This window comes from bacterium (assembly GCA_030649025.1).
Classification (GTDB): domain Bacteria; phylum Patescibacteriota; class Minisyncoccia; order JAUYLV01; family JAUYLV01; genus JAUSGO01.
In genome coordinates, this window is the sequence record JAUSGO010000003.1 from 1 (window position 1) to 55,972 (window position 55,972).

Here is a 55,972-nt window from a genome sequence, read left to right on the forward strand (position 1 = left end):
TAAAATATGTGCCCGGGGGGAGATTTGAACTCCCATGCCCTTGCGGGCGCTAGCTCCTGAAGCTAGTGCGTCTGCCAGTTTCGCCACCCGGGCATACAATATTTATTCACCTAAGTTTCTGAGATAAATAGACCATGGAGGGTGGGGACCCATGAAATGGGCAGACTCCATGCTCCGCAACTTACACTCCCACCTTCATGCCGACGAGGGCCTAACGAACAAACAGTGAGCTGATTCAATTTTCGGAACTCAAGGGAGGGATCCCTTTAATGACATTGGGAGGGTTGAAGAGTGTGCCTCCCTTGGTGGAGAAAATTGGATTGGCTCGGTGTTTGTGAGGCCGCTATCTCATCGATTTCTTAAACTCTTCCACCATCTTCACGGGCGTCGGGTCAATGCCGCGGAGGATGGCATGATAATACGCCATCCAGTCGCCAAGCAAGAGCGTAGAGAATATCTTCTCAAGCACCGTCTTACCTTCAATGGGAACGAAGGTGCTTTTGATGCCTTTTTTGGCAAGTAATGCGGCCGTTAACTTCATGCGTTTTTGTACGCGCGGGTGGTCTGCTTTGTCGCGGAATATGAGGGCATGATATTTCTGTGATGGGTCTTTTTCTGCAAATCCCGTCATTTCGTTGTGGTTGAGCTCCGGGAAGTGGTTCCAGAATGCCGGGGTTTTTGCGTGTTCGTTGAATTTAATTTTTATGATATACGCAAGCTCTTTCCAGGCATCGGAAGCGTAGAGCAGGGGAGTCGTTCCCTGAAGTTTTTTTGCAAGCTTTTTTCCTTCAGCTTCCCATTTCTTTGCATGGAGCGCTGTACCAAGGTCGGATACTGCGTGCGGTTTGAAATGAAGCACTTCCAGGCGCAAAAGCAGGGTGGTAAGCGCCCCGAATTGATAGCCGAACGAAGAGCGTGGCTGGATGCCAACCTTGGGCAGTAAAATGAAAGGAGTTTTGTCTTTCAAGGCAAATTTCTGCAAAGTGCCTCCGGTGCTTATTGCTACCACGGGAAGGCCCTTTTTCTTCGCGTCTTCATAGGCGGATAGCGTCTCTTCGGTATTGCCCGAATAGGAAATTGGCACCACAAGCGGCTCCCAAACTCCTTCGGAATACTCTCTGCGTTCGAGTTTTGGCAGGCCGTAACCACGGTGAATAATAACCGCAAACTCGGAAGCTCCCAGATACTCATGCCGCATCCAGAGCTTTAAAAGTTCTCCGACGGATGCCGAGCCTCCCATGCCGCAAATAACGATAGGGCTTCGCAATTGCCTGGGTGCGAGCGTGATGCGCTCAACTGCATACATCCCCGCGCGAAACTGTTTCGGAAAGTCCAAAATGACCTGCCTAAGATTCGATTTGTCCACTTTAATGACTAGTTTCATAGATTCGATACCATTAAGTTGCTTCTGAAAGTTTTGGGAGGTCGTAAAATGCTCTTTGGTATTATCGTATCACTTGGATCGGTGATAGGCGTTTTTACCGGCAGACAGATGGAAGCCTTGCTTCATGAATACAAATTATTTTGGGTGATATTCCCATTGTATGCCGCACTAGCTTTTGCAGCGATCGCATTGGGCATGCCCATAGACCCTATGCGCTACAGATGGATGTCGTTTATATGCTTTCTTTTCGGAAGCTCATTAATCAGTTGTGTGGCGCGGAAGCTTTTCAGAAAACTTCTGTACAATCCAACGTCATAGCCGCGGCCACGTCCGCGGTTTTTCTTTTTAAATCATTTTAATAGTCGGCGGCTGGGGACCCATGAAATGGGCAGACGACGGAACTCCATCAGAAATCCTCCCTCTTTTAGCGCGTTGATGCACTTTAGTTTCAGCACGTGGTGTCGAGAAACGTGTCTCGCAGCGCCGCGAGCAGGGTTTCTGCCACAGGCAGAATCGCGGCGCGAGAGCCAAGCAGTATTTTATCGCTGGATAAAATAACTGCGACGTTTCGAGGCATCATGTGCCGAAACTTTCTTCAGCGCCATTCGCGCTTCGTCTTCACATACCAATCTTCCGCATTTCCGAACCGTTCGGCCGGATTTGCGATAATGCCGGTGTTGATGTTTTTTATATGCGGCAAGACCACGTAGAGATAGTCCGGAGATACGAGGAATAATGCAGGAATATCGTCTGAAACCATTTTTTGGAAATCGGCAAGTTTCTTTTTTCGCCCCGCCTCATCACTGGTCTGGCGGACTTCCTCAAGGATCCTATCTACTTTGGGATTCTGGTAGAGTGAAAGATTAAGTCCCGGATCGCGCCTTTGTGAAGAATGCCAGAATGAATAAGGGTCCGGATCAAGTCCGAGCACATAACCGAACAGTACCGCATCGTATTGCCGGGGACGCACGCGCTCACCCTGAATATCCGCCACGCCCGCAATTTCCACATCAACCCGGGCACCGGCTGCTTCCCACTGGGTTTTTAACAACTCGGCGGATTTCTCAAGTTCGGGCAGATTTGCGGTAAGCAAGGAGAACTCGAGCGTCGTGGTTACAACGACATCCCGAAGGACTTTTTTGTTTTTTACCACCTGTTCCTCCTTCTTTGTTTCTTTCAATTCGCGTACGCCTTCGGCATTCAACTTCCAGCCGGCCTTTTCTAAAATAGTTGTGGCTTTGTTCTTGTCATATTCTCGTTTTGTCACATCCGGGGTATAGCCGAGCACCGAAGGGGGCATTGGGCCGTGCACAATATCGGCATATCCGCTATAAGCGCCCTCTTTGATCTGTTGGCGATCGGTAGCAAATTCCAGGGCTTCTCGTACTGTTTTTTGAGCAAGAACTTTTGATTGATTCTGGTTGAAAAAAACGGAAAAGATTCGAGGAATATGCAGGGCATGTATAGCAAACTTTTGGGGCCCGAAAGAGGCAAGATCATCCGATGAAACAAATCCCATGCCTTCCGCGTCTCCCTTAGCAATAGCTCCAATCGCCTCATCGCGGCTCTCAAAAAATCTCATGATCAGGCGGTCTAGATACGGCGGCCTTCGATAATATGATTTGTTGCTCTCCAGAGTGATTGAAACTACAATTCCGTCTTTTTCACGCACAAACTCTTTAAAGCGGAAAGGGCCAGATCCTACGGGTTTAAGATTGAGATCGCTCAAGGAGAACGCTTGGGAAGATACATCCTGCCAAAGATGCTTTGGCAGGATGCCGACGGCAGTATGGGAAAGGAACGATATGTAGGGACTGGGGAGAATGAAAGCTATCGTGTAATCATCTTTTTTTTCCACCTTTACGCCTTGCCACGCGAAGCGCAAAGGGCTTTGATATTCGGGATTCTGAATAAGATGGACCGTGAAGGCGACATCGTCCGCGGTAAGCGGAATTCCGTCGTGCCACTTTACGTTGTCTCGAAGTGAAAACACGAACGTTCGCGAATCCGTAGAAACCGTATAAGAATCGGCAAGATCGGGAACGATGATGCCGGTGTCGTTATAGCGCGTAAGACCCGAATAAATGAGTCTTACCAAATCCCGATCTGCGTCATTTGCGGGCGCGAGAGCGGGGTTTATGAAACGCGGACCCCCTACTATCGCTTCGGTGTACGAACCGCCGGATGCAGGAACTCGAATGGTGTGGGTTGCGGCGTATAGCACGCCCGTACCGATACCGGAAACGAGAAACAGTATCGAGGCAAGATAAAAAAGAGCGCGTTCAAGCGGAGTAAACGATCGATAGCTTTCCTGGAGCATCTGACGTGTAAAGAAGCGAATCATCTGACAAAGGTGTTGAAGAGGCCCAAGCCCATAAAGAGCGCGGCAAGAACGACAGTTGCCCACAAAAGGCCCTTTTCGATACCGCGTTTCGTTCGGTACACGTTTGAATCACCGCCGAATGCCGCAGAGAGTCCTGAACCGCGCTGTTGCAGAAGGATAGATCCCATGAGCAAAAACGCAATGACGATTTGCGCTATGTTGATGATGAGAGAGTAGTTCATCCCGTTAGAGGCAGGCCCCGTTAGAAATAGGACGCGGACTGGCTGGTCTTTGTCCTTGCGGGACTGCCATTAATTTTGGTAATAACTTTGGCCATCATACCTACCTTACCATGCGTCCGCTATTTCTAACGGGGCAGGTCGCGGTCATTTGGAACCGTGATGCCAGTAAATTAGCAAGAATTTATTAAAAAAAGTTTACTTTATTGGAATCTTCGCGAGCCCCCGTGGCCTCTAACGGGATTCATGTGTTGTCGTTTTATCCTTCTTTCTTCTTAAGGAGGGCGGTTGCGAGGCTCCCGACGACCGAGATAAGTAGCGTTCCCCAGAAAAGCGCTCCCAGGGAGATGACGAGCGAGATGAAGAAATAGTCCACGATCTTGAGCACCACCATATTTATCACGACGATGAAAAGCCCGAACGTGATAATGATGAGCGGCAGGCTCAAGAGTTTCAAGATAGGACGGACAATGGAATTTGCCAGGGCTAAAAGAATTCCTGCAAAAAGCAACGTTTTAAAACTCCCCGTAAAGACGAATCCAGGGATGATAAGGCTTGCAAGCAAGATGCCCAAGGCATTCGCTATAATACGCGCCAAAAAACGCATTAAAACCAGCTTACCAGATTTAATGCAGATAGGCAAGCCGGAAAACACAAACACGCACAAATCTTATAAACATCACGATCAGTGTCTTCCTGTCAATGCTTCATGGAGCGTTTCTTCATCCACATACTCAATATCAACGCCTCGCGAGAGCCCGCGCGCAAGACGGGTGATTTTTATCCCGAGCGGCATAAGTTCCCGCTCCAGGTGCCTGGCCATTGTATCACCGTCATACGTGGGGCTTGTGGCGATGATAATCTCTTCAGGTATCTCTTTTCTGACGCGCAAGATAAGTTTTTTTACGCGGGCGGCATACGCTTCCGGCTCTTTTTTTGCCGAAAGGTTTCCCGCAAGCACATGGTAGAGTCCGTTGTAGGCTTTGGCGCGTTCAACGGCGCCAAGGTCAACCACCTCTTCCACCACCGCGATTCTCTTTTTATCTCGTTTTGGGTCGGAACAAATCGAGCATTCACTTCCATCGGTGTTCTTTTTTGCTTCAATGTTCCCACACCGGGAGCAGGTGAGCAGCATATCGGAGATCTCCAAGATGTGTTTAGCCAGCATCCCTCTGAATTCCGCAGGTTCTTTGAGGAGATAGAATACAAAACGCGCCGCTTGTCGCGGCCCGACTCCGGGAAATCTGGAAAAAAGCTCTATGAGGTTTTGGATAGGGGAGGGGTACAGAAAAATTTCTAATGTTTAATTTCTAACGCAAACACTAAGGCAGATCTTCTTTGACATTCGGTGAGGGGTTTATTACGATGTAGACGGTTCTTTGGGAGGCAAAGCATATGTCCATTCATCGCGCAAACAGCAAAAGTGATGGTTACTGCCATCAATGCAGGAAAGATGTTCTTCCGGCCGCATTACAGCAGTGCGACAAATGTAAGAACTGGTTTTGCCAAAACTGCATTCAGAGCATCGAGGACTCTGATGAAATTGTTGCCAAGATTGTGGACCGATGCGACAAGTGCCGCGGAGCAACAATCACTTTGTAGAATATTTCCGAGAAGCCCCAACAACGGGCTTTTTTTTATTTTTCATTTATCACTCAAATCCGCCAAAATGTTTCTCCAGATTCTTGAAGCTCGTCTCTTTCTCGTCAAAATAAAGTTCAATCTCGCCCGTAGGGCCATTGCGGTGCTTCGCGATCATGATTTTTGCGATATTTTTCTTGTCGGAATCCTTTTTCACGCGATCCTCCCGGTGAATGAACATCACCACGTCCGCATCCTGCTCAATGGAGCCCGATTCTCGAAGGTCAGAAAGACGAGGGACTTGATCGGGACGGGACTCGACGGCTCGGGAGAGCTGGGAAATGGCAAGCACCGGCACCTCAAGTTCCCGCGCGAGCGATTTGAGCGAACGAGATATCTCTGTCACTTGTTGCACCATGCTCTCGGCATTCGGGTTATAAATGAGTTGCAGGTAGTCCACAATAATGAGTCCCAGGCCATGTTCTGCCTGAAGGCGTCTGGCCATGGTGCGTATCTGGATGATGGTGGGAGAAGCGGCGTCATCAATAAAAAGTTTTGATTCGGAAAGAATGCCCAGGGCATGTTGTATGCGCTCGAAATCATTGCCGTCGCCTTCACTGGAGAGACCGCCGGTGCGCAATCTCCAAGAGTCCACATGGGCTTCGGCGGCGATCAGGCGGTCAACAAGCGAGTCGGTTGACATTTCAAGGCTGAAAAGTCCGATTGGAATTTTTTCTTTTATGGCAACGTGGCGCGCGATGTCGAGGGCGAGAGATGTTTTTCCCAGGCTTGGACGGGCCGCCAGAATAACGAGATCTCCTCGTTGCAGTCCTCCCAGTTTTTTGTCCAGATCGGTAAAGCCGGTGCCCACGCCACGAAGCACGCCCTCCTTCTGCAGTTTTTCTATGCGCTCAAAGGCCTCGCCAAGAGCGGTTTTTAACGGTATGAACTCCTGCTTCAACGAACGCTTCGCTACAGAAAGGATCTGTTGTTCCGCTTTCTCCAGCAAGTTTTCAACGTCTTCCGTTTCTGAAAAACCAAGTTCTAAAATATGCTGGGAGGCCGAAATAAGGTCTCGAAGCATCTTTTTTTTCTGCACAATCCGGGCATACATCACCGCGTGACTTGAAGAGGGGACGGTATTGACCAGTTCCGCTAGATACGTGACGCCGCCAATCTCGGCAAGCTCTTTTTTTTCTTCAAGGCGATTGGTGAGAGATAGCACGTCCACCGGATCGCGCCGCATGTAGAGGTCCAACATCGAGGCATATATTTTCTGATGTGCACCGCGATAAAAATCTTCTGGCACGATGATGTCTCCCACGCGGTCAAGCGTCTCGCGGTCAATGAGAACGGAGCCAAGCAGCGACTGTTCGGCTTCAATGTTCTGCGGCGGAAGTTTTGTTGGTGGAACGTTCTGTGCCATATCAAGCAAAGTATACTCAAGAGCGCGTCACAGGTAAACAAACCACCTGTTGAGTACAGGTGGAGAAAACTCGATACTTCCAACGTCACCCCGAGTCGCATGACGCGATTATTTTGATTTGATTCTCGGGCCTTGCGGAGTATCGTCCACGACATAACCGGCCGTTTCTATTTCTTTCCTCAAGCGGTCCGCTTCGTCCCATTTTTTTTCTTTTCGAGCTTTTTCGCGCTCTGTAACAAGTTTTTGCACTTCGGCCGAGATCGGCTCCCGTTCTTGTCCAAGGAGTCCAAATCCGAATATTTCATCCACAGTTCTAAGAAATGCTGTAATAGGACCAACGGCTTTCTGGGAGACTTCTTCTTTCTCAAGTAGCGGATTTGCAACGCGGATAAAGGAGGAAAGAGCGGCGAGTGCTGCAGGAGTGTTGAAGTCATCCTCCATTTTTTCCAAAAACGCTCTTTCGGTCTCTTCCAGTTTTTTCAGCAAACCACCTTCTGTTTTTTTGCCAGTTTCTACAGCCTTATTTTCTATTAGTTTTTTCGCAAATTCCCTGAAACGCTTTAATTGTTCTTCCGCCTGTTTGGCAACTGCTTCCGTGTAGTCTATAGGAGAGCGATAATGCGCGCTTGCGATTATCATGCGGAGCGTTTCAGGAGCGTGCGCCTTCAAAAAATCTCTAATCGTAAGGAAGTTGCCAAGCGATTTGGACATTTTTGTGTTTTGCACGAGGAGAAATCCGGCATGCATCCAATATTTCACCATGGGAGACTTCCCGGAGGCGCTCTCCATTTGCGCAATCTCGCATTCATGATGGGGGAATATAAGGTCTCTTGCGCCGCCGTGGATGTCATACTGCGCGCCGAAGAACGTATCGGTTATCGCAGTATCTTCAATGTGCCAACCCGGCCTCCCCGCTCCCCAGGGGCTAGGCCATTTCGGCTCTCCTTCTTTTGCGGCTTTCCAAAGCGCAAAATCATACGGATGCTGTTTTGCCGAATCCGGCTCGATGCGTACGCCTTTGTGGAGTTTTTCAAGTTTTTGGCCGGATAGATTGCCATAGGAGGGAAATTTGGAGATGTCGTAATACACATTCCCGCCCGCAACGTAAGCATATTCCCGGCGTATGAGAGTGTTAATTTGGGCGATGATGGCTTCGATGTGTTCGGTGGCCCTCGCATAGGTCGTAACACTGAATATGCCAAGCGTTTTCATATCTTCAAAATAGGTTGTCTCGACTTCCCGGGCGAGCTTTTGCGGGTCTTTTTTGTTCTCGGCGGCTCGCGCGATTATCTTATCGTCTAAGTCGGTGATGTTCTGTACGTAATTTACCTGATAGCCCTGGTGCCGCAGATACCGCGCGACAATATCAAAAGCGATATAGGTCCGCGCATGTCCAACGTGCGCCAGATCGTACACGGTGGGGCCGCATACAAAAAGATTCACCCTCTTTCCATTGAGGGGTTTAAATAATTCTTTTTTTCCGCTCAAAGTATTGTAGATGCGAAGCATAAAATACTCGGTACTTACCCCAGCACCAAATTTTGCAGACCCTATCGCCTTCCACCCCTTCTAAAGTTTTGTCGTCGCCGAGCGTCTTTGTATAAGAGAACTCTCGAGGAGGGCGAAATGCTCCGGTGGAGCATTTCGCGGGCAACTACTATGCTTCTAGAAAGTGATGGGTGCCCAGGGTGAGCGGGCATGGTGTCCCGATAAGATCGGGACGAGCAAAGCCGAGAGCGGAGCGGCGTTTTGTCGGCTGGGGCAAAACGACCGCGTCTTTCTGAAACGACCGTACGAATACGGACAGCAAAACTCTAGATCCACTTCCTCTTCTTGAGATACGCCAGAAGTATCCCGCAAGCTCCGCCGATAAAAAGGAACATGATCCAAAATTGGAAAGGACTGTTGCGAAACGGCGCGTTCGGGGTGCTTAAAATTTGCGGAATGATAGCAAAGGGAAGCGCTGCAACGGTGAATATGGTAAGCACTTTCATGATGGTATTGAGCTTATAAGAAAGGAGAGAGTTGTTCGTGTCGTGCAGGGAATCGATAGTGTCCTTATAATTTTCGAGCAATCCCCAGATGCGATTGTAGTCGCCAACCAGATCAATGAAGTAGGGCTTGAGCGTTTTTCCAAAAAATGTTTGTGATTTTTCGATAAGCGATTCAAGCACCAAGAGTTGTGGTCTGATGGTGCGGCGGAAATCAAGAATATCGCGGCGGACAATGGAAATTTCTTCAACGGCTTCATGCACCTCTCCTCCGAAAATTTTATCCTCCGTAGCAATAATGTTCTGCTCCATGTGTTTCAATTGCGGCAGGAGCGATTGCATGAGTCCGTCGATGATATAGTAGAGGAGATGCCCGATGTTGCCGCCAAAATATTTTTTGCATGAGTCTTCTTCAAGTTGGCACTGGCGGAAAAGCGAATCGAACGGCTCGAGAAAATCTTCGTAAATAACGGTAACCAACATATCTTTGGCTACGATGATATCTATTTCCTTGTGCACATTTCTGCGCTCCGCTCGAATATAGACGGGGATATGTATGACAAAATATAGGTAGCTTCCAAAGTCGTCCACTTTCGGGTGGTAGGTTGGGGTAAGCAGTTCCTCCAGCACCAGTTCGTGAAACTTAAAGTTATCGCGCAAATAGTCGATGTCCTTTTCTGTGGGGAAGGAGATATTCACCCAGGTTAAGTTGTTATATTTGATTATCTGCATAGCATAAGCTTTCGTTTTCGGCGATCTGCTTCGTTGCGGCCCCCGATTCTCCCTCGTCGTACCACATGAGTACGCCTCGGTTCTCGGCCGCCCCTGAGCAGTCAGTCATATATTGGAACGCATGGCAACTGCCCGCGAAATGCTCCGCTGGAGCATTTCACCCTTGCATATCATCCAAAAACGAAACCATTATTTAAATTCACTTACTTTCTACTTCCTGAAGTATACCATATAATAGGTTTCTCGAGCGAATTTTACTTTTCAACAATAAGGTGGTATCAAGGTGGTATTGTGTCGGAACTTTGGATACGACATGACGAAAGGAGGAGTGTATGGAGAATCCGGTTCCATCCAACCAGTCCCTTGAAAAAAAAGTATGCGCTTTTTTACGCCAGACTAAGCGCATAAAACCAAGTTTGCTGGTGCATGAACTTTGCAGGGGTTATCGCGGTGAAAAAAGAAAAGCGCGAGAAGATGCAATCAGAAAAGCTATCAGAACCCTGATCGACGTCGGAAAAGTAGAAGTAGACCTGGATTGGCATATCAAAGTTAAAAAATAACACTCTCCGCGCTATAGCAGGTTTTCGAAGCGAACTTGACAAATATGCCGTTAAGAGAGTGTGGATGTTCTGGCCAACACTCCGCCGGTGATTCCCCGGCGGCTTTTTTATATTTAGAGCGAGCCGGTATGAGCTTTTGAGCGGTTTAGCGTAGCATTTGCTACGACCATGAACGTTGAGCCGAAAAATTGCGTTGTTTGAGCGAAGCGAGTTCGCAATTTTTCGTTGCGAGGCGCTCTTTGGTCGTCAAATGCGAAGTGTTAAGCAAAAAAGCTCACACCGGCGAGCGGCTTAGCACTCTTGACAGGGGAGTGCTAATGGGTATACTGGAGATGTATTTATGTTGCAGACCCAGGAAAAACCCCGCAGATACGATATTTTACGCATGCTCGTAGACGAGTATGTGGATCTGGCTGAGCCTATCGGTTCAGAGGTGCTTTGCGCAAAGCATCAGCTTTCATGGAGTTCGGCAACCGTTAGAGGTGATCTTTCGGAGCTTGAAGAGGAGGGATACCTTGCAAAACCTCATGTGTCCGGCGGCAGAATTCCCACCGATAACGCGTACCGCAAAATACGCGATGAACTTCTTGAAGATGTTGAAGGCTTTCAGGAGCGCTGGAATCCGTTCAAAGAAGCGCACATATCCTCGAGCACCCTGGGCAGCTCTCCCAACCGCGTAAGCCTTGCTACGCGCATGCTTGCAGAACTTACGAATCATTTGGTGCTGGGAGGAGTTTTGGAAAAAGACGAACTGAGAGAAGTCGGACTTCCTTCACTCATCCGCGAGCCGGAATTTGCCGACCAGGAGGCCGTGGCGGGAGTGGCCGCTTTCATGGAACACGTTGCGGAAGAAACTGAAGACGTTATGGAAAAACTTTTGCGGAATACGTTCGGAGTATTTATCGGCGAAGAAAATACGTTCCGCGAGATCCGTTCGTGCAGTCTGCTTGTTTCAGGATTCCGCACCAAAGAAGGCGACCAGGGGTTTTTGGCGATTCTTGGCCCTACGCGCATGCCGTACGAGCGCAACATCGCTTTTTTAGAAAATGTCGCGAATGCGCTTGGTAAAAGAATTTAATATATGGCCGACGAACAAAAAACAGAACCTGTTTCCGATGACCTTGCCGCAAAACTCGCCGAGTGCGAAAAAAAACGCGACGAGTATCTTGCCGGTTGGCAGAGGGAGCGCGCGGATTTCCAAAATTACAAAAAGGAAGAGACGAAGCGCGCGGGGGAATTGCGAGGCATGCTTACAGAAAATATTGTGCACGAACTTTTGCCGGTTCTCGACAGTTTTGATATCGCGCTTTATTTTGTTCCCGACGACTTAAGGGGCCACAAATGGATACACGGCACCGAACGGATGCACATACAATTTTTGGATACTTTGAAGCGCCAGGGAGTGGAAACCATCAATACCGAAGGTGCTATGTTCAACCCCGCGTTCCACGAGTCGGTTGAAGAGGTCGCATCCGACAAACCCGAAGGGACTATCGTTGAAGAAGTACAGAGGGGATATATATTGAATGGCAGGACTATTCGGCCTGCGCGAGTGAAGGTGGCGAAGAAGGGTGCTGGCGTTTAGTGGGTGATTATCTGCTCATCCGATTTTTCTCCTGGGCAGCTTTCCATAAATTGGAAACAAGGGAACTGCCCGCGAAAAGCAAAGCCATTTGCTTTTCGCCCAACAAGGGAGGAGCACGATTCAACCCTCCCAAAGTTAAAGATTCGATCCCTCCCTAATTTACTAATTTGTGAATTAAACATATATGTCAAAAATACTTGGAATTGATTTAGGAACAACGAACTCCGCCATGGCAATCGTGGAGGGCGGAAAGCCGCGCATTATTGAGAACAAAGAGGGGAACCGCACAACCCCGTCCATCGTCGCCGTGTCGAAATCCAACGAACGCCCGGTGGGGCTTTTGGCTAAGCGCCAGGCGGTCACCAATCCAAAAAATACCGTTTACTCCATCAAACGTCTCATCGGGAGGCGCGCTGCAGACGCGGAAGTGGAGCGTGACAAAAAATGGCTTCCGTATGAGATGAGGGGAGCGTCAAACGGCGGTATTGAGGTAAAATTCGGCGAGGAATGGAAAACCCCGCAGGAGATTTCCGCAATGATACTGCAAAAGCTGAAATCAGACGCGGAAGACCGGCTTGGAGAGAAAATAACCGAAGCGGTCATCACCGTGCCTGCATATTTCGATGATGCGCAGAGGCAAGCCACAAAAGACGCCGGAGCCATCGCGGGTTTCAACGTGCGCCGCATTATTAATGAACCAACGGCCGCCGCTTTGGCGTACGGCCTGGATAAAAAGAAAGAAGAGAAAATAGTGGTATACGACTTCGGCGGCGGGACTTTTGACGTATCGGTGCTTGAAATTGGCGATGATACCATTGAAGTAAAATCCACCGGGGGCGATACGCACCTTGGGGGAGACGATTTGGACCAGCGCATCATTGCGTACTTGGTTGATGAATTCAAAAAGGAGCAGGGGATAGATCTCGCGCGTGACCAGCTTGCCGTACAGCGCCTGAAGGAAAGCGCTGAGCGCGCAAAGCACGAGCTTTCCACGTCCATAGAGACGGAAGTGAATATCCCGTTCATTACGTCGGACGCTTCGGGGCCCAAGCACTTCATTCACAAAATGACGCGCTCCAAGCTTGAGTCGCTAGTACAGGATTTTATTGACCGCTCCATTGAGCTTACGGGTGAGACCGTAAAAGAAGCCGGGTTTGAGATGTCGCAGATAAACGAAGTTATTCTTGTCGGCGGACAAACAAGGATGCCTGCGATTCAAGAGGCAGTGAAAAAGCTTTTCGGCAAAGAACCGCACAAAGACGTGAACCCCGACGAAGTGGTCGCTATCGGCGCGGCTATTCAGGGAGGCATTTTGCAGGGCGACGTGAAGGATGTACTGCTTTTGGATGTAACCCCTTTGTCGCTTGGCATTGAAACACTTGGCGGTGTGATGACGAGACTCGTGGAGAAAAACACCACGGTTCCCACCGCAAAGACGCAGGTATTTTCTACCGCGGCCGACAGCCAACCCTCGGTAGAAATCCATGTACTGCAAGGAGAACGCCCTATGGCAGGAGACAACAAGACGCTGGCGCGGTTCATTCTGGACGGCATTATTCCCGCTCCGCGCGGCATTCCGCAGGTTGAGGTAGCATTCGATATTGATGCAAATGGGATTCTTAATGTGAAAGCGAAAGACAAGGCGACCAACAAAGAACAATCGGTGCGGATCGAAGCTTCAAGCGGCCTTTCCAAAGAGGAAATAGAGAAAATGCGCAAGGATGCCGAACTGCATGCGGCCGAGGACGAAAAAAAGAAAGACCTTATAGAAAAAAGAAATCTTGCCGAGCAGATAACCTACACGGCAGAGAAAGCGTTGAAGGACGCGGGCGACAAAGTTACGGCAGATGAGAAAAAGCCCGTTGAGGAAAAAATAGAGGCGTTGAAGAAAGCAAAAGAAGGCGACAGCGTGGATGCAATAAAGAAAGCTACGGAAGAGCTTTCCACGGCTATACAGGCAATAGGGTCAAAACTGTATCAACAAGGAGACACTCCGAAGAACGATGACCATAACCATGACAATGACAAAAAGAAAGAGGATGACAATGAAAAAGGACCGGAGGGCAAGAATCCCGAAGATACAAAGTTCGAGGACGTGAAATAAAGTTCTGTAAATAAAAAACCCCCGTACCATTTTGGTTCGGGGTGTTTTTGGTGCGGGTTTACTCCGTCTGCGGTAACCCGATGATGGACCTCACGAACGATTGGCCTTGTAGGAGTTCCCGCAACTTCCATCCCTCGACCAGATGCACTATGCGCGGCGGGGAATGGAAGGTTACATCGACGTAGCCAAGGTAGTGATAAAAATTTCCTTCAAAATAGTAGTAATCGCGTTTACCGCTTGCGGATTGAAACGGCATCTGCAACATTACTTGGCGCTGACCCGGCTTCGCATCGCTGACAGCTACATCTGCGGCCGTGAAACGATCCGTGTTGAAATCAATGAACGCCGCGATAAGTGCTGCCTGTTCTTGGACGATGCCGTATATCTGGCTATCTAGCGCAAGAAACTGCTGTAAAACCTCTGTACTCATGAATGCCCTCCTTCGCTTACTTCAGATTGGCTCCACGCTGACCAGGACCGATTCGGTGCAGCTATCCTGTCCGAGCGGGATGGTCACTGAAGCGCCTGTTCCAAGAACGTTGTAGGTCTTGGCTAGTTCCTTGAGACCCGCCTTCTCATCGTCGGAGGATAGGCATTTGCCCACGCTCTTGTTCGCGCGGAGCATGACAACTTGGTTCGGGATGACTGTTTCGACGACATAGGGCTTTGACGCATTGATTTTCGCGTCCACAACAAAGAACACGGCCAGCACAACAACCACAAAGGCCATGATGAAAATATCCGATAGAGTCATTTTCAAGGTACGTTCCTCCTTTTATTGTTTCAAACTCACATTGACCATTACCGCTCCAGCACAGCTTCCACGGCCAACACTTACAGATACAGAACAGCAATCGCGCCGATGATTAGAATGACAGCCACTGTGGTGAGCACCTCAAAAAATATGTATCCGGACTGTTTGAATTTCAAGGTACGTTCCTCCTTTTTATGATGTATTTCCTGAGAAATTTTCCTAAGTTTCTAATGTTACCATTAAAGCAAGTATCTGTCAACCCCCACACTAATAGTAGGCACTTAGTGAATACACACGCATATCAAAAGTTTTGTTTTTGAGAAAATTTTTCTTTTGCCACAGATACTATTTGCGGCGCTCTGCGCCGTCAGCCCACTATTAGTGTGGGGGTCAATAGCTCGCGTGTTTGATGTAAAAAGTGTATACTTGAATTATCTGCATGAGCCCCACCATCAAAAAACTTATTCTCGGATTTTTTCTTGTTTCGCTCGGCGTGCTTTTTTGGCTGTTCATTAAAAACCTGTTTTTCCAGGATTCCGCAAATATCGCTGAACGCTTTTGGTCGTTCAATAATATCGGCCTATTCGTGTCTCTGGTCACGCTCTATGCGACGGTCTTAGGACTTGTTGCTTTTTTAATTAATGAGCGGGCTTGGGCGCATGGGATGCTGTTTGCAGGAATTTTGCCGTATTTTCTTACTGCCTCGGGGCGTCCCCTTGAGCTGGTTGGCGCTTTTGCAATCCTCTGGGCCTCGCTTTTCGTTTCGCGCGAATGGATAATGAAGGAGAATGCGAATCGCATCTCGCTGGGTATAGAAAAATCGGTTCCGAAGAACATGTCGTTCGTGCTTACCGCGCTTGCTCTTGCGGTTTCCACGGTATTTTACGTTTCTCCCGCCGTAGAGCAGCTTAAGGACATCCGTATTCCGAGAGCTTTCTTTCAAAGGATTGTTTCTCCCTTCGAGACCATGTTCGAGCGGCAGGTTGAATTTAGGGCTCAAAGCTTTACGGGGACGCTTGAGGATGCAGTACCGGTCGGAGTTGTGGAGCAAGTTAAACCGGAAGAAGCGGAGATATTGCAACGACTATCGAGACCCTTCACGGAACCGCCAAGCGCAAACAGCGTATATTCGGAGTTTACCGATGCGCTCTTCAATGCTCTTAATGGGCAGATTGCGCGGATAGATTCGCTGTCTCCGAATGTTCAACACGTGGTTTCGGTTTCCTTTTCCTTGGCGCTATTTGCGATAATTCGCCTGTTGCTGATACCGGCAAGCTGGATTATCATTATTCTTCTGGTCGTCATATTCAATGTGCTGGTGTATACGGGGTTCGTGAAGATCGGGACGGTGCAGGTGGAGAAGGAGACCATTGAATTATGATTCGTTCAGTTTTGCAATTTTTCTTCAACAAGGGAGGTGCACGTTTCAACCCTCCCAAAGCTAAAGATTCGATCCCTCCCTTGATTTACGAAAAATTGCAAAACCTCAAGATCATAACTGAATAATAGAGGGCGGGGTTATTAAGTAGGAGTTCCGGCGGTTTTGTCTCCTTCGGATATCGTCCGCTACAAGCGGCCGAAAACCGCCGATTCACTTTTTGAATAGAAATTTTGTATGGCCGGAAAAGATTATTACAACATTCTCGGAGTTTCCAAAGACGCGTCCGATGACGATATAAAAAAGGCGTATCGGCGTCTCGCGCACCAGCATCATCCCGATAAAACCGGAGGAAATGAGAAAAAATTTAAAGAGATCAATGAGGCGTATCAGGTGCTTTCGGACGGCCAGAAACGCGCTCAATACGACCAATTCGGCACAGCCTTCCAGGGAGGAGGAGCTCAAGGCGGGTTTGATTTTTCAGACTTTATGAATGGCGCAGGAGGAGGTGGCGTGGACCTGGGCAGTATTTTTGGCGATATGTTCGGCGGGGGTTTTTCATCACGCACGCGCCGAGACCGCCGGCAAGGAGAGCGCGGGCATGATATCGCCATTGACGTGGAAATTACCCTTTCGGATGCGTTTACCGGAGCGGAGCGAACATTCGAATTGAAACGCATGTCTCGCTGTGCGCACTGTACCGGCACGGGAGCCGAACCCGGAACGCCTATCAAGACATGCGCGACTTGTAGCGGATCGGGATATGTACGGGAAACACGGCAGATATTTTTTGGAAGTTTTGCGACCGAATCGGTCTGTCCCCATTGTAAAGGAGAGGGGAAAGTCCCCGAAAAGGCATGCAAAGATTGCCACGGGCAGGGAAGGATACCGCTTATAAAGCCGGTAACGTTGCATGTTCCTGCCGGTATACGCGATGGCGAGGTCATCAAATTGGAAAGCGAGGGGGAGTCGGGGCTTTACGGCAGGCACAGCGGGGATCTCTACGCAACGATTCATGTAAGGGCACATGAACATTTCAGGCGTCAGGAAGATGATATCCACTACACACTGCGTATTCCGCTTGTGGAAGCGGTGCTGGGAGAAGACACAAAGATAGTTCCGACCATTGATGGAAAAACGAAAATACGGATACCGTCAGGCATAGATTCCGGAACCGTGCTGAAACTACGCGAGAAGGGGATGCCAAGGCTCCGCGCACGCGGGAGAGGCGACATGCTCATTAAGGTTGAAGTTGAAACGCCCAAACGCCTTTCACGGCGCGCAAAGGAACTCCTGGAGGAGTTGCGAAAAGAATTGAAATAAAAATCCGCAGAGGTTCTTTAAAAAGGAGGAGTATGTTCTCTTATGAATTCAAGGAACGTCATCCAACGCTCTGTTATGTTTTGGCCGGTGCTCTTATTACATTTTTTGCGGGCTGGCTGTATCTTTACGGGGTCGCATGGTTTTTTCGGGCGGTTCTCAAATTAAAGGACGCATACCTTCAACAAGACCGTGATTACATCATCCTGTTCTTCCCCGATAAGCAAAAAAGTCCCAAACCGGGAGATTGACCGCGAAAGAGCCAGGAAGTATGCTGTATTTATGTGCAAACGTTTGATGCCAATTTTTGTTCTTCTGTTGCTTGCCAGCACCGCGGCGTATTCGGTGGTGAACGCGGCGCGATCCACGCTTCCCGAGCGCGCTGAACGTACGTCGTGTAGCGCACGCATCGCTTCATTTTGTAGCGTATACGGGACTAACGTCTGTAATGCCATAGTCCCGCAGAGCTGCGGTGCGATGCAATCGTCGGAGTCTCGCGGAGAGCAACGGCATGAACATAGTGTGTTCTATATTCTTTCATGGATTCTCCTTGGAGTTGTTTTTGTGGAATTTTTCAGACGACATAAGAATGAACAAGCGTTGTTAAAAAAGGACTTTGTGCATTACCTCCTTTTTCAGAACGAAGCCTCGTCTCCGCTCTTGGTCGGCGGACTTTCATCGCTTAGACTTTAAGATTATTTCAACCTAGCGTACGCCAATGATACACGCCCGCGTGTATCATTGCCTGCTAGGTTTTTATTTATTAGCCGCAATATTTTATGCAAAAAAACTTAATCATTGCCATCGGCGTAGCCATCATTGTCGGCGGAGCATTTATATCACAGCGCCGTTCAAAAACATCCGACCCTACTCATTCGCCAACGCCCTCATCGCAGATGACAGTTGTCCCTAGCGTTTCTCCAACTCCGCTTACGGTGCTTGAGGAAGTGAGAACGTTCAAAGAATTTACTGTTACGGCCACGCAATTTACATTCGAGCCGAGCGTTATCCGTGTCACAAAGGGTGATGTAGTGCGTCTGAAGCTTGTGAATGCTGACGTGGCGCATGGCATCGTCATACCGGAGTTCAACGTGAACCTCATGGCTGGAGCTGGAGTTTTTCAGACAACGGAATTTACCGCGGATAAAGCGGGCATCTTCGATTTTTACTGCTCCGTATACTGCGGTTCGGGACACCCGGGCATGCGCGGACAGCTTGTGGTAGAATAATAACTTTCCTATGCAACAATCTCTCAAAAAATTCAATCTTCAAATCCATGGCATGACGTGTCAGTCGTGCGAAGTTTTGGTCGAACGCAAATTTAAGGAAGTTAAAGGCGTGCAAAAAGTGAACGTGAACCATCGCACCGGCAAGGCGGAGATCATCTCCACCGAAATGCCTCGTCTTGCCGATTTCCAGAGCGTGCTCGAAGGCGAGCCGTATACCATCGCTCCCTATGGGGCGAGACTTTCGCCAGCCATTAACTCAAAGGAAATGCGAAGAATGCAGGCTATACAAAGGGGCGAGTTAAAACGTGAGCGCGCAGAGAGCGCTGCGATACTTCTTCTTGTTTTTGGCGCCTACTATTTTCTGCGACAGACCGGAATCATGCGCGGCGACTTTGGCCTGGGCATCTCGCAAAATATGAGCTTCGGCTACATCTTCCTTATTGGACTTGCCGCGGCGACATCCACGTGCCTTGCGGTCTCCGGGGGATTACTGCTTACCGTTGCCTCCAAGTATAACGAACTCTACCCGGATCTTTCAGGCGTTCAAAAATTTCGTCCGCACATCTTCTTCAATATTGGCCGCATTACTTCCTACACGGTTGGCGGGGGTCTGGTGGGGCTTTTGGGTTCTGCCATGACCCTCTCCACCAAAGGAACCGGCTGGCTATCCATCGGTGCTGCGATATTCATGATTGTGATGGCGGCAAATATGCTGAAGCTTCCCGGTGCCTCGCGCCTGAACTTCCTCCGTATGCCCAAGTTCTTCAGCCACAAGATCCACGACGCTTCCGCTAGGCCGAGTAAATTCGCCCCCTTCCTCATGGGTGCTGGCACCTTTTTCCTTCCCTGCGGCTTCACGCAGGCGCTCCAAATATACGCGCTTTCCACGGGCAGTTTCGTCACGGGGGCACTCACGATGCTCGTCTTCTCGCTCGGAACTCTGCCGGCGCTTGTGTCTCTTGGAGCTATTTCGAGTTTTGTGAAAAGCGCCTTCGCCAAACCCTTCTTTAAGTTTGTGGGAGCGTTTGTGCTCATTCTTGGATTCATGAATATTAACAACGGACTCGCACTCATAGGATCGAATTGGGATCTTGCCGCCATCGCAAATGTTTTTCGCGGTTCTCGCTCTGCCAACACGCTCTCGATCGGCGATGTGCGCTCGGCGGTAAACGACCCAAACGTCACTATTGACGGCCAGACACAGATCGTCCGTATGGATGTTGATGGATTCGGATACGTCCCAAATCACTTCACTATTTATCAGGGGCTACCGGTGCGGTGGCTTGTTTTCGGAAAAAACGCCTATGGATGCGCAAGCGTGCTCGTTATGCAAAAATATGGTATCACTAAATTTATCCAGCAAAGCGTAGAGAGCGAAATTAACTTCACGCCCATGGAGGTCGGCGAACTTAATTTTTCCTGCTCCATGGGCATGTATCGCGGGTCTTTCACCGTTGTGCCGCGGCCCCAGGGAGTCGAAGCGCCAAAAATCCAACCACTTGCTGTGCAAGTTGCCCAAGAATCAAATGAGCCAAGCTGCACTCCCGAAACCCCCGGTTGCAACATCCAGGTAGTGAACGTGGAAATAGGGAGTGGCGGTTATAATCCACGAGAAATCATAGTGAAGAAAGGTTCGCCCGTTGAGCTTATTATTAACGATCAAATTCCGCTTGGGGGCTGTATGGGTACGACGGTGATCCCCGAATACAACGTGGCAAAGACCCTTAAGATCGGAAAAAACAAGCTCGCCTTCAACCCAACAAAGTCGGGCATTTTTCCCATCACCTGCAGCATGGGTGGGCGGATGGCACAGTTAACGGTTATTGATTAAAAAATCTATGGAGAATCTATCGGATACTACAAAAGAAACATCTCGTTACGAGCGCAAGCGCATGGAGCGCGAAGAGAAGGATCGCGAGCGGAATGCCGCTCAACACAAAAAGAGGATTAAGAAATACGCTACTCTGGCGGTAGCGCTGCTTGTTATTGGAGCAGGAATTTTTGGACTTGTGCGCTCTGCGGGTAAAAATACCGCTACGTTAAAAACGTCTCCCGGCGAGCTTCTTACCGACAAGGGCAGACAGCATGTTGAGAAAACGGACATAAGTGATTATAATTCCATTCCACCAACATCCGGACCGCACTTTACGATACAGACAAATTGGGGAATACATAAAGAATCTGTTCCAGAAGGCTATCAAATCCATAACCTCGAACATGGCGGTGTAATTTTGCAGTATAAGCCCGAGCTTGCAGTGGATGTGGTAGATAAACTCAAAGCCATCGGCGAGAGTTATAACTGGAAAAAACTGATTCTTGCGCCGTATGGGCCGCTTGATAAAAACATCGCGCTTACCGCCTGGACCAGACTTGATAAGTTCGATGACTTTGATGAAACGCGTATTCGTGCGTTCATAGACGCGCACCGCAACCACGGCCCCGAAAATGTTCCCGATAACATGCAATCGGTGACGTTACCATAGTATACATACGACCATGAAGAACATCTCATTCAATATCAAGGGCATGCATTGTGCATCGTGCGTCGTGCGGAATGAAAAGGCGCTTAAAAAAGTTCCGGGCGTTGAGGACGCCTCGGTGAATTTTGCGTTAAAGCAGGCGACCGTATCCTATGATGAAACGAGGGCCACTGAGCATGATTTGCACAATGCCATTCGTCAGATCGGTTACGAAGTTCCGGCGCATGCCGCCAAAAGCCACGGGGAGCACGCATCTGCTGCAGGGGGTATGCAGCATGCCGATGGCGGCGGAGACGAGCATATGCATCACGGCGAGGTTGGAGAAGCGAGGAAAAAGGCCGTCTGGGCGCTTAGCATCTCTGCGCCCGTTGCGGTAATAGGCATGTTCGGTCTGGAGTTTGGGGGGGAGTTTTTCGGGCATACACTTTCTATGTGGCTGATGGCGGCTCTTTCCACGGCGGTTATTCTCTATTTCGGCTGGCAATTTCACCGCGGCATGATAAATGAAATGCGGCATGCCTCTCCCGGCATGGATACCTTAATATCTCTCGGGACGCTGGCGGCTCTTTTTTACAGCATCTGGGCTTTGCAAGCGGGCAGAGTGCATGATGTGTACTTCGAAACCGGTGCCATCATCACCGCGCTTATTTTGTTGGGAAAGTATTTCGAAGCGAAAAGTACGGGACAGGCGTCGGAGGCTATAAAAAAACTCCTGCAACTTGGTGCAAAAACTGCCCGGGTGTCCTTAGAAGGACGCGAAGTAGAAGTACCCATAGAGAATGTGCAAGCGGGGGACATGTTGATCGTAAAACCGGGTGAGAAAATTCCTACGGATGGCATCATTATAAAAGGAAGCGCTGCAATTGACGAATCCATGCTCACCGGTGAATCCGTGCCCGCAGATAAAAAAGAAGGCGATGAGATATTTGGCGCAACCCTGAACACAAACGGCTCCCTACAGGTTCGCGCGACAAAAGTGGGAGAAAATACGATTCTTGCGCAGATCGTAAAAATGGTTTCCGATGCCCAAGTAAAAAAAGCTCCTATTCAGCGCCTCGCGGACAGAATCTCCGGCATATTCGTGCCGATCGTGCTTGGTATTGCGGCATTTACGGCTCTGGGGTGGTATTTAAGAACGGGCGATGCGGGCATGAGCATTATTCCGGCAGTGGCCGTGCTCGTTATCGCCTGTCCTTGCGCCTTGGGTCTTGCCACGCCTACGGCCATTATGGTCGGCACGGGGCTCGGGGCGCGGAGAGGCATCCTCATCAAGAACGGGGAGGCGCTTGAAAAGGCAAAACACATCGATGCGGTCATATTCGATAAAACCGGAACGCTCACCCAGGGAAAGCCCGTCGTTACCGACGTGGTGGCGGCAGGTTCCATCGATATCAAAGAAATTCTGCGCATTGCCGCAAGTATTGAGAAAAACTCAGAACATCCGCTTGCGGGAGCCATCGTGGGGCATGCAAAATCGGAGGGTGTCACTTTCTATGAAACGGAAAAATTTCTGGCAATACCGGGTAAGGGGATACGAGGGTCATTGCGTATAGAGAATGGGTTACGCGATATACATATGGGTACGGCGCAATTTCTGAAAGGCGAGGGGATAGAGACGGCGGCACTGGATGCGGCATGGGAACGTCTGCAGAGTGAAGGCAAGACAGCAATGGGACTTGCCGTGGAACGTCGCGCGTCGGGCATTGTTGCGGTGGCGGATACGGTGAAGCCGGATGCGATGGAGGCTATTTCCAAGCTCAAGCTGGTGGGCATTACGCCCGTCATGATCACGGGAGACAACCATAAAACCGCCCAAGCCGTAGCTCGTCAACTCGGCATTGATACGGTGCTTGCGGAAGTTCTGCCTCAGGATAAGGCAAAGGAAGTGCAAAAACTCCAAAGCAAAGGAAAACGCGTCGCATTCGTGGGGGACGGCATAAATGACGCGCCCGCGCTTGCGCAATCCGATCTTGGCATTGCGATGGGAACGGGAAGCGATATCGCAATAGAGACGGGCAGCATCGTGCTGGTTAAGGGAAACCCTCTTAAAGCGGTTGAAGCTATCCGGCTTTCGCGGTTCACATTCAGCGTCATAAAACAAAACCTTTTCTGGGCCTTTTTCTATAATATCGCGGCTTTACCTCTTGCGGCATTTGGGCTTTTAAATCCCATGATCGCGGCCGGCGCCATGGCTTTCAGCTCGGTATCGGTGGTGCTAAATTCCCTACGGATACGGCGGATGCGTTAATATCCTTCTTTTCCCTTTCTACCTTCCCCACATGTCCCTATACTGGGTAGTATGGGGAAAGTGTATCCGAAAAGAGTCATGCGCGATATTTGGAGTCCTGAAGCAGGAAAACCATCTCTTATTAATTTAAGAAGAGATGCTCTACTTGGATTTGGGTCGCTTTTGGCGGCTCTTTTTATTTTTGTTGCAGCTTTTGTTCCGAGAGAATCTATTCTAGCCGGCGGACTTGCCAACTCATCATGGCCGAAATATGGGCATGACGAACGCAATACGGCTCGGCATAGCACTTTTTTCACGCAGACGGGAGATTTCGGTCATGCATGGACGCTCAACCTTTCACCGTATGACGCCGGCGTTACCTTTCAGGGAAATCCGGTTCTGGGAAGCGATGGCACTATATACGTTGGAGGGTATGCACCCAGCGCTCCCGTATATGCCATTACTCCCGAAGGGCTGCTTAAATGGCGCGTGACGATCGGCGATAGTTCGCAAAGCGGAATTGATGCGACGATTGCGCTTGATCAGTCCGGCAATCTTATTGTCCCTACTCCATACGGGTTCTTTAAACTTAGTTCGGTCAACGGCAGTGTCGTCTGGTCGATACCAAACCTTTTGAGCGACGGATCTTCTCCAACGATCGCCGCGGATGGCACGATCTACACGTATGGCACAGGAGCCGGCATGCCGGGAGCGGCATTTTTTGCGCTTAATCCCGATGGAACAATTCGCTGGAGCATCGATCTTACCGCCCCTTCCCGGGGCGTTCCGGCTATCGCGGATGACGGCACGATCTACTTTTCCACCCAAGACGGGTTCTTGTGGGCATTGAATTCCGACAGTTCGGTCAAATGGAAATATGATCTTGGGCAGAGCGCTACAGTAAGCGTGCTTGTTGGCATTGACGGGACAGCATATGTTGCCGCAACCACAAGACTTTTTGCAATCAGTCCCGACGGGACCCTTAAATGGACATATGATGCAAGCGGCGATTATATCGGTAATGGTTTGGCGGAGGCGGTCGACGGAACGATATACTTCGGTACCTTCGGCCCGCCACATAGTCTTTTTGCGGTGAGTTCTGCGGGAACGCTCAAGTGGACGTATGCGCTTGCAAGCGGCGTGGATGGCGGCGTGTCCGTAGGCGGTTTGGGCTCGATCTATGTGCCTTCGAACGAAAGCATATATGCCATTTCGTCATCGGGAGAAAAACATTGGCAGTATGACAAGCCGTCGGAGTTTAATTTCTCTTTTTACGGAACTCCCATCATCTCTACAGACGGTCTCTATCTTTTTATATCATCTGCGGACGATGGAACTATTACCGCGCTTATTCCCAAATCGGTAATGTCTGCAAGGCCCCTCTCGCTTCTCTCAAAACCCCCAATCGTTACCATAGAAAAACCGGCAACAGGAGAACTGCTTTCCGCCAAGACAGTTATTGCCTACACCGCGTATGATCCGGACGGAACCGGTGATTTTGGGTTTTCCGACAACCCTATTTCCATAGATTATTCCATAGATGAGGGTATTATCGGCACCTGGAAGACCGTCGTGTACAATAGCCCGAACTCCAGCAAGATGGAGTTTGATACCACAAATCTTCCGGATGGCGCGGAAGTCTTTATTCGTATCGTGGCGCGCGATCGCGTCGGGCTTTTTGATGAAAAAACAGCTGGCCCATTTTTGGTGGATAATCAAGGACCGACATTTCTTGTCCGCGCTCCCATTGTAAAAAATTCTGGATTTATAGATATTCTTGTGGAGGCATCGGAGGCATTGAAGGATATTGTGGTATATGTAGATCAGGCGGGACGCGGAAAAGTGCTTGCGCCAACCACCGATTTCGGCGATCAGAAGCATTTTACGGCGCGCTACGAAGTTATCAAAGACTTTGACGGAGTGGCGACAGTTACAATAAGTGGCACCGATAAAGCAGGAAATACAAGCAATGTCATCCTCGCCGGAGATAGATTCTCGGTATTTGTCACACCCCCTCCAAAACCCGTGGTACTTTCACCCCGCAATGGAGATATTTTATCGGAGGCGATTCTTAAGATATCCGGCATCTCCATTCCAGGCGCACGGGTACTTATCACGGTAAACGGCACGGACCAGTATGAAGTAAAACCATTTCCTAACGGAACCTTCAGCATAGCGGGAGTAGTCCTTTCCACAAAAAATCTTGGGAAAAACACCATCGCGTTAGTCGCCGAAGATGCAGTAGGTGTTTCCGAGTCTCTCATTTTGTCAGTTATAGTGAACACTCCGCCCAAAGTAACTATACTGTTACCCCGTTCGGGAAGAATCCTCTCTGATGTCGTTAAATTCACTTGGAGCGCCGAGGATCCCAACGCCGACAAGCTTCGTTTCTCTTTCGCATATTCCACCAATGACGGAGATACATGGCTTACAACGGCAACGGATATCGCCGAGACAAGTTATGCGTGGGATACGACGGTTGCACCAGACGGTCCGGGGGTAAAAGTGCGCATCACCGCGTCTGATGGTATCGGAGATTCCTATGCCATTGGTGGACCTTACACGCTTAAGAACGATCTGCCGATTATAAAAATTGACTCGCCGACCTCATCATTCATAAATACGCGTACGCTTGATCTAAAAGGACAAGTCCGCTCGAATCTTTATACCATCTCTAATCTCTCATATAGTTTTAACCAGACCGACTGGACGGCTATTCCGGCAGGGGATGGGTCGTATAATTCCGGTGACGAATTATTTTCTCTTTTGATGCCGCGGCAATTCCCTGAAGGGAATATCGCGCTTTATTTCCGAGCCCAGGACTCCCGAAAGAAATATGGATATAAGGAAATGGTATTTACCATAGACACACAGCCGCCACAAAAACCTTCTTTAGTGATTAGGGAAACTCCCGCATTCTATAGTGATGTAGATGATGCCGACATTGCGTCAGAAGGGCTGCAGGTTGCTTTGCGTGGAACGGCCGAACCACTTTCAAATGTATTAATATTCTTGGGAGAGAAGGAGATGGGTAGAGCCGCAACGGACCGTGAAGGTAAATTTTTGGCAGTCCTTACGTTGCCAAGTCATGGCGTGAATGAATTTCAAGTTTTCGCGGAGGACCGCGCAATGAACCGCAGCACAGCGCATTCTTTTACGATCACTGCCAACAACGCTCCGGAGTTTACGCTTTTGTGGCCAGGAAAAAATGACTTTATCGGGGCCAAACACAAGATCATCTGGGAGGCAAAAGATCGCGATGGTGATACGGTGGCGGATGTTACCTTATCCATCCGTAATCCGAGAGCAAGAATTGCCACACAACGTACATGGAGCATTATTGCGAAGGGTCTGAAGGAAACATCGTATACTTGGGGAGAAACTTTAAAATTTCAAAGCGGGGACTATGAACTGAAACTCTCCGGTTCTGACGGGTATGCGCAAAGCGAGCTTATAGCTCCCATCCGCATTGACAGCATTGCTCCTTCCCTCCAGGCCGCGCTGGCGCTTCCGAGGCGCACGAACAATCCACGTATCGGAGGCCAGGGCAACGCGCAAGATGATTTTTCGGGGATTGAAGCCGTTGAATTTGCTCTTAATGAAGAACCGTTTACTAAAGCTACGCTTGTCCGAGGATATCAATCGGTAACATCGGCGTATCGCTTTGCATTCCCCAAAGAGCTTGTCGACGGTGACTATATGCTATCTCTCCGCGCAACCGACCGTGCGGAAAATATAAGTCAGACCACTTCCGCGAGGTTTACAATAGATACGACACCTCCCCACGTAGGCTCCTGGCGGATCCAGCAAGGACCCTCGCAGCTTTTTCCGGAAGAGGATATCGTGGATATGTTCGGTGGGGCTTCCTATGCGTTCTCGCTGGCTCTATCCGAAGATGCGGTGCAATCAGGGTTCCGTATAGGTGATACGCCGTTCAATCTTGTCAAAAACCCTGGCGGACAGCTGTTTCAGGGACACATAGAATTTGAAAAGGCCGGCATATACCCGATGCATGTTGAAGTTGCGGATGATCTGGGAAACAGTAAGGCGATGCAGATTGGAACACTTCGAGTTATTGAACCGGCGTATGTTGTGGATGCCAAAACTTCCGAACGTCTGGCGAATACCCGCGTAAGCGCGTATTTCTTTGATGAAGATGCAAAAACCTGGCGCTTATGGGATGGAGCTGCCTATGGACAAACGAATCCCCAAACAACCCAAAATGACGGCGCATTCCGGTATTTTCTTCCCCGGGGAACATACGAACTGCGTTTGAGCGCTTCCGGACGCAAAAACACTAAAACTTCCCAGATCGTAATATCCAAGCCTACATTCTTAACCCTCACCGTCCCGCTCAAGAAAGCCGGTTGGTGGGAGCGGGTATTGCAAATATTTACCGGCCGCTAATATGCCTGATGTATCAATGAAAATTTTACCGCCTCAAATACCGGAGCAACCGCCGCAAGGAAGTGGCGCAAAAAGATTCGTGCTTATCGGAGTTGTGCTTGCGCTCTTGGCCGGCGCCGTATGGGGTGTCCGCAATATCCAGAAGGAATTTCTGGAAGAAGTGCTTGTGGAAGCTCCTATAGGATCCGGAGCTGCGATACCGGAAACCCCCGCCGATAAGTTTCCGTTGCAAGCCGCACCTGACTTTACTTTGCAGGACCAGCGCGGGAACGTGGTGCGTTTGCGCGACCTGCGGGGAAAAAGCGTCGTTCTTCTCTTCTTTGCCGGCTGGAACGAAAATTCTTTAGATGGACTGCGCATACTCAACGGCGTATTCCGGAAGCTTCACGATGCGGGAATCGTTGTTTTTGCGGTAGATAATCTTGAACCTGCCGACACCGCCCGTATCATAGCCAGCCGCATGGAGCTTGAAGTTCCGGTCCTCTCAGATTCCGATGGCATTGTCGGCGAGGCGTATCGCATCACAGTCCTTCCTTCCTTCTTTTTCATTAACACAGATGGTATACTGGAAGAACGGCGCATCGGGTTATATGGAGCGGATGACCTCCTTGCCAGGGCGCTTCAGTTGAAATAACATTACTGGAGAGTAAGATTAATTATTTAATCACTATGCTGTCCATCTTCTGGATAAACAATATTCACTTCGCAATAGAATTTTTTGGAGCGGTAATGTTCATTGTGGCGGCATGGCTTATTGCGGATGCCGGGAAGCTCACCCGAACTAAAAAATCTCTTGTCAAAGTGTTCGGTTTTGGCGCTGTTGCCGTATGGCAAGTTTTGCACGCGCTTGATATTTCGAATGAATTATTGCTTCTTGGCGGAATGACACTGTTGATACTGGGGCTGTTGTGTATCGCGTTGAGCGTTATTTTAGAGACGCCCCCTTTGCGCCCGAAAACATTTGAGCTGTTGTTTTTTATTCCCAGCGTTGCGGGTTTATTGTCCGGTGTCTATGTTGCGGGAGGGCTCTTGAGCCTTGCCATAGCCGTACTGGCATTCCGCAGGTATAAAGCCGAGCTCAATAAACCTCTCAAACCTTTTTGGTTTTGCTTTGCCTTCCTTGCGGCATCGTTTTTTCTTGGAAGCGTATCGGTAAAGAGCCTTTCGCCCGGCACATTGTGGTTTGCGGAACATGCGTTGCGCGCTCTTGCCTTTGGAATTCTTGCGGTATGGGTTTGGCAATACCTTCTTCCGCGTCTCAAAGAAGAACTTCTGCTCATTTTTGTAGCGATGTCTCTTGCCGTTTCGCTTGTGGTCACGTTCACCTTCTCCGCACTGCTGCTGGCCCGTATGCGGGCGGATGCGTCGCAAAGCATCCAGGCAAACGCGCGGGTCTTTTCGTATACCCTTTCACGCATGAGTTCGGAACTCCGCGCAAAAAGTATTAATGGAGCCGGGGATGAAAAATTAAGCAGAGCCCTTGCCACAAAGGATTTTGCCGCCATGGAAGATCAGGCAAAGATGCTTCAGGAAAGGCTTATGGTGGATTTTCTGACCCTGACGAACGAAACCGGAGAGGTTCTGGTACGCGCGAACTTGCGTACCGCGCGGGGAGAAACGATCCTTGGCGATTCCGCAGGAGTAATGGCACTTTCCGGAATTTCCGCTGGAGACATCGGCACAACCTTACCGGAAGGACTTTCGGTGCGCGGAGCTTCTCCGGTTAAGGATACTAGCGGAAAGATACTCGGCATTATAGAGGTCGGGGAATCGCTTGATAATGTTTTTTTGGATGCCTTCAAGAAGGTCACAGGCCTGGACGCAACCGTGTTTCAGAATGATACGCTGTACGCCTCCACCGTTCTTGATATTGACGGCTTAACGCGTCCCACTGGCGTAAAGCTTACCGATGCGGCAGTCCGTCAAAGCGTGCTTGAAAACGGGCAGGCGTATTCGGGAGGCGCTTTCTTTCTGGGAAGGCCGCATCTTGCAAGCTATATTCCTTTGAAAGATTCCAAAGGTACGACGCTCGGCATTATCGCTACTTCCCGCCCCGAGGTTGAAATATCAAAAGCGGCCATTGCCACGAACCGTCTGACGCTTTTTACGACATTGCTTATTGTGCTGGCCCTTCTGATCCCGGCATACTTCATTGTGCGCAAGATAAGCGACGAACAATAGGAGAGATCTCCGCGGAGATAAAAAAATCGCCACACAGGCGATTTTTGAAATATCTGCTCCAGAGGATATTCTACGAGAGGTGTTTCCAGATTGTCGCCACGAGCGTTTTAAGATCAACCTCAGATTTTACCAGGTATTCCTTAACCCCGGCATCCTTGAATTTTTGAATATCCGCCGGTTTATCTCCCAGAGAAGTTAGCGTGATAATAGGGATGTTCTTTGTCTTGGGATTCTCTTTTATTTTTTTTAGCGCTTCCCATCCATTCATTTTCGGCATAAGAACATCCAAAAGCACGAGATCCGGCGTTTCCTTCTCGAGCGCTTTTAATCCCTCTTCGCCATTTGCGGCAAGCGTAATGGCAAAGCCTTCTTTCGTAAGCTTCCGTTCATACATGCGTACAATGAGCGGGTCGTCGTCTACAATGAGTATTTTCTTTTGAGGAGAGCTTGAGGCCATAGTATACACAGTATAGTCTCTGAGCAAACTAAGAACAATGCCACTTATTCACAGGACAATATGAAGAAAGTCTTCTTCTTGATCGGCGGGGCAATACTTGTGTTCTTTGCAGCCAGCGACGGTCTGGAATATTATCGCGCCTATCGGAGCCAGGATGCCACGCCCGCGCCGACCCCGACCCCTTTGCCAAGTACTGTATCCGCCACGGGAACCCCGGAGCCTATCGGTAACGGCAACATCTCCGTATCTGCTCCCGGGAAATATACAAACATAACTCTCCCTTTCACCGTTTCGGGAAGTGCTCGCGTTTTTGAGAATACTGTGACCATCGTCTTAAAAGATACCGATGGAAACGAGTTATATCACGACTTTACCACTGCGCAACCCCGACGCTCCGATTTTTCTGAAATCAAAGAAGTCGGGGTACCGACTGAAACGTCGGGAAGTCCAGATACGGGACAACTTGGGCCATTTACTAAAACAATTACCTATCTGCAGAAACCTCCTGCATCGTCCGATCTGACGCTTGAAGTGTTTTGGAATTCTCCGAAGGATGGGGAACCCCTTGATATCGTATCCATTCCTTTAGTTTTTAATGGGTCGGGAGCCCGCTCGACGAAAGTGTTTTTCAGTAATCACGGCACGGACCCTTCTGCCGCCTGCTCCACGGTCTATCCGGTTTTGCGTCTCACCGCAACTATGCAGGCACCGGTGACAAGCGCTATAGAACAGCTTCTGAAAGGTCCAACACCGGAAGAACTCCGGGAGGGGTACACTACGGCAATTCCGAGTAACATTGAAATGCCCCGCATTGCCGTCTCCCAGGGTACTGCCACGGTAGATTTCAAAGAAGATATATTTGCGTATAACCAAGAACCATGCATTCTTAAAACTATTTACGCGCAGATAGAAAGAACGCTCTATCAGTTTCCAAATATCAGCGGTGCTGTCATATCGGTTGAAGGACGTAAAAAGATTTTTCCATAGCAGTATCGCTATCGTCACCGCACCGCAGTATAGGCATGAATGTGTAAAAACAACGCAATTGTACCTTGAAAACATTTAAAGGGGGGTGTATGAATACCTACACCATGGATCGTAATATTGCTTTTGAGCTCGGAAGAATATGCGAACGGGCCGCGCTAGCCTGCGCTCCATATGTGGGCCGTGGAGATAGGCACACAGCGGATGGAGCGGCAACCGACGCCATGCGCAAGGCCTTCGATGATCTTTATATCCGCGGTACCATTGTCATTGGAGAGGGTGAAAGAGATGAAGCGCCAATGCTCTATATCGGGGAAAAGGTTGGTGGGAAAGGGGAAGCAGCGGAAGGGCCGGAACTTGAGATCGCTGTCGATCCGCTCGAAGGCACCAACCTTTGCGCTAACGGCTGGCCGGGCGCTATTACCGTTATTGCCGCAGCCGTAAAGGGGGAGGGCAAGCTTTTACACGCGCCGGACGTTTATATGGAGAAGATTGCGGTAGGTGAGGCTTGCCGGGGAGCGACCGATCTGCAATTATCGCCGACCGAGAATCTCAATCGTATTGCGGTGCGGCTGGAAAAGCCTGTGAAAGAATTGACTATCATGATCCTAGACCGACCAAGACATGAAAAGCTTATTGAGGAAGTCCGCAAGGCCGGCGCGCGCATCAAACTCATAACGGATGGCGACGTTGCCGGAGCGCTTGCATGTGCTAAACGCGAATCGGGCATCGATTGTCTTATGGGAATTGGTGCAGCTCCGGAAGGGGTTCTAGCCGCCGCGGGACTTCGCGCCTTGCGTGGAGAGATCCAGGGAAGACTGATTTTTAAAGATGATGCGGAAAAAGAACGCGCCAAGTCCATGGGGGTTACCGACCCCGATCATATCTACACCACCGAGGAACTTGCCCAAGGGAACGTAATGTTCGCTGCAACGGGCGTTACCACGGGAGATTTTCTGAAGGGCGTGCGCTACACGAAACATGGAGCTTGGACAAATACCGTAGTGATGCGCTCACGGACGCATACCATCAGATGGCAGGAAGTGGAGCATCATTTCGATAACGAGCCGTATAAATCTTAGAAAGAAGAATTTTACTATGGATATTCAGACACTAACAAAAGTCGCAAATGTGATGGTTTCTCCCGGAAAAGGGATCTTGGCAATCGATGAGAGCCATCCCACATGCAAAAAGCGTTTCGAAAAACTTGGCGTGGAGTTCACGGAAGAAAATCGCCGTGCGTATCGGGAGCTTCTTATTACCGCGCCCGGAACGGAACAGTATCTTTCCGGCATGATCTTATTCGACGAGACCATCCGGCAAAAAACCTCTGATGGTACTCCGTTTTCAGAGGTATTGAAACGAAAAGGCATCATTCCTGGCATTAAGGTAGATGCAGGCACAAAAGAACTTGAATTATATCCGGGAGAAAAAATAACCGAGGGGCTCGATGGACTTGCCGAGCGTCTGAAGGAATATATCGCGCTTGGAGCTAAATTCGCAAAATGGCGCGCGGTCATCACCGTAGGACCCAAAATCCCCACATCCGCATGCATCAAGGCAAACGCACAGGCACTTGCACAATATGCGGCTATCTGTCAGGAACTGAATGTCGTACCAATAGTAGAGCCTGAAATTTTGATAGACGGGGACCATACTATTGAACGATGTTATGAGGTATGTGCGGCCACGTGGGATATGATCTTTGCGGAACTTGCAGAGCAGGGGATTGCTCTAGCCGGAATGATCTTGAAAACCAGCATGGTGCTATCCGGCAAAGATAATCCCGCGCAGGCAAGTACGGAGGAGATCGCGCGCCTTACTGTAAAGTGCCTGAAGGAACATGTGCCGCACAGTCTTGCCGGCGTCGTATTCCTTTCCGGAGGGCAAGATGATGAGGATGCCACGATACGCCTGAACGCCATGCATAGGCTCGGCGAAATGTTGCCATGGCCGCTTTCGTTCTCCTATGGCCGCGGAATACAAAATCCTGCCCTTAAGATATGGGCAACGGATAAAACAAAGATCAAGGAAGCGCAAGTGGCACTGCTTGAACGCGCACGGGCAAATGCGCTGGCATCCAGGGGCAAATACAAATTATAGCGTAATAAACCCGAATAAAACCAAACTGGACAAAGCTGTGTTCTTATCCCAACGACATTCTTTCCGCGTCTCTACAGAAGTAGAGCTCCCGGAGTACTCTATTGGCAATTTCGTGCTTTTTTAAGCGAGAATATTATTCTCGCTTTTTCTTTTCTACATACTATTCTATAGATATGTCAAAAACTCAAATCATCATAACCGGAGACGTACAGGGTGTCGGATTCCGTTATTCTGCCCAAGAAAAAGCAAACGAACTTGGTCTTATCTTGCATGAAACAGAAAACCGGCCGGACGGGAGCGTCGTGCTGGTTGTCGGCGGACAGGACGAGACCACCTTGCCCCTCGTGAGTACACTCGGGACTGCACCCGCCTCTACGAAACATCAAAAGAGAGGGGCGGGCTTGCAAAAATTCATCGCATGGGCTAAGATAGGCCCCGTAGGAGCAAGAGTGAAAAATATTAACGTCCAGAAAATATGAAAGTAATCCTTATTAAAGACGTCTTATCTCTGGGAAAGAAATACGATTTAAAAACTGTCGCGGACGGCTACGCGAGGAATTTTTTGTTGCCAAGAGGTCTTGCGGTCTTTTCAACCCCAGTCCTTATGAAAGATGCCGAACGAAAAAAAGCCGCTATAATAACTTCCCAAGAAACTGATCTGAAGACGACTCAAGAACTTGCACGGCAGCTCGACGGATACGCGCTTGAAATACATGCCAAGGCCGCGGAAGAAGGAACTTTGTATGCAACCGTTGGCATTGAAGAATTGAAATCTGCGTTCGCAAAAAAGAAGATTGACATTGGAAATGCCAGACTGGGATCCGGAGAGCTTCTGAAAGAACTGGGGAAACATTCGGTCATTCTTAATCTCCCCCATGCCATTGAGGTAAAAATAAATGTTGTGGTGGTGAAAGAAGCAAGCGGTGCCTCAAAAAACACCAAAAAGCGGACGCTGAAAGGAAAACAAAAACCGGCCTCCTGAAGGCCGGCCTGAAAAGAATACACGTCGGTCAAAAATCATTTGACATGCACAACGCTGACCAATTTTTTATGCCCATCGAAACGGGTGCGTTTTTTTGTCTGGAACGACACAATGCCATCCTGCATGGCGTAAATAGTATCGTCGTGGCCGCGCTTCGTATTTTTACCCGAAAGGAATTTACCTCCGCGTTGGCGTACAATGATGTTTCCTGCCTTTGCCTTCTGTCCGGCAAAAAGCTTCACGCCAAGGCGCTTGGATTGTGATTCGCGGCCCAACCTGGTTGAGCCTGATGCTTTAGTATGTGCCATATTTTATAATAAATCCGATTATAGACTTTTGACATTTGGATTTACGAGGATATACTATATCCTCGCCTCTATGTTGTCAATAGCCGTGCTAAAAGAGTGGTGGGATAAGAATGCGAACGATGCTATTCTCGGAATTGGCGCATTTTTGCTCGTACTTATGGCATTTTTAGCGGGGCGCTTAAGCTCCGTCTCAGAGACGACAGATCCCGTCATTATTGAGGTGCCCGACACGGTTCTGCAAAAACAGGCCGAACTACAGAAAATAAATTTGGTTGACTTAGCTCTTCCGGAGGCTGACTCAAAAATCGACAATTCAAAAAGAGGCATTCCCGAAGCCGAGAGGCGAGGGGAGTACGTGGCTTCAAAAAACGGCGCATATTACTATACCGCTAATATGTCTGGGGCACTGCGGATTAAAGTTGAAAACAGAATTTGGTTCAATACGCAGGAAGAGGCAAAGGCCAGAGGATTAAAGCCTGCGAAAGGACTAAAGTAGGGGGAGGAACCTTGAAAACAAAAAAGTTCGTTTTCTATCTGATAGGACCAATCGAATTCCTTGATGATCCAGACCGCGGATGGCGGGAAGATTTCGTCAGTCTTTTTCACAAGCGCTTTCCCGGCATCCATGCCGAGTTCATCAACCCAGTAAAAGCTTCCTATCTGGTTGGGAAGACTGTTCTCGACAATGCCCGATACGCCGCCGAGTTGAAAGCAGCCAGAAATTGGACGGAACTCAAAGATTTCATGGATAAAATTTGGAGACAGGATGCCCTTTCCGTTGATCGTTCAGGAATTATCGTCATGTGGGCAAGAACGGAGAAAGAATTAAAGGAAGCCTCTGCATCCGTAGGATCGATACGTGAAATGCTCCGGCTTGTCGAGAGGGAGGGGAGGGTTTACCTTATCTGCGACACGACCCTGAATATGACCATTGCAAGCACGCATTTCTTGCACATCGTTCTCTCGTCCGGCTGCATCTTTGACTCGATAGAAAAATTTTTCGAGCATTTTGAGCAAGCGTACGGGCCGGTGTGCACGGAGTGAACAGAAAACCAAAAAAGACCCTAATGGTCTTTTTTTTAATGAATCTCAAGCGAGTTCGCTGGTTGGGTAATTAGTCATATTTAAGCGAGCGTCTTACCATTCGGTACACTCCCTTCCCGCCACATCCTTCACTTCCGCGCACGCGTATATATGCCCGCTTTCCTCACGAGGCGGCAAGTCAAATTGAACCGCTCCAAGTTCGGAAGTAAATTTTATTCCAAGAACACTGCCGTCTCTTTTATATGCCGTGACCTGCCAATTCGGTACGGCTTCTCCGGCGGCATTTCGCAAGCGAACGCTATATCCTTCGATATCAAATGCAAAAGAGGACAAAGAGAGAATGGGTTTTGAGTCAATGACATTAACCGTGAATAAGGCTGTTTTGGATCCAAGTTGAAGAACGACCTTGAAATCGCCAAGAATGTCCGGCGCCTGAATTTCCAAAAACGCGTTTCCGCTCTCATCAGTTGATGCTGTCAGAGCTTTGCCATTAACCAGAAATGTTAAAGTTTTGTTTTTTATGGTCCGTTCGTCAGCATCGCGCACGAATACACTAAAATGGATAATTGCGCCGGTTTTAATGTACGAAGGGTTGTTGCCAATAAGCAACGTGCTGACCGAAAAATCGGGCGAAGCCGTGGGTGGCGGTAGTGTTGGCATGGGCTGAGGAGTGGATTGCGGAGCAGGGGATGTTGTGCTCACCGTGGTAGCCTTTGGCAGGGGCTTGGGCGTTGGAATTGGATTTGGAGATGGCAACGGCTTTGAAGACGGTTTGGGTGATGATGCGCTTGCCGTAGCCGAAAAAGGCTTCTGAAAGGGATTCTTATTCCCTGCTATAAACTTTTCTCCCGCACCGTCAATAAGAGTTTTTGTGGCAGTTGGCGTGCCTGCCTGTGTTTCCGGAGGCCTATTTGTAAGTACAATGCGCGGGGGTAGAACCGTTTGGGAAGGTAATGCGCGGACATTGGTAATTTCCACATCTTTTGCAATGACATGACGTGCGGCGGATTTCACGGAAGAAAAAGCCGCCTGACCTGAAAACAGAACAGCGGCAAGGCTTAGATTGGCAAGAAAAATCTTGAGGTGGGTGATGGGCTCCATAGACTTACCCTCGCATAAAAAACCTCCTTTGGCAATCCGATGCTCTAACACGAACGGGGGATGGCTTCACGTCATTCTTTGAAATATATGATACGTCGCACAAGATACCTTTTACGTCGTGATATACTTACCGCCCTGATAAGGCATTTCCAAAATCAAAACTCACGATACAGATCGTGAGTCTTTTCATTTTATCTTTTGCAAGATTTTACGAACCCACCACTTCAAGAATCTTATTCAGCGCACCGGCAATGAGCGTAAAGACGTTGGCAAAAAGACGTAAAGAGAGTTTTGCCGTCTCAATCAGAAGGTTTTTTATGGTCTCGTCGCCGAAGAAGGATTTCAGCGCGTTCCAGACCTTTCCCAAAACTTCTTTCCATCCTTGTTTTTCGGCTGTTTTCTGAACCGTGCTTGTCAACTCCCCTCCTTGCGCAACCAGCTTCTGACTATCATTGAATACCCCTTTAATGCGGTCTAGAATGCCGATCGGCGCCTCCACCGTGTTCCCGCCACCGCTTATTCCTCCTTGAGCAAAACTCATCTTTGGCGCTATGGCATTAAGCGTTGAAATTATGAGGAAAATTGCGATTATAAGGACGGTCTTCTTCATGGATCTTATTATACCACAAAACAAGAAAATGCGGGTACTTACGGAAGATAGTTCCTTGGATTTATCGATCCTCCCAACGGCAAGAGACCGAACCAGCGTTGTTCGGTAATGAACGTATTTGAAGCGTATGCCGTGAAATGGAGATGCGGCCCCGTGGCATAGCCCGTAGCGCCCATATAGCCGATTACCTGGCCTTTTTTGATGGTAGTCCCCTGTTTTGCCACTTGCGACGACAAATGCGCATAGAGCGTAGTGAGATTGTTTCCGTGGTCTACTGCGATCCACTTGCCGTAAGCGTACGGTGAATTGTTCCCTAAGGCCTTTATAACGCCTTCCCGAGCGGCACGGATGGGTGTTCCGGTTTGTCCCGCAACGTCAATGCCGTTGTGAAATTCGTATGCATCGTTCTGGAACCCTGTATCATCGGTATCCCCGTATTCCTGCGATACAATGCCTCTCACGGGCCATTCAAGCACGCCTGGACGGAATGCGGGAAGGCTTGCCGGATCAATAGTGTGGCGGAGCTTATCTTCAAGTTCTTTGATATCCTTGAGGATCTCTTGACGCTTTTTTTCCGCTTCCGAGAGAAACTCTTTGAATTTCTTTTCTTCATTTTTCGTTACGGTAAGAATTGTTGACTTTTGCTTCTGCTGTGAGTTTTTTGCCGTTTGCTCGGCCAGGAGGCGCCCTCGCAGTTCTTGAAGCTCGTCTTTCTTTCCCGAGAGAGTCGATTCTTCATTTTCAAGCTCAATCTTATTTTGTTTTAGCGCCTTTGTCTCATTCAGCAGTTTATCTTGTAGGCTCTCCGCGTAGGCAAGTTGGCTCAAAAAGATGGACAGTGAGGCGTCCTGCAAAATGACGGAAAGCAAGGTTTTGTGCTCATCGGCTCGTTCCCGCATCGTGCGAAGTAGCACGCTCATACGGGTTCTTTGCGTTTCAATATTTCCTTGGGTTTGCGTAATTTGAGATTGCAGAGACTGGATTGTAAGCTCGGTTTTATGGATCTCCGCCGTAGTAATGCGTTGCTGAACGGAAAGTCGCTCGACCTCTGCCACAAGTCTTGCAATCTCATTTTTCAGTGTACGCTGGGCCTTCTGCTTCTCTGCTATCGTTCCCTCGAATTGTTTTTTATTGACCTCGAGTTGGCGGATCTCTTCTTCTTTACGCTGAATTTCTGCTTTGATGTCATCTAAAAGCGTTGCGTGCGCCTGCGGGACGCCTGTGAACCGGCCATAGAGAACAAAAAGACAGGCTAGCGCCATGACAACGCGCTTTATGAGGTATTCTCGAGGTTTTTTTGCGCCAATAGAGCATGCCATACTCTTATTTTATCCTAAAAACCTGTTCCAATGAAGGGATACATTGAAGCAAGGAGTTTTTTAGGAAAAGAAAAAAAACCGGAGACAATGAGTTATCCGGTTAATAAATCTCCCGCTATTCTAAAATTTTATCGGTAAGACAGACAGTTACTTCGACGAGTTTTCCCAATTGCAATTTCTGCCTTAGAAATTTTTCCATGGCATTGCGGATTCGGGAATAATCTTTCCGCTTCACAAGAGCAGGATTCTGTGAATCAAGGACTTTCGCATGATCGGGGCGTTTCCAGTATAACCCCGTCACATCAATGCGGATGCAGGACAGCTCGTTCCCCGAAGAAGGAATGAGTTCGTGATCCCAGATCCAGACGCCGAAGCGATATGGAGATACTTGATCAAATTTTTTAAATGCAACTTCGACCTCTCTCCAGATTGCATTCTTGAGTTTACTTCTCTTCTCGTTTGCTATCCGAACCGCTTCATTGTGTTGAGCCACATATTCGCGAAGTTTCACCGCCTTGTCCTCCTTGTTTGTTTATAAAGGTGCTACATGATTGTATAGCATGCCCGGAAAATAACAATAAAAAACAGTAGCCCCTGTAAGAGAGCTACTTGTTTTTATGATTGTTTGACAGGGTTATTTCAACTCAACCGTAGCACCTGCCTCTTCAAGCTTCTTCTTGAGCTCCTCGGCCGCAGCCTTGTCCAAGCCCTCCTTCACATTCTTGGGGGCGCCATCCACCAGGTCTTTAGATTCCTTAAGGCCCAACCCCGTGGCTTCGCGTACCACTTTGATAACGGCGATCTTAGTTCCTCCGCCCGATGTTAGTACCACATTAAAGCTGGTCTTTTCTTGGGCCTCCTCCCCTGCTCCGGCGCCACCCTGTGGTATGGCGGCCATTTGCATCATGGGGGCGGCTGCGGAAACACCGAACTTTTTCTCCAGCACCTTCACCAGTTCCGAAAGATCCATAACGCTCATCTTTGACACCTCGTCAACAAGTTTCTGAAACTTTGCCGGAACTTCAATGTTTTCATCTTCAGACATATGCCAATGTTGTCTAAAAATACGAGCGAGACTCAATGTCGAGCGAAGGTTTTTAGCTACAACACTGAGCACCCAGCACTTATTTTAAACACGAAAGTATTTATAAGAATTGGTAAAACGATACAAAAGAAACCTTAATCAACACGCAACACTCTTTTAAAATAAGTGCTGGGTAAAGTCTTTTGTCTGAATTTCGTTCGCAATAACATGCTCCAAAATTCAGACAAAAGACTTTACTTAGTGGCTAATGAATTAATAATATTTGTGAAACCCGTGAGCGGACCGTTAAGCACCCGTACAAAACCCGAGACCGGAGCAATGAGCGTTCCTACAAGGCGGGAGAGCAGTTCTTCCCTTGACGGAAGTTTAGCCAGCTCCATAACTTCCGCTCGTGACATATTCTGGCCATCAAAAATCCCTGCGACAATTTTCAGCTCCGGGAATTCCTTCGTTGACTGCGTGAAGAGTTTTGCGAACGCGCTGTCTTGCGTTGGATGCGCGGCAATCGCAAGCGTGTCTTTATAGTTTTCAAGTCCCTCCTGACTCAAGCCCGCATTTTTCAGCGCGATGCGCGCAAGAGTCTTCTTTATTATACGAAAATCCCCTCCTTCCTTCTTGACTTTGCGTCTAAATACCTGGCTTTTTTTGACGCTGATGCCCTTGAAATCTGCAAAAATAACCATGCGAGCTCCCTTAAGTGCCGTAGCTGCCGAACTAATAATATTTTCTTTTTCGGAATGCAATAAAGGCATAAATCAAAAGATAATAAAAAAATCCGCGTTCCCCGCAGACCAAGCCAAACTCCCTAAAAGAAGTTTATTTTCCTTGACTGGACTTATGGCCGTTTTCTCTCGGCAGCCAGTTGTCTGCGGATAACAGTATCAGTATACGTATAAGTAAAATACCGTCAATATTGACATTTTAGTCTAGCTATTATATTAACTATTTTAGAAATTTAGCTTTCGCGATATTATGCTCCTCAAGTGTCTTTGAAAATACCGTTTCTCCCGTAGGTTTTGAAAGATAATACAGATATTCCGATTCCGTGGGATATATCGCAGCCGTAAGCGCCTTAAGACCCGCGTTTGCGATGGGCGCGGGTGGTAAACCGCGGTTAAGATACGTGTTATACGGAGATGCTATTTTAAGATCTTCAAGCAGAACTTCTCCGTTTTTTTTATTTGTCAGATACACGATAGTCGCATCAACCTGCAATGGAATGCCTAGCGTCATCCGCTTCCAGAGAATTCCGGACACCATTTTCATATCGTCCATATTACGGACCTCCTTTTCAATGAGAGAGGCCATGGTCACTATCGCATCCCCCACACATACGCTATCTTCAAGCAGCCGGCCCCGGTCCCTGCAGTCTCTTGCAAGGTCGTTATAAAGTCTCAAACGCCCAAGAAGCAACTCGGCATCCTTGCGCATCTGGGCAGTGAATTTTACTTTGAAATTCACAAGCATCACATCGCGTATTGTTGTTGCACTTACGTCTTTATTAAATCGATATGTATCAGGAAATAAGTATCCTTCCCAATCCCCCGAGACAAGACGAAATACTCCCAGCCGGAGAAGTTCATTTTTTACAAGAAGCGCATCCATATCGCGAACCGAGAACCCCTCCGGAAATGTTATGGCTATTTCATCAGGCACCACTTTGCCCTCCACAAACGCCGCCAGTATTTCCGGAATATTCATGTCGCGACGCAACGCATACTCCCCTGCCTGAAGCTTTTGCCACTCTTTTTTGTAATAGGCGTAATACACGAAAAACTCTTTTCTTCGGATAAGGCTTGCCTTTACGAGATTTGAGGCAATTTTTTCAAGACTTTCCCCTTTTGTAATGATAAAAGGTGTCTGATGTACGTCTTTGAGGCTTAAGGGCGTCAGTACAGCCCATACGCCGTATCCCGCTCCACCAATCGCAAAGAGCCCCAAAAACCCGAGCACCACCAAGATCCACACAAGCCACCGCCGATTTTTCTCCGGAGAAACTTGAGGACTTGATGGCATCGGAGAAGTATAATTGTAGCCGTTGAGAAGATTCATAGTTCTAGCATAGCATGTATAGAGCTCTCAGAGGAACGGGTCTTAGTTGATAGAGGTGAAAATACTATAAAATAAAAACCGGCTCAAATTATTAAGAGCCGGATTTTTCTTTTCCGGAATCCTTTCCGGGGCCTGCGTCTGGCGTTGGGTCACCCGCCACAACTAAGCCGTTTCCGTTGGAAACGACAGCGTTCGGGTCCAGCACTTCTTTGCTTTTTCGGCCATAGCGTTTGCCACCGAAGAGAAACGCACCGTCTACAATGTGAATCGGCTGTAGGTAAAAACGGTCGGTAGTCTTCTTCTTGTGGATGACCACGAACCCATGCTGCCAGTTCGGGTCTTGCATATACTTCGGATTGAGATCACACAGGCACCCCGTCTCAACCGCCACATACATTTTGCCGTCAAGCCGCGTCTGATAGTGTGCTCCGACGCGATGCACATGAGGCTGAATAAGCGACTTGTGCTTCTTCTGAAGGAGTGCGCGGGCAGAATGGGCCGACTTTTGCCGCACGAGGTAGAAATGCCCCACAAGCAATCCGCCGTATGTGGTGTAGCTTTCGATGAGCTTGCTATAGACAATCTCGATGCCAAGTTCCTTGACCTTCGAGAGGCTCGCAAGCGACAAGACGTCCTCACCTTCTCCCGGACGGCGCACGCCGGCAAGCTGTGCGGCATTTTCTTCCACATAGCGCTGCAGACGGTATTCGTGGTTCCCGAATATCCACACAATCCGAGCATTTGGCGCGATCTTTCGCAGGCGCTTGAATAGATTGTAGATCTTCTCAAGTTCCCGCTCCAGCCGCGTCTTGAAGCGTTTGCCGTCTCCATCGTCAATGACCAAGGCTTTGGGATTTTTTGCCTCTTCTTCGGTTAACTCATCGTGCGCGCTTTTCGCGAATCTCGAGATATCGGCAAAATCATTCGCGTCTCCGTTTACGAAGATCACCGCCGGCTGTAACTCGGCGATAAGCTCGAATGAGGCACTCAAGGCATTTTCGTCCTCATACGGAATATGGATGTCGCTGATAGCGACTGCGATTTCCCATGCACTGACTTTTGAGGGATCAGATGCGTATTCCTTCGTTCCCCAGAAAAATCCATAGTCGGCAATGGGCACTTGGTACACTTGGAACCGCTGACGTCCCCTTTGGTGGTACACCACCGAGTATCCAAGTTGCCAATTCTTGCCGATGGGCCTTCTGCAAAGCGAGAAGTTCTCGTAGGCAGACAGATACTTCGGACCCTGAATGGTACGGCAAGCCCAGCCGCCGCGATTCGTATGCCCTTGGATGAGCGATACGCCTTCGTCATCCAAAAGTGTATGAGCCACATATCCTGAAGGGCTTGAGAGCCCCCCGCGAAACCAGTGCCCGATTTCCAATAGCCCATACCGATAGGTATTGTTGCGCGTGCCGTTGTACCGCTGTTCAATCCGTTCTGCTTTGCAAAACTTCGCCATCTCTTCAAGCAGTTCCGGATAGTATTTGGTCAGGTAGGCGACGAGATAATGCTCGTCACAGCCGTAAATCCAAATAAACTCGGCGTTCGGCAAGGCTTCGCGAAACATGCGGAAGATCCCGAAAAGCTGTTCCATTTCCTTGCGCAGAGCACGCTCCATCATCTCTCTCTTGACAGCCCTGACGAGCTGAGACTCGCTCATGCTTTTCACAAGTCTTTTCGGCTCGCCGGTTTCTTCGGCAACGCCAAATTTTTCGTTCAGCTCTTCTTGCGCAGCCTGCTCTTCCTCGCGTACACGTGCTTCGATTTCTTTACCAATCGTTTTTCGTTCGCGCTCGCTGAAAACACGCAATGGATCGCGAGAAATGTGCGAGCGGTGGAAATAATCCCAGATGTCTCCATTGAAAAAAACCCGATCCACTCCAAGATCCTTGGCGTGCATAATGACTAGCGCGAGCGCCTTCTCGTCCTGGTGCGGTACGCGGATATTGCTCACCACGATGCCCTTTTCGATGTTTGGCTTTGAGACCGCCGGTTTCTCGATTGGAGGCGTGTCCTTTTCCGCGATGGCCGCTTTTTGAGTATCGGCGGCCGTGCCATGCGCCGCATTCGGCGAAGCTGTACTAGTCTGCGCCGCGGTAGAATGTTCTTGCGCAGTTACGTGAGAAGGCCCACTTACCTTTGGCTCGGTCACAATGGGTAATGGATCTTGCTTTTGCGCATCGGCGGAATCAACGATAGCCGGCTTCAACGTTTCTGGCTTTAAGGCCACGGAGGACTTTACCGAACGTCGTGACAGCTTTCGCATAGATGATGCGCGCACCTTTTTTCTTGACTTCCTGGCGTTCTTCTTTTTCTTGCCTGCCTTCTTATGCTTGGGCATGTAGTCACCTCTGTATATTCAGATTTCAAGTTACTTGAAACTTCACCCGCACTCTAACATGCAAGAATTTGATGTCAACCCCCACACTAATTGTCTGCATGTGGATATCCCCTTAGGTTATCGCGCTGGCTTACTTTATTGGTGAATATTTCACTTTTCAATCATATTATTTACGACGCCTTGCGTCGTTACCAGACAATTAGTGTAGGGGTCAATGGTGGATAATCGGAAAAACCTCTCCAAACACATTTTTACAATAAAATCAAGAAAACGGGCCTCTCTCCAGCGTCGCCCCGCACTAATTTCGTCGGATAGACCATTATATTCAAAAACATTTCCACGGTAACGCCTGGCGGCTCATGACTGTGCTTTCCGAAGATTATTGCAGAAAATTAGTGCGGGGTTTCGTTTTGTAACCCCGCCTTGGCGGGGACAAAACATTAAAAAAAGCGACACATTCGTGTCGCTGTCAAGTTAAATTTTCGGTTACGGGGTTTTGGTTGTTCCCGTTTTCCCCTCTTCTTGAGGATTATCGGGCTTTTGCTCCGGTTCCGTAGGTTTTGGGGTCCGCTTGAGCGTCGGACGTCCGGGTGTTTCGGGCTCCTGGCCATCTCCTTCGCCGGGCCGTTTTAATTTCGGTCCATCTTTGTTTTCCGCTTCTCGTACCTTGGCGATACCGAGTCGTTCTTCTCGGATCGCTTTTTGGATTTCAACAAATTCGCTTGTATCGGTGACGTAGTTGGCCTTTGGCGGCAGATACCGCGCTTCCTGCTCCACGCGCTCCATGCGGTCATTAAGCGAAGGATGCGTACGCCAAAATGACGTGCCGCCAAGTTTCTGATCTTTCAATAACCGGTCGAATGAGCCCGTAAGCAACCGCGGATCGTAACCGGCATTCCACAGATACTGCCCACCCAGAAGATCGGCCTCGGACTCCGATGCTCTGGTTATGCCGAGGGCTTCGATATTCATGAGCATGCCGATACCATTGTAACCAAGATACCCGATGCCGCCGAAAATGATACCGGCCATGGCGGCATACTGCTGCCATTGCATTTTCGAGATCATTTTCGCGGAATGCCTGGCGTTTACATGCGCGATCTCGTGGGCCACTACGGCGGCAACCTCGCCTTCGGATTTCATCGCCAGAATGAGCGTATCATGAATGAATATCTGCCCACCCGGTAAAGCAAAGGCGTTGATTTCGCGTTCCTTTGATGGGTCGGCGAGCGTATAGCAGGTGATAGGAGACCATGCGTCGGAATTGCGCGCAATGTTTTGGCAAAGCCGGTTTACGTATTCGGTAACGCGCGTGTCCTTATGGACCTTAGCTGTTCTTAAAATATCCTGCGCGATCTGTTGTCCGAGCTGTATTTCGCTCTCTTTAGAGATCATCCCCGGCAGAATTTTGTACGGCCGCACTTTGTCGGTCTTGCGCTTCTTCAGATCGCCAATATCTTCCACATTGCCGAGCTTTCGCTCGTCTTGTTTGCCTGCAAGTATGGTTTCATTGATCTGGCGAAGACGCGCAGGCCAAGTCTTGAGGCTCTCGAGTTTCGAGAAGCGATGCGAGTTCTTCGCTTGCACCAGGTACCGTTCGAGCTTCGCGTTTCGTACCGCGCGTTTCAAGCCGCTTGCTTCATCAAGCTTTGCTTTTAGAGCATCGCGCTCTTTGGTGAATTCTGCGGAGTCTTGTCCGGAGTCTTGGGCTACCGCGATGGCTTCATCCAGGTCTTCAAGCCGCTCATCGGTTTTGGAAAAATCAAACGTAGTATCGCCATCGAGCTTGCGTTTTAATGCCTCGCTTTTTTCCTGTTTTTCTCCGATAAAATCCTTGAGCTTTTTGATCTCTTGGTCAAGATCGGCGGTGTCCCCTTTCTCATCTTTCAACTTATCTCGTTTTCGCTCCAGCCGCTCAACCTGTACCAGCGCCGAAAGAATGTCCTTGTTGATCTGTTTCCGCTCTCCCCTCACTACCCCCTGCTCCAATTCGAGTTTTCTGACCTTCTCGTCAAGCGGAGCAATGGCAGCGACATCCTGTTTTTTGAGCGTATCGCGGACCTTCTCGAAAACCGAATCGTCGATACGAAAATCTTCGTTGACGCTTGCGAAAAAGTCGCTATAGGAATTTTCAATGAGCGCAAGCGCCTGCTCGGCGCTCACCGGCTCACTTGAGGGGCGAGCAAAGCTTCCGGCCGGGAACAACAGCAAGGTAACCAGCACATATGACAAAAACTGGCGAAATGGTGTTGCTTTCATGGGTTTTCTCCTCTTCTTCTCTTGATGCGTAAAATTTCAACGTACTCTCTTGTTGTACTCTCGTTGACATTTTATGTCAACGAGAGTATGGTGTCCTTCTGGAGTCATGCTGTGAAGATGAGGCATCTGTTCCAGAAGACTCTCTTTGAAAGGAGAATATACATGCGATATACACGCCTTGTTGCATTCTTGACGCTCTTTGCGACAGTTGTGGCCCTGCCTGTCCTTGCAGAGGATAAGCCCGCTAACCGCTTTCAGATCGGCGCCTTCGGAGGCCTTGCGCAAGGAAACACCGACTACCCCGGCAAGCAGCTGACCCTCGGCGGAGGCATATACTACCACCCGTTCTACCGAAAAAATGCTGCGGCACAGCGCCTATCCTTTGGAGCCGAATTGAGCCGCATGGTGCTCAACTCCGAAAAGATCTCTCAAGCAGAGAGATTTCAGGATAAACTATGGCTCATAAGCCCGGGAATCCGCTATGATGCCCTGGATACAACACATTTCCGTGTCTCGCTCCATGCGGGAGGAACATTGGCCCGAAACACCCAAGTGTACCAGGTAAAGTATCAGCGCAGATGGGTTGATATCCGGGATTTCGGCTATTACTGTGACGTCTGCCAGAGCTCAATGCAACTTGTGGCAAACGGCGGAATATCTTTCGCGCTGGTTAAGCCTGTCAGAGATTACAACGATGATGTTCTATCGCGTTGGATCTTCCCCGTCAGGTACACCAGGTACTCGAATGGCCTCAAGACAATCACCTTCGGAATCGAATATTCTTTTAAGTAGCCGCAATTGCCAAGGAGGACAATATGTCCACAGCTGAATTTCATGGATTGTTTCTGATTTCCCTCGTAGGAGTACCGATTTTTGGGCTGGTTGTATGGGTAAGAAGCCGGTTCTTTGGTCACAAGATTTGGCCCTTTGACTAATATTCGGGACTAGCCGGAATTCAAAAAAAATATGGTCGCTCATCGCGGCCATTTTTCATTGCCCATATTCTATACTCCTTACTCAACTTCCTTTGCGGCGGCCCTATAGAGACAGAGCGGGCAATCTGGCGCGGATTTGGGAAACTTATCACCCATCAAACACGCATGCGCGTCGAGAAGTCCCTGTTCAACCCAGTCGGCCTTTCCTTTATAAGGAATAATTTCTACTTCAAATTCCAGCTTGCCGTCAAAGGCTTTGCGGTCCTTTTTACCGTTCGCGTATACAAAATAACCAGTATCGGACACGGAAAATCCATTCTGGCGCAAAAGCCATTGGTAAATTTCCATTTGACGCTTGTAGCCTTCCCGATACGGCGAATTCATGGAAATTTCGCCATCCGTGCTTGTGGCTTTATAATCCACCACATACAGTTCTTTTTTTGGGTTTACCCACACGTCATCAACCGCTCCGGTTACGATAAAATTCGTTGGTTTGTGATGATACTGTACGCCTACAAAATTCTCCCGCCAGGTGTTCATGTCGGGATGCTGGAATGGAACGGCATCCACGCCATACGTTTTCATGAGCGGATGCGCGGTTCCTTTCGCGCGATGCACGTCAAATTCCTTTTTGAGCAAGTGGTCCACCGCAGAATTAAGCGTGAAAGGATACCCCGGCGGCTGGTCTATTCCGCAACGCCTGTCCAGATAAAAACATCGCTTGCAATTGATGAAGTTCTCAAGCCTGGAACGGCTTAATTTGAATGGCTCTTTGGAGACGGGATTAAAAATGTTGCGTATCCGTTTTGCACTTTGTGCTTTTATCATCCTAGGAAGAATACCACGCCAATAAACAAAAAACCACATCACAAGATGTGTCTTAGCATCTTTAGGCTATTTCGTGGTGCTACAGATATTCGACCTTTCCCGTCTCAAGGAATTTTTCCACTTGCTCGTTATAATGCTGCGAAAAGTGCCGGTAGCCGTGGCCTTCTTTCAACTCCCAATCCTTATAGAGCTTCGGTTTCATCATCTCGGGATGCCAGTTCCGCACCATATCGGTAAGCGCCTCGTTGTTTTGATACTTGCCGCCCTCGCGGTAGGTGCCGCCCGAAACCCCTTCCGTCTCGAAAAACACAAGTTGCGCAACCCGCATACCCACCACCAAAGGAATGCGCTGTGAACGGCTGTTGTTGGTGATTTCCATGGTCCAGCGGTTGCAAAAACCGATATCTCCCATGCCCGCACACTTGCATACCTCAATATAACTGCGTCCCAGAGAGCTTCTTGCCTGCATTTTTGTGGTAATGCGGTTATCGTTCCCTCCGATAAATTCTATAGTGTGCGCCAAGACCGTCTCTCCCGGTTCAAGCACAATGATACGCTCGCGGTGATGTATGCCTTCAAGCAGCGCTCCTTTATTTTCCTGTACTGCCCAGTCTTCATGGGTCTGGGCTTCGTACCACGCCTTACCCCACACACGATCCACATCTTCTTTGTCATAGACGTTAAAAATCCGCGAAGCATTCACGTTGAGCGATTCTCGGAAATAAAAAGATCCAAGCCGCACGTCATATTGGCTTGTGCCGAGACTCCGCTTGCCAAACGGAAAAATAAAAATCCTCTCGGCTTTCAGATGCCGGAGAATGGCGTCGCCAGAGAGGCAGGAGCGTTCTTCTGTAGAGTGGATCATGCGGGCTACGGATTTTTATGCAGTAGTTCGTTGCTAATACGACGAAGCGTGGAGGCAGGGACGATAGATTGCTTACCGAACGCATCCCGGACGCTCATACCTGCCACGCGGCCCTCAAAATCAACAATAATCGCATCCGCAAGAGGAGCGTCTGATATGACAAAAAAGTCTCGAGTTACCGCGGACAGCATTGCGGTCTGAAATGAGGGTGCTGCGGTATTTTCAAATACGTTTGCCGAGAGCATGAAAAGGCGAGCGCCAAGCCTCGGACGATCGTCTTCAAAAGGAAGAATGGTTAGTTGCCGGTCGGAAACGCGAAGAAGAACAAAGTTCGTGGACGTGTCCGATGCCACAACGCTTGCCTGATGCCGCCCGTCTTCATCAAGCGCATATATTCCCAGAATTCCGACTTTTGCCAAAGAGGTTGCTGAGACACCAAGGGCCAATGACCCATCGGCATCATGTGCAAGAATAAAGCCATCGCTTGTTAGCGCAAGGCCGGTGATAGCCTCTTTTGGAGAGGCGGCCATAGTCCCCTTTTGCAATTTCCCATTCTTTCCGGCTTTTCGAACAATTTCAATTGAAATGGCGGCTTTTTTTACGCGCTCGGCCAAGTCCGGAATAGCCTCACTCTCCTCTACCCTCACTATTTCGGTTTTGTTCACAATGGTAGTGCGCTCGGACGTGCGGCGCAGGACCGGAAACCACACACCTACAGAGGTTTGAGCTAGGCGAGGTATCACAAAACGGTCAAGAAAAATTCCTCCGATGCCCCCGACAACGAATATAAGCAAGAGTGAAAAAATGCGCTTCATGATTTTATCGAGAGCATCCTACCATACCGCAAAAAAAAGAAAAAGGGATTCGCTTTTTAGCGATCCAAGAGGGTTACTTCGAAAACTGATGGGCGTGGATTTCCTCTTCAACCGCGCTCACCATACTTTTCGGCCAAATATCTATTTCGCCAAGCGCGTAGGTAATATCCAGAAGATTGTAGACGACAACGATGCGCCTGAAGCCAGCCCGTTCAAGCTGCGCGATCGCCCCCTGCTGGCGATCGATGAAGATAAGGCACGGCATATCGTTTACCGGATATCCGTCCTGCGCCAACTTTTCTGTGGCCTCAATCTTCGATTGTCCATCGGTTGCAACATTGTCCACCATCCAATAGGTGTGTCGCGCCAAGTCTGGTTTGCCGTTCACCCATGAATGTTGATGGGCGCCATACCATTTTTGCACCTCGCGCATCAGGCGATGGTTTATAGGAAGATCGGTTTTCCTTCGCTCCATTCGAAAACTTGCCATTGCGGCCGCTTGCGCAAGCGCCGTTCCTGCTGTCGGGATGCCAATAAGGCACGGTTGGCGATCTTCCGGACGTGCATATTCCCAAACCTTCCGCGCGATCTTCTCTCCAATGGGCCATTCAAGATCCGAATGATCCGTGAAGTCTTCCCGCCCGGATACGTAGACATGCGAGAAAATACCGGATTTGAGCTTGAAAGGCGTCTCGCTTCTTCTTACAAAACCGTATGCAGCCATGAGTTTCAATATCTGGATATCTGCATCGCTAAATATAGTTCCGCTTGGCGTTATTACATTCATATGCGTTTTAGATTAATATCCGGGGTTCAAGAGTTATGACGGAGTCGATCTCGGCGTTGATACGCTTCACGGCTTCAAGGGGGCTTCCAACATCTCCCGATGCCTCCGTAATGGGGCGTCCGATGATAAGATAATCTGCGCCAGCCTGTATCGCTTCTTGAGGAGTAAGCGTTCTTTTTTGGTCGTTCTTTGATGCCCAAGAAGGACGTACGCCGGGAGTCGCAAGCGCCATATGTTCAAAAGCGGCTTGCTTCCGAAGTAACGCAGCTTCACTCGGGGAACAGATAATGCCATCTGCGTGTTCTTGAACAAGAATATGCGCAAACTGAATGACTTTTCTGTCCGGTCCCTCTCTGTATATCTCAACGGAGTCTTTTTTCTCCAGAGAAGAAAGCACCGTGACTCCCCATACAAGACTCTCTTTTTTATGGGCTACGGCCGCGCGAAAAGATTCGCGACCACCCGAAGCATGAACGCTGAACATCCGCACACCGAGGCGCGACACTGCCGCCGATGCTCTCCCTACGGTGTTGGGTATATCGTGGAACTTGCCGTCAAAAAAGACCTTGGCGCCAAGGTCTTTAAGAAGTTGAATGGCTTTGGGCGCTCCCAGAGCAGTGATAAGTTCAAGCCCTATTTTTACGCATGCGACCTGGCCAATCAGCATCTCAACAAGCGACCGTGCTTTTTCCGGATCGCTAACATCGAGTGCAAGAATGATCCTGTTATCCTTCATCCCGTTAGAGGTAGATCGCGATCAAAAAAATAGTGCGACCTATCCACCGTATTTATTTTGTAATAAATTTGTTTATACCTTCAATTATGTAAGCGATTGCGACCTCTAACGGGATTCATTGCGGCGAAGTAAGAATCGTAGTTTTGTAATATACGCGGTTATCGATCCGCAGGTCAATATACTCAATTTTTTTATCCGTGCCTATCGCCGCCAGGGTCTTTTGTAGGGCATCAAGAACTTCTAGAGAGGGCTTGGAAATATTAAACATTAACCTCCAGTCCCCCACCATGTTCGCAGTCACATCCGGCATATTGTCCAGAAAAAAATCTTTCACGGCAAGCGCAAACCTGTCTCGGAGTGTGTTGCGTAGCATTGCAAGGGAAGCGAGGGAGGAACCGTCCATCACCGTATCCCCTAGCTTCAGTGGCAAGCTGCTTTTAAGAATGAAAACGAGGGTTCCGGAGGAGCTTGCGGCGTCGCGATAAAGTACTCCCTGGATATCCATCAGGTAGCAGGACATTGAGCCAGTCGAACACCACGTTGCTGCATACTCGCGTTCTTTCACATTAAGTCGGACAATGTGAGGAAAGGCCTTCGCGATGGCTACGGAGGCAAGCGCCGGAAAGCGGTTTTCAACCAGAGCCTGAAGATCTGCGGGGGATACGAAGAAATAGTTGTTGTTTATCGTAAGACCCCATGCAGTTTTCTCGCTCAAATACCCAAGGACTACCTCGCGAATATCCGCGTGATTTTCTATACCCCTAACTTCAATGCGGTCAATAGAAAAGATGTTTGAGAAAAAAAAATAATATGCTCCTCCGCCAATGATGCTTGAGGAAATAAAAAACCAAAAAAACATCTTTTTGAACAGCTGTTTGTATCTGAGGGGGTGACGGCGTTTCGCGACATAGGGATAGTAGGCCATGACGGTGCAAAATCAATATAAAATATTTAGGAATGTTTCAACGGTTTTTTACGGATGAAAAACCCTCGCTCTCTAACTCCTCCAGGATATCGTGAGGAATCGGAATGGCTTCTCGCACGGGACTTTTGCCCGGATATCGCCACGCGGTAATAATACGTTTCTTTTTTCCAACGCGCTGGTACATAAGCCAGACTTCGGAAGGTTTTTTGGTCTTCGGCTCCGGCTGCATCAGCGCGATGGTGCCCGTAGCGATGCCGACCTCGGAACGCTTTGGATTTCGTAAGATGCGCTTAATACGGCTTTGTGAGAGACGGTAAAATACCATCTTGCGTATGACATGATTCGTCCAAAGCAGTTTTGCGTCATTTTTCGGCAAGGTATTACGCGAGAGCATAGTTAAGAATCAACGCCGACCCCGTAAAACGCATACTGTCCCTTGTAACACATGTCTCCGACAAAACACGCATCGTAGTACACTTCATAAATTCCATCTTGGAAAGTTCTTGCGGAGAAAGATCCGATATCCAAAGGAACAAAGAGCTCCTTTGCATCCGACGATGTTGTATTTCCCTGGCCAACGACTTTGTTCGCAGAAAGTACGAAGATTTTTGATGGAGCTTCAATGCGTTCGGAGAACTTCAATCGAACTTCTTTAAGATCTGTGAGCGATAAAGCTTCTTTATGAGTGGGACTAGAGGCAATAAAATTCGGCGCGGCAAACTCCTGCAGGGTAATAGGTGGGAGATTTATCTGTCTGTAGATCAGTCCGTCCGGAGTTTCTTTCGGCGCCGGCTGAGAAACAGCAGGAATTTCATTCTCGGTACGTCTCGGCGCCGAGCTTTTACGCACATAGCCGAAGAAGATACCGGCGAAGACAGCAATGGCTCCAATAATGACTATCCTTGTTTTTTTATTCATGGCGTCAACGTTACAGGTTTTTCAAAATTTCCAACGCCTTATCAAGCTGTGGATCTTTCCCCTCTTCTACGTCTTCTTTTATCTCCACTTCCACATCCGGCTTAAGTCCTTCATCGTTAATTGACACGCCGTTCGGCGTTACCCATTTTGCGGTAGTTATTTTCAACACGGAACCATCAGAAAGATTCACTAGTTCCTGCACAGAACCTTTCCCGTATGACTTCTCGCCGATAAGTTTCACGCCCCTTACGTCGCGGAGAGCTCCGGCGAGAATTTCGGATGCCGACGCCGAACCCTTGTTTATAAGCACAACCACGGCATACGATTCCAGTCCTCGATATCCCCTGCTTGTAAAGGGCAGATGATTTCCCGCCGCATCAACTTCGAACACCACAACTTCTCCTCTCGCAAGGAACCAACTTGCTATATCCTGGGCAACATCCAGAAACCCACCGGGATTATTACGCACATCGATGACAAGCTTATTCTGCGGAAGTTTTTTTATATCCCGCACAAGCTCTGCAAAGGATCTTGATGCATCCGCGTTGAAATTCAAAATACGCACAATGCCTATCCCGTCTTTCACTTCCCACTTGATAGATGGCACCACGATCGTCTGGCGTATAATACTAACTTCCCTGGGCTCCTCGGCGTCCTCCGGGAGTATCAGAAGTTTCACCGAACTGCCTACCGCTCCGCGAATATGGGAGACGGCCTCATCGAGAGTGAAGTCGGGGGTAAACGCCTCATCAATTTTTAAAATTCTATCTCCTGCCTTTAGACCTGCTTTTTCAGCAGGGCTTTCTGCGAGAGGTGAGATCACGACAAGCACTCCTTTGCGGATGCCTATCTCCGCGCCAATGCCGCCGAAACTTCCCTGCAGATCCTCAACAAACTTTTCCTGCTCCTCGGCGGGCACAAAGACTGTGTAGGGATCGCCGACGCTTGAAACAAATCCTGCAACCCCTCCGTAGAGCATTTTTTTAAGATCAAGTTTCGATTGGTCAACGTAGCGTTCTTTCAACACCCGATATGATTCCCAAAACGGCGTAAGATCGAGGTCCGCAGGCTTGCCACTTCCTTCATTAACCGTGATCTGGATGGGAGTTACTTTTGAAAATTCGGCTCCGCGTTGAATGCCAAGCGCAAAACCGACGCCGTAGCTTAAAGCCGCGCTACCCACTACCGCAATGAAGATGAAAAGCCACTGTTTTCGCATACTCGGCACTACAACCGGATATACATGGGATTGTAGTAGCGAATTAACCGGGTTATACTATTCCTTAAAAACGTTTCTGGAAACTTCACGCATGGCATCGAAATTGCCTGATTTAGGAATCAGTGTGTAAAGATTATTTTGATATTTAACTTCAAGAAGCTCGTTTTCTCCCGAACTAAAAATAACATGCCGAATGGTAGGAGATTTAATGCGCGAGGCATAGGATGCAAATTCGGAGATTCTGGAGAACTCAAGATCGGTAGACACGTTCCGCTCAAAAGCGCGTAAAAGGTCATTGAGCTTGAAGGGATTGAGCAAAAAGCCGAGCGATGTCACTTTTTCTCGTATGGCGACCAGCACCTGCTGTTCTCTTCTTGCGCGATCAAAGTCATTTGAAGAAAAACGGGCACGCAAATAATAAAGCGTAGTGATGCCATCAAGCGTCTGGGTCCCCGCCGGAAGCGCAAATACCCATTTCTGGCTTTCCACAACTCCCTGGGACGTCGAAACGGTGTCAGTTCTGATACTGAAGGCCGTTGACGTTCCCATGTCTCCGCCGCGAATCCACTGTCGATCTTCAATAAATGGGCTCTGCAGCTTGACCGTCACTCCTCCGAGCGTATCGATAAATTCTTTAACCCCTTCGAGGTTAACGCTCACGGCGCCATCAAGCGTAAGTCCCGAAACCCTCTCAACAACCGACTTCGCATAAGCAAGCGCCGTACCCTGTCCCCTCTCTTCAAACCCAAGCGCGTATACCGCATTTATTTTATCATATTCCCGGCGTCCCGGCATGCGAACCCATAGATCTCTGGGGATGGATATAAGCGCTGCGTGCCCCGTAGATTTTTGCACACTTAAGACAACGATCCCATCGGTAAGCAGTCCCCCTTCCGGATCTTCCTTGCCGCGGATCCCCAATACTAATACGTTGACTCGGTCCGGATCCTTTTGGGGAAAAAAATTGTGTTCGTCGTCGAACTTCTGCAGAGCAACATTGCTATTTTCAGAGATATTTTGAAAAGTCAGCGTAACGCGCCCGGCAAGCACCGCAATAATAACAAGGCCGATACCGCCGAAAATAAAAAAAGTCTTCCGAGATTTTTTTCGTTCGGGAGACGCACGGGAAGAAACATCCCCCGGAGCGCTATACGGGAGCGATGGGTTGTTCGGATTTTTCGAAAGCATGTCCATATGAGAGAGCGGCAAGTACCGTCGTAAGTATAAGCACTTTATCGTTGAAGAGCACAACGTCAAAGAAACTATAACCCAAGACCCACGCCATGTAAACGAAAAAGGTTGCGGACAAAATAAAAGAGGTGCGTCCACGATCTCCAGAAAAAGAATTTTTAACGATGGAAGTAAGGAGCGTCACGGTGAGTATGGCAAAAAATACAATCCCCTCAATCCCCATCTCGCCCGCACGGTCAAGATA

Annotated in this window: 57 protein-coding genes and 1 tRNA gene; 24 read left to right on the plus strand and 34 right to left on the minus strand. The window is 48.9% G+C overall.

The features are described 5' to 3' along the window. Nucleotides 1–9: 9 nt before the first annotated feature. Together Q7S09_00330 and Q7S09_00335 are read right to left on the minus strand one after the other, a co-directional pair. Nucleotides 10–93: transfer RNA gene (locus tag Q7S09_00330), tRNA-Leu, on the minus strand. A 250-nt stretch (nt 94–343) separates the two neighbouring features. Further along, complete coding sequence (locus Q7S09_00335; protein ID MDO8557624.1) at nt 344–1,384, minus strand: bifunctional phosphoglucose/phosphomannose isomerase; 1,041 nt, start codon at nt 1,382–1,384, stop codon at nt 344–346. Nucleotides 1,385–1,432: 48 nt separating this feature from the next. Here Q7S09_00335 and Q7S09_00340 point away from each other — a divergent pair, with 48 nt between their 5' ends. Beyond that, nucleotides 1,433–1,702, plus strand: a complete 270-nt coding sequence (locus tag Q7S09_00340; GenBank protein MDO8557625.1) for a hypothetical protein — start codon at nt 1,433–1,435, stop codon at nt 1,700–1,702. 130 nt (nt 1,703–1,832) lie between these two features. Here Q7S09_00340 and Q7S09_00345 read toward each other — a convergent pair whose 3' ends face one another. The 8 genes from Q7S09_00345 to Q7S09_00380 form a co-directional block, all read right to left on the minus strand. After that, on the minus strand, nt 1,833–1,964 hold the full coding sequence (locus tag Q7S09_00345) for a hypothetical protein (GenBank protein MDO8557626.1): 132 nt from the start codon (nt 1,962–1,964) through the stop codon (nt 1,833–1,835). Nucleotides 1,965–1,979: 15 nt separating this feature from the next. Next, a complete protein-coding gene (locus tag Q7S09_00350) occupies nt 1,980–3,704 on the minus strand; it encodes an ABC transporter substrate-binding protein (protein MDO8557627.1) in 1,725 nt (574 codons plus the stop codon). A gap of 20 nt (nt 3,705–3,724) precedes the next feature. Continuing rightward, complete coding sequence (gene secG, locus Q7S09_00355; GenBank protein ID MDO8557628.1) at nt 3,725–3,949, minus strand: preprotein translocase subunit SecG; 225 nt, start codon at nt 3,947–3,949, stop codon at nt 3,725–3,727. A 256-nt stretch (nt 3,950–4,205) separates the two neighbouring features. Then, nucleotides 4,206–4,553 (minus strand): phage holin family protein, encoded by a 348-nt coding sequence (locus Q7S09_00360; protein MDO8557629.1) that lies wholly within the window; start codon nt 4,551–4,553, stop codon nt 4,206–4,208. A 78-nt stretch (nt 4,554–4,631) separates the two neighbouring features. After that, nucleotides 4,632–5,219 carry a recombination mediator RecR gene (recR, locus tag Q7S09_00365; GenBank protein ID MDO8557630.1) on the minus strand — a complete coding sequence of 196 codons (588 nt, stop codon included), beginning with the start codon at nt 5,217–5,219 and terminating at the stop codon, nt 4,632–4,634. Nucleotides 5,220–5,597: 378 nt separating this feature from the next. Further along, a complete protein-coding gene (dnaB, locus tag Q7S09_00370) occupies nt 5,598–6,953 on the minus strand; it encodes a replicative DNA helicase (GenBank protein ID MDO8557631.1) in 1,356 nt (451 codons plus the stop codon). Between the two features lie 108 nt (nt 6,954–7,061). After that, nucleotides 7,062–8,462, minus strand: coding sequence for a cysteine--tRNA ligase (cysS, locus tag Q7S09_00375; protein ID MDO8557632.1), 1,401 nt, complete (start codon nt 8,460–8,462; stop codon nt 7,062–7,064). Between the two features lie 305 nt (nt 8,463–8,767). Further along, on the minus strand, nt 8,768–9,676 hold the full coding sequence (locus Q7S09_00380) for a magnesium transporter CorA family protein (protein MDO8557633.1): 909 nt from the start codon (nt 9,674–9,676) through the stop codon (nt 8,768–8,770). 332 nt (nt 9,677–10,008) lie between these two features. On the opposite strand from Q7S09_00380, the gene Q7S09_00385 reads away from it, so the two are divergent. From Q7S09_00385 to dnaK, 4 genes are all read left to right on the plus strand, one after another. Beyond that, a complete protein-coding gene (locus Q7S09_00385; GenBank protein MDO8557634.1) occupies nt 10,009–10,236 on the plus strand; it encodes a hypothetical protein in 228 nt (75 codons plus the stop codon). Nucleotides 10,237–10,576: 340 nt separating this feature from the next. Continuing rightward, the gene (locus tag Q7S09_00390) at nt 10,577–11,314 is read left to right on the plus strand and encodes a hypothetical protein (GenBank protein MDO8557635.1); all 738 of its coding nucleotides are present in this window, start codon (nt 10,577–10,579) and stop codon (nt 11,312–11,314) included. A gap of 3 nt (nt 11,315–11,317) precedes the next feature. Beyond that, nucleotides 11,318–11,821, plus strand: coding sequence for a nucleotide exchange factor GrpE (locus Q7S09_00395; GenBank protein MDO8557636.1), 504 nt, complete (start codon nt 11,318–11,320; stop codon nt 11,819–11,821). Between the two features lie 184 nt (nt 11,822–12,005). Beyond that, on the plus strand, nt 12,006–13,925 hold the full coding sequence (gene dnaK, locus Q7S09_00400) for a molecular chaperone DnaK (protein MDO8557637.1): 1,920 nt from the start codon (nt 12,006–12,008) through the stop codon (nt 13,923–13,925). A 58-nt stretch (nt 13,926–13,983) separates the two neighbouring features. Here dnaK and Q7S09_00405 read toward each other — a convergent pair whose 3' ends face one another. Together Q7S09_00405 and Q7S09_00410 are read right to left on the minus strand one after the other, a co-directional pair. Beyond that, nucleotides 13,984–14,355 carry a hypothetical protein gene (locus Q7S09_00405; protein ID MDO8557638.1) on the minus strand — a complete coding sequence of 124 codons (372 nt, stop codon included), beginning with the start codon at nt 14,353–14,355 and terminating at the stop codon, nt 13,984–13,986. A gap of 21 nt (nt 14,356–14,376) precedes the next feature. Continuing rightward, on the minus strand, nt 14,377–14,679 hold the full coding sequence (locus Q7S09_00410; protein ID MDO8557639.1) for a hypothetical protein: 303 nt from the start codon (nt 14,677–14,679) through the stop codon (nt 14,377–14,379). A 439-nt stretch (nt 14,680–15,118) separates the two neighbouring features. Here Q7S09_00410 and Q7S09_00415 point away from each other — a divergent pair, with 439 nt between their 5' ends. The 11 genes from Q7S09_00415 to Q7S09_00465 all read left to right on the plus strand — a co-directional run bounded on the left by Q7S09_00415 (nt 15,119) and on the right by Q7S09_00465 (nt 29,901). After that, entirely contained in the window at nt 15,119–16,060 is a 942-nt protein-coding gene (locus tag Q7S09_00415) for a hypothetical protein (protein ID MDO8557640.1), read from the plus strand. Nucleotides 16,061–16,294: 234 nt separating this feature from the next. Continuing rightward, nucleotides 16,295–17,380: a molecular chaperone DnaJ gene (dnaJ, locus tag Q7S09_00420; protein MDO8557641.1), complete on the plus strand. Its 1,086-nt coding sequence runs from the start codon at nt 16,295–16,297 to the stop codon at nt 17,378–17,380. Nucleotides 17,381–17,412: 32 nt separating this feature from the next. Continuing rightward, a complete protein-coding gene (locus tag Q7S09_00425) occupies nt 17,413–17,628 on the plus strand; it encodes a hypothetical protein (protein MDO8557642.1) in 216 nt (71 codons plus the stop codon). Nucleotides 17,629–17,674: 46 nt separating this feature from the next. After that, a complete protein-coding gene (locus tag Q7S09_00430) occupies nt 17,675–18,070 on the plus strand; it encodes a hypothetical protein (protein MDO8557643.1) in 396 nt (131 codons plus the stop codon). Between the two features lie 86 nt (nt 18,071–18,156). Next, the gene (locus Q7S09_00435) at nt 18,157–18,606 is read left to right on the plus strand and encodes a cupredoxin domain-containing protein (protein ID MDO8557644.1); all 450 of its coding nucleotides are present in this window, start codon (nt 18,157–18,159) and stop codon (nt 18,604–18,606) included. Between the two features lie 10 nt (nt 18,607–18,616). Continuing rightward, the gene (locus Q7S09_00440) at nt 18,617–20,437 is read left to right on the plus strand and encodes a sulfite exporter TauE/SafE family protein (protein ID MDO8557645.1); all 1,821 of its coding nucleotides are present in this window, start codon (nt 18,617–18,619) and stop codon (nt 20,435–20,437) included. Nucleotides 20,438–20,444: 7 nt separating this feature from the next. Continuing rightward, nucleotides 20,445–21,089: a DUF3105 domain-containing protein gene (locus Q7S09_00445; GenBank protein MDO8557646.1), complete on the plus strand. Its 645-nt coding sequence runs from the start codon at nt 20,445–20,447 to the stop codon at nt 21,087–21,089. Nucleotides 21,090–21,102: 13 nt separating this feature from the next. Beyond that, nucleotides 21,103–23,334, plus strand: a complete 2,232-nt coding sequence (locus Q7S09_00450) for a heavy metal translocating P-type ATPase (protein MDO8557647.1) — start codon at nt 21,103–21,105, stop codon at nt 23,332–23,334. A gap of 51 nt (nt 23,335–23,385) precedes the next feature. Further along, entirely contained in the window at nt 23,386–27,720 is a 4,335-nt protein-coding gene (locus Q7S09_00455) for a PQQ-binding-like beta-propeller repeat protein (GenBank protein MDO8557648.1), read from the plus strand. Nucleotides 27,721–27,736: 16 nt separating this feature from the next. Then, nucleotides 27,737–28,354 (plus strand): redoxin domain-containing protein, encoded by a 618-nt coding sequence (locus Q7S09_00460; GenBank protein MDO8557649.1) that lies wholly within the window; start codon nt 27,737–27,739, stop codon nt 28,352–28,354. Nucleotides 28,355–28,389: 35 nt separating this feature from the next. Further along, on the plus strand, nt 28,390–29,901 hold the full coding sequence (locus Q7S09_00465) for a cache domain-containing protein (GenBank protein MDO8557650.1): 1,512 nt from the start codon (nt 28,390–28,392) through the stop codon (nt 29,899–29,901). 70 nt (nt 29,902–29,971) lie between these two features. On the opposite strand, the gene Q7S09_00470 is transcribed toward Q7S09_00465, so the two are convergent. Next, entirely contained in the window at nt 29,972–30,358 is a 387-nt protein-coding gene (locus Q7S09_00470) for a response regulator (protein ID MDO8557651.1), read from the minus strand. A 60-nt stretch (nt 30,359–30,418) separates the two neighbouring features. Between Q7S09_00470 and Q7S09_00475 the strand changes: the two genes are divergently transcribed. From Q7S09_00475 to rplI, 5 genes are all read left to right on the plus strand, one after another. Further along, nucleotides 30,419–31,345, plus strand: a complete 927-nt coding sequence (locus tag Q7S09_00475; GenBank protein MDO8557652.1) for a Gmad2 immunoglobulin-like domain-containing protein — start codon at nt 30,419–30,421, stop codon at nt 31,343–31,345. A gap of 104 nt (nt 31,346–31,449) precedes the next feature. After that, complete coding sequence (glpX, locus tag Q7S09_00480; protein MDO8557653.1) at nt 31,450–32,424, plus strand: class II fructose-bisphosphatase; 975 nt, start codon at nt 31,450–31,452, stop codon at nt 32,422–32,424. A 16-nt stretch (nt 32,425–32,440) separates the two neighbouring features. Next, nucleotides 32,441–33,445: a class I fructose-bisphosphate aldolase gene (locus Q7S09_00485; protein ID MDO8557654.1), complete on the plus strand. Its 1,005-nt coding sequence runs from the start codon at nt 32,441–32,443 to the stop codon at nt 33,443–33,445. 173 nt (nt 33,446–33,618) lie between these two features. Then, nucleotides 33,619–33,924, plus strand: coding sequence for an acylphosphatase (locus Q7S09_00490; protein MDO8557655.1), 306 nt, complete (start codon nt 33,619–33,621; stop codon nt 33,922–33,924). After that, entirely contained in the window at nt 33,921–34,427 is a 507-nt protein-coding gene (gene rplI / locus Q7S09_00495; GenBank protein ID MDO8557656.1) for a 50S ribosomal protein L9, read from the plus strand. Before Q7S09_00490 ends, rplI begins: the two co-directional genes overlap by 4 nt. Before the next feature lie 35 nt (nt 34,428–34,462). Here the strand turns inward: rplI and rpmA are convergent, their stop codons facing one another. Further along, complete coding sequence (gene rpmA, locus Q7S09_00500; GenBank protein MDO8557657.1) at nt 34,463–34,735, minus strand: 50S ribosomal protein L27; 273 nt, start codon at nt 34,733–34,735, stop codon at nt 34,463–34,465. Nucleotides 34,736–34,805: 70 nt separating this feature from the next. Between rpmA and Q7S09_00505 the strand changes: the two genes are divergently transcribed. Together Q7S09_00505 and Q7S09_00510 are read left to right on the plus strand one after the other, a co-directional pair. Beyond that, nucleotides 34,806–35,231 (plus strand): hypothetical protein, encoded by a 426-nt coding sequence (locus tag Q7S09_00505; protein ID MDO8557658.1) that lies wholly within the window; start codon nt 34,806–34,808, stop codon nt 35,229–35,231. 11 nt (nt 35,232–35,242) lie between these two features. Continuing rightward, on the plus strand, nt 35,243–35,779 hold the full coding sequence (locus Q7S09_00510; protein MDO8557659.1) for a hypothetical protein: 537 nt from the start codon (nt 35,243–35,245) through the stop codon (nt 35,777–35,779). A 93-nt stretch (nt 35,780–35,872) separates the two neighbouring features. Here the strand turns inward: Q7S09_00510 and Q7S09_00515 are convergent, their stop codons facing one another. The 9 genes from Q7S09_00515 to Q7S09_00555 form a co-directional block, all read right to left on the minus strand. After that, nucleotides 35,873–36,880, minus strand: a complete 1,008-nt coding sequence (locus Q7S09_00515) for a hypothetical protein (GenBank protein MDO8557660.1) — start codon at nt 36,878–36,880, stop codon at nt 35,873–35,875. Between the two features lie 208 nt (nt 36,881–37,088). Beyond that, on the minus strand, nt 37,089–37,490 hold the full coding sequence (locus tag Q7S09_00520) for a hypothetical protein (GenBank protein MDO8557661.1): 402 nt from the start codon (nt 37,488–37,490) through the stop codon (nt 37,089–37,091). A gap of 38 nt (nt 37,491–37,528) precedes the next feature. Continuing rightward, nucleotides 37,529–38,809, minus strand: a complete 1,281-nt coding sequence (locus Q7S09_00525; protein MDO8557662.1) for a peptidoglycan DD-metalloendopeptidase family protein — start codon at nt 38,807–38,809, stop codon at nt 37,529–37,531. Between the two features lie 115 nt (nt 38,810–38,924). Next, entirely contained in the window at nt 38,925–39,320 is a 396-nt protein-coding gene (locus Q7S09_00530; protein ID MDO8557663.1) for a hypothetical protein, read from the minus strand. A 123-nt stretch (nt 39,321–39,443) separates the two neighbouring features. Next, the gene (gene rplL, locus Q7S09_00535; protein MDO8557664.1) at nt 39,444–39,854 is read right to left on the minus strand and encodes a 50S ribosomal protein L7/L12; all 411 of its coding nucleotides are present in this window, start codon (nt 39,852–39,854) and stop codon (nt 39,444–39,446) included. Nucleotides 39,855–40,087: 233 nt separating this feature from the next. After that, nucleotides 40,088–40,606 carry a 50S ribosomal protein L10 gene (gene rplJ, locus Q7S09_00540; protein MDO8557665.1) on the minus strand — a complete coding sequence of 173 codons (519 nt, stop codon included), beginning with the start codon at nt 40,604–40,606 and terminating at the stop codon, nt 40,088–40,090. 190 nt (nt 40,607–40,796) lie between these two features. Then, nucleotides 40,797–41,906 carry an endolytic transglycosylase MltG gene (gene mltG, locus Q7S09_00545; GenBank protein ID MDO8557666.1) on the minus strand — a complete coding sequence of 370 codons (1,110 nt, stop codon included), beginning with the start codon at nt 41,904–41,906 and terminating at the stop codon, nt 40,797–40,799. 91 nt (nt 41,907–41,997) lie between these two features. Continuing rightward, the gene (locus Q7S09_00550; GenBank protein ID MDO8557667.1) at nt 41,998–44,250 is read right to left on the minus strand and encodes a metallophosphoesterase; all 2,253 of its coding nucleotides are present in this window, start codon (nt 44,248–44,250) and stop codon (nt 41,998–42,000) included. Between the two features lie 486 nt (nt 44,251–44,736). Beyond that, the gene (locus Q7S09_00555) at nt 44,737–46,509 is read right to left on the minus strand and encodes a M48 family metalloprotease (protein ID MDO8557668.1); all 1,773 of its coding nucleotides are present in this window, start codon (nt 46,507–46,509) and stop codon (nt 44,737–44,739) included. A 162-nt stretch (nt 46,510–46,671) separates the two neighbouring features. Here Q7S09_00555 and Q7S09_00560 point away from each other — a divergent pair, with 162 nt between their 5' ends. Continuing rightward, entirely contained in the window at nt 46,672–47,301 is a 630-nt protein-coding gene (locus Q7S09_00560; GenBank protein MDO8557669.1) for a hypothetical protein, read from the plus strand. Nucleotides 47,302–47,522: 221 nt separating this feature from the next. Here Q7S09_00560 and Q7S09_00565 read toward each other — a convergent pair whose 3' ends face one another. The 11 genes from Q7S09_00565 to Q7S09_00615 form a co-directional block, all read right to left on the minus strand. Beyond that, nucleotides 47,523–48,272: a PD-(D/E)XK nuclease family protein gene (locus Q7S09_00565; protein MDO8557670.1), complete on the minus strand. Its 750-nt coding sequence runs from the start codon at nt 48,270–48,272 to the stop codon at nt 47,523–47,525. A gap of 79 nt (nt 48,273–48,351) precedes the next feature. Beyond that, complete coding sequence (locus tag Q7S09_00570; protein ID MDO8557671.1) at nt 48,352–49,137, minus strand: hypothetical protein; 786 nt, start codon at nt 49,135–49,137, stop codon at nt 48,352–48,354. Nucleotides 49,138–49,142: 5 nt separating this feature from the next. Beyond that, nucleotides 49,143–49,952 carry a hypothetical protein gene (locus Q7S09_00575; protein ID MDO8557672.1) on the minus strand — a complete coding sequence of 270 codons (810 nt, stop codon included), beginning with the start codon at nt 49,950–49,952 and terminating at the stop codon, nt 49,143–49,145. A 73-nt stretch (nt 49,953–50,025) separates the two neighbouring features. Continuing rightward, nucleotides 50,026–50,739, minus strand: a complete 714-nt coding sequence (locus Q7S09_00580; protein ID MDO8557673.1) for a hypothetical protein — start codon at nt 50,737–50,739, stop codon at nt 50,026–50,028. Between the two features lie 7 nt (nt 50,740–50,746). Continuing rightward, nucleotides 50,747–51,475, minus strand: coding sequence for an orotidine-5'-phosphate decarboxylase (pyrF, locus tag Q7S09_00585; GenBank protein MDO8557674.1), 729 nt, complete (start codon nt 51,473–51,475; stop codon nt 50,747–50,749). Between the two features lie 115 nt (nt 51,476–51,590). Beyond that, nucleotides 51,591–52,400, minus strand: coding sequence for an FtsQ-type POTRA domain-containing protein (locus Q7S09_00590; protein ID MDO8557675.1), 810 nt, complete (start codon nt 52,398–52,400; stop codon nt 51,591–51,593). A 37-nt stretch (nt 52,401–52,437) separates the two neighbouring features. Beyond that, nucleotides 52,438–52,794: a hypothetical protein gene (locus tag Q7S09_00595; protein MDO8557676.1), complete on the minus strand. Its 357-nt coding sequence runs from the start codon at nt 52,792–52,794 to the stop codon at nt 52,438–52,440. A gap of 2 nt (nt 52,795–52,796) precedes the next feature. Beyond that, nucleotides 52,797–53,318: a hypothetical protein gene (locus tag Q7S09_00600; protein ID MDO8557677.1), complete on the minus strand. Its 522-nt coding sequence runs from the start codon at nt 53,316–53,318 to the stop codon at nt 52,797–52,799. 10 nt (nt 53,319–53,328) lie between these two features. Next, nucleotides 53,329–54,537 carry a S41 family peptidase gene (locus Q7S09_00605; GenBank protein MDO8557678.1) on the minus strand — a complete coding sequence of 403 codons (1,209 nt, stop codon included), beginning with the start codon at nt 54,535–54,537 and terminating at the stop codon, nt 53,329–53,331. 57 nt (nt 54,538–54,594) lie between these two features. Further along, nucleotides 54,595–55,731: an LCP family protein gene (locus tag Q7S09_00610; protein MDO8557679.1), complete on the minus strand. Its 1,137-nt coding sequence runs from the start codon at nt 55,729–55,731 to the stop codon at nt 54,595–54,597. Next, nucleotides 55,685–55,972: hypothetical protein (locus Q7S09_00615; GenBank protein MDO8557680.1), on the minus strand; the 288-nt coding region annotated here is incomplete at its 5' end. The genes Q7S09_00615 and Q7S09_00610, both read right to left, overlap by 47 nt.

What these genes read in the sequence shown, in the direction of transcription:
- Q7S09_00335 (MDO8557624.1), bottom strand. Translation starts at nt 1,384, where the DNA reads ATGAAACTAGTCATTAAAGTGGACAAATCGAATCTTAGGCAGGTCATT.
- Q7S09_00340 (MDO8557625.1), top strand. Translation starts at nt 1,433, where the DNA reads ATGCTCTTTGGTATTATCGTATCACTTGGATCGGTGATAGGCGTTTTT.
- Q7S09_00345 (MDO8557626.1), bottom strand. Translation starts at nt 1,964, where the DNA reads ATGATGCCTCGAAACGTCGCAGTTATTTTATCCAGCGATAAAATACTG.
- Q7S09_00350 (MDO8557627.1), bottom strand. Translation starts at nt 3,704, where the DNA reads ATGCTCCAGGAAAGCTATCGATCGTTTACTCCGCTTGAACGCGCTCTT.
- secG (MDO8557628.1), bottom strand. Translation starts at nt 3,949, where the DNA reads ATGAACTACTCTCTCATCATCAACATAGCGCAAATCGTCATTGCGTTT.
- Q7S09_00360 (MDO8557629.1), bottom strand. Translation starts at nt 4,553, where the DNA reads ATGCGTTTTTTGGCGCGTATTATAGCGAATGCCTTGGGCATCTTGCTT.
- dnaB (MDO8557631.1), bottom strand. Translation starts at nt 6,953, where the DNA reads ATGGCACAGAACGTTCCACCAACAAAACTTCCGCCGCAGAACATTGAA.
- cysS (MDO8557632.1), bottom strand. Translation starts at nt 8,462, where the DNA reads ATGCTTCGCATCTACAATACTTTGAGCGGAAAAAAAGAATTATTTAAA.
- Q7S09_00380 (MDO8557633.1), bottom strand. Translation starts at nt 9,676, where the DNA reads ATGCAGATAATCAAATATAACAACTTAACCTGGGTGAATATCTCCTTC.
- Q7S09_00385 (MDO8557634.1), top strand. Translation starts at nt 10,009, where the DNA reads ATGGAGAATCCGGTTCCATCCAACCAGTCCCTTGAAAAAAAAGTATGC.
- Q7S09_00390 (MDO8557635.1), top strand. Translation starts at nt 10,577, where the DNA reads ATGTTGCAGACCCAGGAAAAACCCCGCAGATACGATATTTTACGCATG.
- Q7S09_00395 (MDO8557636.1), top strand. Translation starts at nt 11,318, where the DNA reads ATGGCCGACGAACAAAAAACAGAACCTGTTTCCGATGACCTTGCCGCA.
- dnaK (MDO8557637.1), top strand. Translation starts at nt 12,006, where the DNA reads ATGTCAAAAATACTTGGAATTGATTTAGGAACAACGAACTCCGCCATG.
- Q7S09_00405 (MDO8557638.1), bottom strand. Translation starts at nt 14,355, where the DNA reads ATGAGTACAGAGGTTTTACAGCAGTTTCTTGCGCTAGATAGCCAGATA.
- Q7S09_00410 (MDO8557639.1), bottom strand. Translation starts at nt 14,679, where the DNA reads ATGACTCTATCGGATATTTTCATCATGGCCTTTGTGGTTGTTGTGCTG.
- Q7S09_00415 (MDO8557640.1), top strand. Translation starts at nt 15,119, where the DNA reads ATGAGCCCCACCATCAAAAAACTTATTCTCGGATTTTTTCTTGTTTCG.
- dnaJ (MDO8557641.1), top strand. Translation starts at nt 16,295, where the DNA reads ATGGCCGGAAAAGATTATTACAACATTCTCGGAGTTTCCAAAGACGCG.
- Q7S09_00425 (MDO8557642.1), top strand. Translation starts at nt 17,413, where the DNA reads ATGTTCTCTTATGAATTCAAGGAACGTCATCCAACGCTCTGTTATGTT.
- Q7S09_00430 (MDO8557643.1), top strand. Translation starts at nt 17,675, where the DNA reads ATGCCAATTTTTGTTCTTCTGTTGCTTGCCAGCACCGCGGCGTATTCG.
- Q7S09_00435 (MDO8557644.1), top strand. Translation starts at nt 18,157, where the DNA reads ATGCAAAAAAACTTAATCATTGCCATCGGCGTAGCCATCATTGTCGGC.
- Q7S09_00440 (MDO8557645.1), top strand. Translation starts at nt 18,617, where the DNA reads ATGCAACAATCTCTCAAAAAATTCAATCTTCAAATCCATGGCATGACG.
- Q7S09_00445 (MDO8557646.1), top strand. Translation starts at nt 20,445, where the DNA reads ATGGAGAATCTATCGGATACTACAAAAGAAACATCTCGTTACGAGCGC.
- Q7S09_00450 (MDO8557647.1), top strand. Translation starts at nt 21,103, where the DNA reads ATGAAGAACATCTCATTCAATATCAAGGGCATGCATTGTGCATCGTGC.
- Q7S09_00455 (MDO8557648.1), top strand. Translation starts at nt 23,386, where the DNA reads ATGGGGAAAGTGTATCCGAAAAGAGTCATGCGCGATATTTGGAGTCCT.
- Q7S09_00460 (MDO8557649.1), top strand. Translation starts at nt 27,737, where the DNA reads ATGAAAATTTTACCGCCTCAAATACCGGAGCAACCGCCGCAAGGAAGT.
- Q7S09_00465 (MDO8557650.1), top strand. Translation starts at nt 28,390, where the DNA reads ATGCTGTCCATCTTCTGGATAAACAATATTCACTTCGCAATAGAATTT.
- Q7S09_00470 (MDO8557651.1), bottom strand. Translation starts at nt 30,358, where the DNA reads ATGGCCTCAAGCTCTCCTCAAAAGAAAATACTCATTGTAGACGACGAC.
- Q7S09_00475 (MDO8557652.1), top strand. Translation starts at nt 30,419, where the DNA reads ATGAAGAAAGTCTTCTTCTTGATCGGCGGGGCAATACTTGTGTTCTTT.
- glpX (MDO8557653.1), top strand. Translation starts at nt 31,450, where the DNA reads ATGGATCGTAATATTGCTTTTGAGCTCGGAAGAATATGCGAACGGGCC.
- Q7S09_00485 (MDO8557654.1), top strand. Translation starts at nt 32,441, where the DNA reads ATGGATATTCAGACACTAACAAAAGTCGCAAATGTGATGGTTTCTCCC.
- Q7S09_00490 (MDO8557655.1), top strand. Translation starts at nt 33,619, where the DNA reads ATGTCAAAAACTCAAATCATCATAACCGGAGACGTACAGGGTGTCGGA.
- rplI (MDO8557656.1), top strand. Translation starts at nt 33,921, where the DNA reads ATGAAAGTAATCCTTATTAAAGACGTCTTATCTCTGGGAAAGAAATAC.
- rpmA (MDO8557657.1), bottom strand. Translation starts at nt 34,735, where the DNA reads ATGGCACATACTAAAGCATCAGGCTCAACCAGGTTGGGCCGCGAATCA.
- Q7S09_00505 (MDO8557658.1), top strand. Translation starts at nt 34,806, where the DNA reads ATGTTGTCAATAGCCGTGCTAAAAGAGTGGTGGGATAAGAATGCGAAC.
- Q7S09_00515 (MDO8557660.1), bottom strand. Translation starts at nt 36,880, where the DNA reads ATGGAGCCCATCACCCACCTCAAGATTTTTCTTGCCAATCTAAGCCTT.
- Q7S09_00520 (MDO8557661.1), bottom strand. Translation starts at nt 37,490, where the DNA reads ATGAAGAAGACCGTCCTTATAATCGCAATTTTCCTCATAATTTCAACG.
- Q7S09_00525 (MDO8557662.1), bottom strand. Translation starts at nt 38,809, where the DNA reads ATGGCATGCTCTATTGGCGCAAAAAAACCTCGAGAATACCTCATAAAG.
- rplL (MDO8557664.1), bottom strand. Translation starts at nt 39,854, where the DNA reads ATGTCTGAAGATGAAAACATTGAAGTTCCGGCAAAGTTTCAGAAACTT.
- rplJ (MDO8557665.1), bottom strand. Translation starts at nt 40,606, where the DNA reads ATGCCTTTATTGCATTCCGAAAAAGAAAATATTATTAGTTCGGCAGCT.
- mltG (MDO8557666.1), bottom strand. Translation starts at nt 41,906, where the DNA reads ATGAATCTTCTCAACGGCTACAATTATACTTCTCCGATGCCATCAAGT.
- Q7S09_00550 (MDO8557667.1), bottom strand. Translation starts at nt 44,250, where the DNA reads ATGCCCAAGCATAAGAAGGCAGGCAAGAAAAAGAAGAACGCCAGGAAG.
- Q7S09_00555 (MDO8557668.1), bottom strand. Translation starts at nt 46,509, where the DNA reads ATGAAAGCAACACCATTTCGCCAGTTTTTGTCATATGTGCTGGTTACC.
- Q7S09_00560 (MDO8557669.1), top strand. Translation starts at nt 46,672, where the DNA reads ATGCGATATACACGCCTTGTTGCATTCTTGACGCTCTTTGCGACAGTT.
- Q7S09_00565 (MDO8557670.1), bottom strand. Translation starts at nt 48,272, where the DNA reads ATGATAAAAGCACAAAGTGCAAAACGGATACGCAACATTTTTAATCCC.
- Q7S09_00570 (MDO8557671.1), bottom strand. Translation starts at nt 49,137, where the DNA reads ATGATCCACTCTACAGAAGAACGCTCCTGCCTCTCTGGCGACGCCATT.
- Q7S09_00575 (MDO8557672.1), bottom strand. Translation starts at nt 49,952, where the DNA reads ATGAAGCGCATTTTTTCACTCTTGCTTATATTCGTTGTCGGGGGCATC.
- Q7S09_00580 (MDO8557673.1), bottom strand. Translation starts at nt 50,739, where the DNA reads ATGAATGTAATAACGCCAAGCGGAACTATATTTAGCGATGCAGATATC.
- pyrF (MDO8557674.1), bottom strand. Translation starts at nt 51,475, where the DNA reads ATGAAGGATAACAGGATCATTCTTGCACTCGATGTTAGCGATCCGGAA.
- Q7S09_00590 (MDO8557675.1), bottom strand. Translation starts at nt 52,400, where the DNA reads ATGGCCTACTATCCCTATGTCGCGAAACGCCGTCACCCCCTCAGATAC.
- Q7S09_00595 (MDO8557676.1), bottom strand. Translation starts at nt 52,794, where the DNA reads ATGCTCTCGCGTAATACCTTGCCGAAAAATGACGCAAAACTGCTTTGG.
- Q7S09_00600 (MDO8557677.1), bottom strand. Translation starts at nt 53,318, where the DNA reads ATGAATAAAAAAACAAGGATAGTCATTATTGGAGCCATTGCTGTCTTC.
- Q7S09_00605 (MDO8557678.1), bottom strand. Translation starts at nt 54,537, where the DNA reads ATGCGAAAACAGTGGCTTTTCATCTTCATTGCGGTAGTGGGTAGCGCG.
- Q7S09_00610 (MDO8557679.1), bottom strand. Translation starts at nt 55,731, where the DNA reads ATGGACATGCTTTCGAAAAATCCGAACAACCCATCGCTCCCGTATAGC.